53 protein-coding genes, 1 tRNA gene and 1 pseudogene (1 of these 55 cut by a window edge) are annotated in these 54,727 nt (G+C 69.6%); 28 read left to right on the forward strand and 27 right to left on the reverse strand.

Annotated elements, in window-relative coordinates; all coding sequences use genetic code 11:
- The 8 genes from infB to AC1DCG_RS13270 all read left to right on the forward strand — a co-directional run.
- Positions 1-2,141: translation initiation factor IF-2 (infB, locus tag AC1DCG_RS13235; RefSeq protein WP_477041515.1), on the forward strand; the 2,141-nt coding region annotated here is incomplete at its 5' end.
- Between the two features lie 77 nt (positions 2,142-2,218).
- On the forward strand, positions 2,219-2,770 hold the full coding sequence (locus AC1DCG_RS13240; protein WP_477029675.1) for a YcxB family protein: 552 nt from the start codon (positions 2,219-2,221) through the stop codon (positions 2,768-2,770).
- A 52-nt stretch (positions 2,771-2,822) separates the two neighbouring features.
- Complete coding sequence (locus AC1DCG_RS13245) at positions 2,823-3,335, forward strand: DUF2939 domain-containing protein (protein WP_165258711.1); 513 nt, start codon at positions 2,823-2,825, stop codon at positions 3,333-3,335.
- On the forward strand, positions 3,332-3,892 hold the full coding sequence (locus AC1DCG_RS13250; RefSeq protein WP_477029676.1) for a hypothetical protein: 561 nt from the start codon (positions 3,332-3,334) through the stop codon (positions 3,890-3,892). The genes AC1DCG_RS13245 and AC1DCG_RS13250 overlap by 4 nt, the downstream gene beginning before the upstream one ends.
- A 272-nt stretch (positions 3,893-4,164) precedes the next feature.
- On the forward strand, positions 4,165-5,412 hold the full coding sequence (locus AC1DCG_RS13255) for an aminotransferase-like domain-containing protein (protein WP_477029677.1): 1,248 nt from the start codon (positions 4,165-4,167) through the stop codon (positions 5,410-5,412).
- Between the two features lie 17 nt (positions 5,413-5,429).
- A complete protein-coding gene (locus AC1DCG_RS13260) occupies positions 5,430-5,840 on the forward strand; it encodes a hypothetical protein (protein WP_477029678.1) in 411 nt (136 codons plus the stop codon).
- 255 nt (positions 5,841-6,095) lie between these two features.
- Positions 6,096-9,083: a TonB-dependent receptor domain-containing protein gene (locus AC1DCG_RS13265; RefSeq protein ID WP_477029679.1), complete on the forward strand. Its 2,988-nt coding sequence runs from the start codon at positions 6,096-6,098 to the stop codon at positions 9,081-9,083.
- Between the two features lie 134 nt (positions 9,084-9,217).
- Entirely contained in the window at positions 9,218-10,003 is a 786-nt protein-coding gene (locus tag AC1DCG_RS13270; RefSeq protein WP_165258719.1) for a hypothetical protein, read from the forward strand.
- Between the two features lie 61 nt (positions 10,004-10,064).
- Here AC1DCG_RS13270 and AC1DCG_RS13275 read toward each other — a convergent pair.
- Together AC1DCG_RS13275 and AC1DCG_RS13280 are read right to left on the reverse strand one after the other, a co-directional pair.
- Positions 10,065-10,140, reverse strand: a tRNA-Ala gene (locus tag AC1DCG_RS13275).
- Between the two features lie 211 nt (positions 10,141-10,351).
- Positions 10,352-10,822, reverse strand: coding sequence for a TIGR02300 family protein (locus AC1DCG_RS13280; protein ID WP_165258721.1), 471 nt, complete (start codon positions 10,820-10,822; stop codon positions 10,352-10,354).
- Positions 10,823-10,939: 117 nt separating this feature from the next.
- Here AC1DCG_RS13280 and aroA point away from each other — a divergent pair, with 117 nt between their 5' ends.
- The 6 genes and pseudogenes from aroA to mscL form a co-directional block, all read left to right on the forward strand.
- Positions 10,940-12,268, forward strand: coding sequence for a 3-phosphoshikimate 1-carboxyvinyltransferase (gene aroA, locus AC1DCG_RS13285; protein WP_165258723.1), 1,329 nt, complete (start codon positions 10,940-10,942; stop codon positions 12,266-12,268).
- A gap of 3 nt (positions 12,269-12,271) precedes the next feature.
- Positions 12,272-12,904 carry a (d)CMP kinase gene (gene cmk, locus AC1DCG_RS13290; protein WP_477029680.1) on the forward strand — a complete coding sequence of 211 codons (633 nt, stop codon included), beginning with the start codon at positions 12,272-12,274 and terminating at the stop codon, positions 12,902-12,904.
- Positions 12,905-13,054: 150 nt separating this feature from the next.
- A complete protein-coding gene (gene rpsA / locus AC1DCG_RS13295; RefSeq protein WP_116489146.1) occupies positions 13,055-14,764 on the forward strand; it encodes a 30S ribosomal protein S1 in 1,710 nt (569 codons plus the stop codon).
- A gap of 141 nt (positions 14,765-14,905) precedes the next feature.
- Positions 14,906-16,870 (forward strand): DUF3857 domain-containing protein, encoded by a 1,965-nt coding sequence (locus AC1DCG_RS13300; RefSeq protein ID WP_477029681.1) that lies wholly within the window; start codon positions 14,906-14,908, stop codon positions 16,868-16,870.
- Between the two features lie 87 nt (positions 16,871-16,957).
- Positions 16,958-17,239: an integration host factor subunit beta gene (locus AC1DCG_RS13305; protein WP_058348974.1), complete on the forward strand. Its 282-nt coding sequence runs from the start codon at positions 16,958-16,960 to the stop codon at positions 17,237-17,239.
- Between the two features lie 81 nt (positions 17,240-17,320).
- Positions 17,321-17,731 (forward strand): annotated as a pseudogene (mscL, locus tag AC1DCG_RS13310) (large-conductance mechanosensitive channel protein MscL); the annotation flags it as partial.
- A gap of 187 nt (positions 17,732-17,918) precedes the next feature.
- Here the strand turns inward: mscL and AC1DCG_RS13315 are convergent.
- A complete protein-coding gene (locus tag AC1DCG_RS13315; RefSeq protein WP_165258730.1) occupies positions 17,919-18,155 on the reverse strand; it encodes a DUF1674 domain-containing protein in 237 nt (78 codons plus the stop codon).
- Positions 18,156-18,233: 78 nt separating this feature from the next.
- On the opposite strand from AC1DCG_RS13315, the gene AC1DCG_RS13320 reads away from it, so the two are divergent.
- Genes AC1DCG_RS13320 through AC1DCG_RS13330 form a run of 3 tightly spaced genes read left to right on the forward strand, consistent with a single transcriptional unit; the run spans position 18,234 to position 21,982 of the window.
- Positions 18,234-19,517 carry an RsmB/NOP family class I SAM-dependent RNA methyltransferase gene (locus AC1DCG_RS13320; RefSeq protein WP_477029682.1) on the forward strand — a complete coding sequence of 428 codons (1,284 nt, stop codon included), beginning with the start codon at positions 18,234-18,236 and terminating at the stop codon, positions 19,515-19,517.
- Between the two features lie 59 nt (positions 19,518-19,576).
- Complete coding sequence (gene rpe, locus AC1DCG_RS13325) at positions 19,577-20,236, forward strand: ribulose-phosphate 3-epimerase (protein WP_277793431.1); 660 nt, start codon at positions 19,577-19,579, stop codon at positions 20,234-20,236.
- Between the two features lie 9 nt (positions 20,237-20,245).
- Positions 20,246-21,982 (forward strand): heparinase II/III family protein, encoded by a 1,737-nt coding sequence (locus AC1DCG_RS13330; RefSeq protein WP_477029683.1) that lies wholly within the window; start codon positions 20,246-20,248, stop codon positions 21,980-21,982.
- Between the two features lie 36 nt (positions 21,983-22,018).
- On the opposite strand, the gene AC1DCG_RS13335 is transcribed toward AC1DCG_RS13330, so the two are convergent.
- Together AC1DCG_RS13335 and AC1DCG_RS13340 are read right to left on the reverse strand one after the other, a co-directional pair.
- Positions 22,019-23,686 carry an MFS transporter gene (locus tag AC1DCG_RS13335; RefSeq protein WP_477029684.1) on the reverse strand — a complete coding sequence of 556 codons (1,668 nt, stop codon included), beginning with the start codon at positions 23,684-23,686 and terminating at the stop codon, positions 22,019-22,021.
- A 75-nt stretch (positions 23,687-23,761) separates the two neighbouring features.
- On the reverse strand, positions 23,762-26,431 hold the full coding sequence (locus tag AC1DCG_RS13340; RefSeq protein ID WP_477041516.1) for a PAS domain S-box protein: 2,670 nt from the start codon (positions 26,429-26,431) through the stop codon (positions 23,762-23,764).
- A 116-nt stretch (positions 26,432-26,547) separates the two neighbouring features.
- On the opposite strand from AC1DCG_RS13340, the gene AC1DCG_RS13345 reads away from it, so the two are divergent.
- The gene (locus AC1DCG_RS13345) at positions 26,548-27,084 is read left to right on the forward strand and encodes a hypothetical protein (RefSeq protein ID WP_477029686.1); all 537 of its coding nucleotides are present in this window, start codon (positions 26,548-26,550) and stop codon (positions 27,082-27,084) included.
- Between the two features lie 21 nt (positions 27,085-27,105).
- Here AC1DCG_RS13345 and AC1DCG_RS13350 read toward each other — a convergent pair whose 3' ends face one another.
- The 3 genes from AC1DCG_RS13350 to AC1DCG_RS13360 all read right to left on the reverse strand — a co-directional run bounded on the left by AC1DCG_RS13350 (position 27,106) and on the right by AC1DCG_RS13360 (position 30,633).
- A complete protein-coding gene (locus AC1DCG_RS13350) occupies positions 27,106-29,490 on the reverse strand; it encodes a TonB-dependent receptor (RefSeq protein WP_477029687.1) in 2,385 nt (794 codons plus the stop codon).
- A gap of 175 nt (positions 29,491-29,665) precedes the next feature.
- Positions 29,666-30,445: a 3'(2'),5'-bisphosphate nucleotidase CysQ gene (gene cysQ / locus AC1DCG_RS13355; protein ID WP_165258745.1), complete on the reverse strand. Its 780-nt coding sequence runs from the start codon at positions 30,443-30,445 to the stop codon at positions 29,666-29,668.
- Entirely contained in the window at positions 30,442-30,633 is a 192-nt protein-coding gene (locus AC1DCG_RS13360; RefSeq protein WP_477029688.1) for a DUF3553 domain-containing protein, read from the reverse strand. The genes cysQ and AC1DCG_RS13360 overlap by 4 nt, the downstream gene beginning before the upstream one ends.
- A 138-nt stretch (positions 30,634-30,771) precedes the next feature.
- Between AC1DCG_RS13360 and chpT the strand changes: the two genes are divergently transcribed.
- From chpT to AC1DCG_RS13375, 3 genes are all read left to right on the forward strand, one after another.
- Positions 30,772-31,455, forward strand: coding sequence for a histidine phosphotransferase ChpT (chpT, locus tag AC1DCG_RS13365; RefSeq protein ID WP_165258746.1), 684 nt, complete (start codon positions 30,772-30,774; stop codon positions 31,453-31,455).
- Positions 31,456-31,521: 66 nt separating this feature from the next.
- A complete protein-coding gene (locus tag AC1DCG_RS13370; protein WP_165258748.1) occupies positions 31,522-31,899 on the forward strand; it encodes a response regulator in 378 nt (125 codons plus the stop codon).
- Entirely contained in the window at positions 31,896-32,726 is an 831-nt protein-coding gene (locus tag AC1DCG_RS13375) for a CheR family methyltransferase (RefSeq protein ID WP_165258749.1), read from the forward strand. The genes AC1DCG_RS13370 and AC1DCG_RS13375 overlap by 4 nt, the downstream gene beginning before the upstream one ends.
- Here AC1DCG_RS13375 and AC1DCG_RS13380 read toward each other — a convergent pair.
- The 5 genes from AC1DCG_RS13380 to nepR all read right to left on the reverse strand — a co-directional run bounded on the left by AC1DCG_RS13380 (position 32,723) and on the right by nepR (position 36,744).
- The gene (locus AC1DCG_RS13380; protein WP_477029689.1) at positions 32,723-33,826 is read right to left on the reverse strand and encodes a hypothetical protein; all 1,104 of its coding nucleotides are present in this window, start codon (positions 33,824-33,826) and stop codon (positions 32,723-32,725) included. The genes AC1DCG_RS13375 and AC1DCG_RS13380 overlap by 4 nt on opposite strands.
- A gap of 208 nt (positions 33,827-34,034) precedes the next feature.
- Entirely contained in the window at positions 34,035-34,172 is a 138-nt protein-coding gene (locus tag AC1DCG_RS13385; RefSeq protein ID WP_116489159.1) for an entericidin A/B family lipoprotein, read from the reverse strand.
- A gap of 66 nt (positions 34,173-34,238) precedes the next feature.
- Positions 34,239-35,954: a sensor histidine kinase PhyK gene (gene phyK, locus AC1DCG_RS13390; protein WP_477029690.1), complete on the reverse strand. Its 1,716-nt coding sequence runs from the start codon at positions 35,952-35,954 to the stop codon at positions 34,239-34,241.
- Positions 35,951-36,556, reverse strand: a complete 606-nt coding sequence (locus AC1DCG_RS13395) for a sigma-70 family RNA polymerase sigma factor (RefSeq protein ID WP_165258750.1) — start codon at positions 36,554-36,556, stop codon at positions 35,951-35,953. The genes phyK and AC1DCG_RS13395 overlap by 4 nt, the downstream gene beginning before the upstream one ends.
- 2 nt (positions 36,557-36,558) lie before the next feature.
- On the reverse strand, positions 36,559-36,744 hold the full coding sequence (gene nepR / locus AC1DCG_RS13400; RefSeq protein ID WP_101720661.1) for an anti-sigma T factor NepR: 186 nt from the start codon (positions 36,742-36,744) through the stop codon (positions 36,559-36,561).
- A 231-nt stretch (positions 36,745-36,975) separates the two neighbouring features.
- On the opposite strand from nepR, the gene phyR reads away from it, so the two are divergent.
- Positions 36,976-37,767, forward strand: coding sequence for an anti-anti sigma factor/receiver protein PhyR (gene phyR, locus AC1DCG_RS13405; protein ID WP_109101193.1), 792 nt, complete (start codon positions 36,976-36,978; stop codon positions 37,765-37,767).
- A 114-nt stretch (positions 37,768-37,881) separates the two neighbouring features.
- Here the strand turns inward: phyR and AC1DCG_RS13410 are convergent, their stop codons facing one another.
- From AC1DCG_RS13410 to AC1DCG_RS13425, 4 genes are all read right to left on the reverse strand, one after another.
- Complete coding sequence (locus AC1DCG_RS13410) at positions 37,882-38,154, reverse strand: hypothetical protein (RefSeq protein ID WP_477029691.1); 273 nt, start codon at positions 38,152-38,154, stop codon at positions 37,882-37,884.
- Positions 38,155-38,163: 9 nt separating this feature from the next.
- Positions 38,164-38,364: a hypothetical protein gene (locus tag AC1DCG_RS13415; RefSeq protein ID WP_477029692.1), complete on the reverse strand. Its 201-nt coding sequence runs from the start codon at positions 38,362-38,364 to the stop codon at positions 38,164-38,166.
- A gap of 306 nt (positions 38,365-38,670) precedes the next feature.
- Positions 38,671-39,141, reverse strand: a complete 471-nt coding sequence (locus AC1DCG_RS13420) for an OmpA family protein (protein ID WP_165258754.1) — start codon at positions 39,139-39,141, stop codon at positions 38,671-38,673.
- Between the two features lie 102 nt (positions 39,142-39,243).
- Positions 39,244-39,585 (reverse strand): YMGG-like glycine zipper-containing protein, encoded by a 342-nt coding sequence (locus AC1DCG_RS13425; protein WP_058348995.1) that lies wholly within the window; start codon positions 39,583-39,585, stop codon positions 39,244-39,246.
- A gap of 145 nt (positions 39,586-39,730) precedes the next feature.
- Here AC1DCG_RS13425 and AC1DCG_RS13430 point away from each other — a divergent pair, with 145 nt between their 5' ends.
- The gene (locus AC1DCG_RS13430; protein WP_477029693.1) at positions 39,731-40,588 is read left to right on the forward strand and encodes a diacylglycerol/lipid kinase family protein; all 858 of its coding nucleotides are present in this window, start codon (positions 39,731-39,733) and stop codon (positions 40,586-40,588) included.
- Entirely contained in the window at positions 40,585-41,409 is an 825-nt protein-coding gene (locus AC1DCG_RS13435; protein WP_477029694.1) for a metallophosphoesterase family protein, read from the forward strand. Before AC1DCG_RS13430 ends, AC1DCG_RS13435 begins: the two co-directional genes overlap by 4 nt.
- Positions 41,410-41,470: 61 nt before the next feature.
- Here AC1DCG_RS13435 and AC1DCG_RS13440 read toward each other — a convergent pair whose 3' ends face one another.
- The 3 genes from AC1DCG_RS13440 to AC1DCG_RS13450 form a co-directional block, all read right to left on the reverse strand.
- Complete coding sequence (locus tag AC1DCG_RS13440; RefSeq protein ID WP_116569421.1) at positions 41,471-42,082, reverse strand: superoxide dismutase; 612 nt, start codon at positions 42,080-42,082, stop codon at positions 41,471-41,473.
- A gap of 76 nt (positions 42,083-42,158) precedes the next feature.
- Complete coding sequence (locus AC1DCG_RS13445) at positions 42,159-42,536, reverse strand: hypothetical protein (RefSeq protein ID WP_477029695.1); 378 nt, start codon at positions 42,534-42,536, stop codon at positions 42,159-42,161.
- Positions 42,537-42,553: 17 nt separating this feature from the next.
- On the reverse strand, positions 42,554-42,904 hold the full coding sequence (locus tag AC1DCG_RS13450) for a hypothetical protein (protein WP_165258757.1): 351 nt from the start codon (positions 42,902-42,904) through the stop codon (positions 42,554-42,556).
- A gap of 231 nt (positions 42,905-43,135) precedes the next feature.
- Here AC1DCG_RS13450 and AC1DCG_RS13455 point away from each other — a divergent pair, with 231 nt between their 5' ends.
- Entirely contained in the window at positions 43,136-44,971 is a 1,836-nt protein-coding gene (locus AC1DCG_RS13455) for an HWE histidine kinase domain-containing protein (RefSeq protein WP_477029697.1), read from the forward strand.
- Between the two features lie 120 nt (positions 44,972-45,091).
- Here AC1DCG_RS13455 and AC1DCG_RS13460 read toward each other — a convergent pair whose 3' ends face one another.
- Positions 45,092-45,946 carry an acyl-CoA thioesterase gene (locus AC1DCG_RS13460; protein ID WP_477029698.1) on the reverse strand — a complete coding sequence of 285 codons (855 nt, stop codon included), beginning with the start codon at positions 45,944-45,946 and terminating at the stop codon, positions 45,092-45,094.
- Positions 45,947-46,038: 92 nt separating this feature from the next.
- On the opposite strand from AC1DCG_RS13460, the gene AC1DCG_RS13465 reads away from it, so the two are divergent.
- Entirely contained in the window at positions 46,039-46,989 is a 951-nt protein-coding gene (locus tag AC1DCG_RS13465; RefSeq protein WP_477029699.1) for a histone deacetylase family protein, read from the forward strand.
- Between the two features lie 10 nt (positions 46,990-46,999).
- Here AC1DCG_RS13465 and AC1DCG_RS13470 read toward each other — a convergent pair whose 3' ends face one another.
- From AC1DCG_RS13470 to AC1DCG_RS13485, 4 genes are all read right to left on the reverse strand, one after another.
- On the reverse strand, positions 47,000-49,429 hold the full coding sequence (locus AC1DCG_RS13470; protein ID WP_477029700.1) for a TonB-dependent receptor: 2,430 nt from the start codon (positions 49,427-49,429) through the stop codon (positions 47,000-47,002).
- A gap of 284 nt (positions 49,430-49,713) precedes the next feature.
- Positions 49,714-49,812 (reverse strand): hypothetical protein, encoded by a 99-nt coding sequence (locus AC1DCG_RS13475; protein ID WP_240903437.1) that lies wholly within the window; start codon positions 49,810-49,812, stop codon positions 49,714-49,716.
- A gap of 248 nt (positions 49,813-50,060) precedes the next feature.
- Positions 50,061-50,480: a PaaI family thioesterase gene (locus AC1DCG_RS13480; protein WP_058347561.1), complete on the reverse strand. Its 420-nt coding sequence runs from the start codon at positions 50,478-50,480 to the stop codon at positions 50,061-50,063.
- On the reverse strand, positions 50,477-50,992 hold the full coding sequence (locus AC1DCG_RS13485) for a PaaI family thioesterase (protein WP_477029701.1): 516 nt from the start codon (positions 50,990-50,992) through the stop codon (positions 50,477-50,479). The genes AC1DCG_RS13480 and AC1DCG_RS13485 overlap by 4 nt, the downstream gene beginning before the upstream one ends.
- 26 nt (positions 50,993-51,018) lie before the next feature.
- Between AC1DCG_RS13485 and AC1DCG_RS13490 the strand changes: the two genes are divergently transcribed.
- Positions 51,019-52,053 carry a ligase-associated DNA damage response exonuclease gene (locus AC1DCG_RS13490; protein WP_477029702.1) on the forward strand — a complete coding sequence of 345 codons (1,035 nt, stop codon included), beginning with the start codon at positions 51,019-51,021 and terminating at the stop codon, positions 52,051-52,053.
- Between the two features lie 4 nt (positions 52,054-52,057).
- On the opposite strand, the gene AC1DCG_RS13495 is transcribed toward AC1DCG_RS13490, so the two are convergent.
- Positions 52,058-52,474 carry a PaaI family thioesterase gene (locus AC1DCG_RS13495; protein WP_477029703.1) on the reverse strand — a complete coding sequence of 139 codons (417 nt, stop codon included), beginning with the start codon at positions 52,472-52,474 and terminating at the stop codon, positions 52,058-52,060.
- 93 nt (positions 52,475-52,567) lie between these two features.
- Here AC1DCG_RS13495 and AC1DCG_RS13500 point away from each other — a divergent pair, with 93 nt between their 5' ends.
- Complete coding sequence (locus AC1DCG_RS13500; protein ID WP_477029704.1) at positions 52,568-54,172, forward strand: cisplatin damage response ATP-dependent DNA ligase; 1,605 nt, start codon at positions 52,568-52,570, stop codon at positions 54,170-54,172.
- A 12-nt stretch (positions 54,173-54,184) separates the two neighbouring features.
- On the opposite strand, the gene AC1DCG_RS13505 is transcribed toward AC1DCG_RS13500, so the two are convergent.
- A protein-coding gene (locus AC1DCG_RS13505; protein WP_477029712.1) for a multidrug effflux MFS transporter crosses the window boundary here: on the reverse strand, positions 54,185-54,727 show its 3' end. Its footprint extends 675 nt past the window's final position; the window shows 543 of its 1,218 coding nt (coding positions 676-1,218); its start codon lies off the right edge, out of view; the stop codon is at positions 54,185-54,187.

The raw sequence follows: 54,727 nt of genomic DNA on the forward strand, positions 1-54,727 counted from the left end.
GCGCCGGGGCGCCGGGCGCCGGCCGTGGTCCTGGCGGCCCCGGCGGTCCGCGCGGTCCGCGTCCGGGCGTTCCGGCCTCGGCTCCGGCCACGCCGGAAATCCAGCGCGCCACCCGCTCGGCCCCGCGGCCCGGCGGCGGCCTGACCGATCGCCGTCCGGACGAGGATGACGATCGCCGCAAGGCCAACAACGCGCCGAACAAGGCCGTTTCGCGCGCCAAGGGCGCTCCGCAGCGCCGTGAAGGCCGTCTGACCATCCAGGCCGTGGCCGGTGATGGGGAGTCCGCCGACCGCATGCGCTCGCTGGCCTCGGTTCGCCGGGCCCGTGAACGCGAAAAGGAAAAGCGCCGTGGCGGCGCGGTCGAGCAGGCGCGCGTCGCCCGCGAGGTCGTGATCCCCGACGTCATCACCGTTCAGGAGCTGTCCAACCGGATGGCCGTGCGCGGCGTCGAGATCATCAAGTTCCTGATGCGTCAGGGCGTGATGCTGAAGATCAACGACGTCATCGACAACGACACCGCCGAGCTGGTGGCCACCGAGTTCGGCCACACCGTCAAGCGCGTGTCGGAAGCCGACGTCGAAGAAGGCTTCATCGGCGCCGAGGACCACGACGATCACCTGGAGGCCCGTCCTCCGGTCGTGACCATCATGGGCCACGTCGACCACGGCAAGACCTCGCTGCTCGACGCCCTGCGCGCCACCGACGTGGCCGCCGGCGAACACGGCGGGATCACCCAGCACATCGGCGCCTATCAGGTTCGCCTGAAGGACGGCCAGCGCGTGACGTTCCTCGACACGCCCGGCCACGCCGCCTTCTCGGCCATGCGCGCCCGCGGCGCCAACATCACCGACATCGTCGTGCTGGTGGTGGCCGGTGACGACGGCGTGATGCCGCAGACGGTCGAGGCGATCAAACACGCCAAGGCCGCTGGCGTGCCGATCATCGTCGCCGTCAACAAGATGGACAAGCCGGGCTCGGATCCGACCCGCGTGGTCAACGAGCTGCTGCAGCACGAGATCGTCGTCGAAAGCCTGGGTGGCGACACCCAGATCATCGAGGTCTCGGCCAAGGCCCGTACGGGTCTGGACGATCTGCTCGACGCCATCCTGCTGCAGGCCGAAGTGCTCGACCTGAAGGCCAACCCCGACCGCACCGCCGACGGCGTCGTGATCGAGGCCAAGCTGGACAAGGGTCGCGGCGCGGTCTCCACCGTGCTGGTCAACCGCGGCACGCTCAAGCGCGGCGACATTGTCGTCGCCGGCAGCCAGTTCGGCCGCGTTCGCGCGCTGCTGAACGAGCGCAACGAGCAGCTGACCGAGGCTGGTCCGGCCACGCCGGTCGAGATCCTGGGCCTGGACGGCGTTCCCTCGCCCGGCGAAGCCTTCGCCGTCGTGGAGAACGAAGCCCGCGCCCGCGAGCTGACCGAGTACCGCATCCGCCAGAAGCGCGAGAAGACGCTGGCCCCGGTGGGCGCCGGCGCTTCCATGGCCGACATGATGGCCAAGCTGCAGGACAAGAAGCTGAAAGAGCTTCCGCTGATCATCAAGGCCGACGTGCAAGGTTCGGCCGAAGCGATCATCGGTTCGCTGGACAAGATGGCCACCGACGAGGTCCGCGCGCGGATCATCCTGTCGGGCGCCGGCGCGATCAGCGAAAGCGACGTCATGCTGGCCAAGGGCGCCGGCGCGCCGGTCATCGGCTTCAACGTCCGGGCTTCGGCCCAGGCGCGAGCCCTGGCCGAACGCGAAGGCGTCGAGATCCGCTACTACGCGATCATCTACGACCTGCTGGACGACATCAAAGGCGTGCTCTCGGGCATGCTGGCCCCGATCCAGCGCGAAACCTTCCTTGGCAACGCCGAGGTCCTGCAGGCCTTCGACATCACGAAGATCGGCAAGGTCGCCGGCTGTAAGGTCACCGAAGGCGTGGTCCGCAAGGGCGCGAAGGTCCGGATCATCCGTCAGGACATCGTCGTTCTCGAACTGGGCACCCTGCAAACGCTCAAGCGCTTCAAGGACGAGGTCAACGAAGTCCCCGTCGGTCAGGAGTGCGGCATGATGTTCGCGGGCTTCCAGGACATCAAGGTCGGCGACACCATCGAGTGCTTCACCGTCGAGGAGATCAAGCGCCAGCTCGACTAGGCGTTTGACCTGAACTCAGCTTAGAGGAAGGCGCGGGCTTCGGTTCGCGCCTTTCTTGCGTTTGGTGGTGTGCGTCGATGGAAGTCGTCGGGGATATCGGGATCTTCGAGAGCCAGAAGGCCTGCGGGCCGCTGCGCAGGCATCTGTTCGGCGCCAAGCGCTTCCTGCCCTGGCTGATGCTGCTGGTCTACATGGCGGCCCTGCTGGCGGCGTCCTCCCTCGCCGACTGGCTGGCTCCCGGGACCGGCCTGCTGGGGCTGCTTGCCGTGGCGATCCCGGCCGTGCTGCTGTGGCGGCGGATCTGCGGCCGGATGGCGCCCAAGGCCTGGATGGCGCGCGGCGTGCCGATGCAGGTGGCCACCACCTACCGCGCCGACGAGGCGGGACTGACGATCGTCTGGCCCCACTATGAGACCCGCCTGGCCTGGGCCGGCGTTTCCCAGATCGCGCCGGGCCACAAGTCCTGGCTGTTCATCGGGCCGGGTCAGGCCTTCTTCCTGCCGGTGCGCTTCTTCGCCGACGCCGCGGCCGAGACCGCCTTCCTCAAGGCCTGCTACGACCGCCTCGATCCGGTCGCCCAGGCGCGGAGCAAGGATCTCGCCGCGCGTTTCGCCACCAGCCAGGCCTGAGGCTTGGCGCGAGCGACTGGAATTCGCCGGAATTGAGCGTTAGCCCTTGTCCATGCGCATCAAAGCTCTTCTCGCCCTGACCGCCGTCGCCGCCTCGCTGAGCGCCTGCGCCACGGCCGACCGCTATGACGCCGCCGGCGACGTGCACGCCCTGCTGACGGCGATCCGCAACAACGACCGGGCCACATTCGACAGTCTGGTCGATCACCGGGCCCTGACCGGCGCGGTCGAGGCTCGGCTGGTCGACGAGGCCCGCCGTTCGGGCCTCAAGGGCGGCTGGCAGGCGGCGATGATCGCCCTGGCCGGTCCGGCCGCCGACGTCGCCGGCGCGGCCCTGATCCGGCCCGAGGTGTTCCGCGCCGCGGCCAACTACTACGGCTACACGCCCGACAAGCCGATCCCCGGGCGCATCGCCATCGCTTCGGCCCTGCGTCCGGTCGGCGACGGCCGCGTCTGCGCCGCCAAGAAGGACGGCCCCTGCATGCTGACCTTCACCCGCGAGGGCGGCAGCTGGCGGCTGTCGGGCTTCGACGCCCAGGCCGTTAACCTGCAGCTCAAGCGATGAAGCCTGGCCTGCCCCTGTTCCTGGCCGCCACGGCGCTGCTCAGCGCCCTGGCCGGGCCCGCAGCGGCCGAGCGGCGGATGTTCTCCTACGACCCGATCTCGCCCGACGCGCGGCGACTGACCGGGGCGGGGGTGACGGTGCTGTTCGAGCAGGGCCTGCTCGGCGCCCGGCCGATCAAGGTGCTGGCCACCGGCGTGCCGGCCCAGGCCCTGCTGCGCAAGGGCAGCCAGAAGGACCTCGGCAAGGGCGGTCTTTCGGCGATGTCCGGCGTCGACGCCGACGCGGCGCTGTACGAGGTCGACGGAACGGCCGAGCAGGGCAAGGTCTATGTCCGCGCCTTCTGTCCCGGCTCCAAGCGCCTGTGGCTCAGCTTCAGCCGCATCGCCCTGCGCCACGACCTGCGCATCCAGGCCTTCGGCGACGATCCCAAGGCGGCCGGCCAGGCCCGCCTGTGCGGCACGCTGGACTTCTCCTATCGCGGCGAATGGCGCCTGCCGACCGGCGGTCCGCCCGATCCCAACGAGGACTGGACCGACAACCTCACCGGCCCGCGCTGAGGCCGGCTGTCGACCCTTCGAGGAAAAGCCGGGTTTCCTTCCTCGATCCGCGACGCTAGGGTCACGGCCATGATCGCGAGCGAACGCGGGACCCGGCGCTTTCAGCGCCGTCGCTCCCTGGGCACCAACGGACTCGTACGCAGCGCCTGACCGCTAGGGATCAGGCGCGGCGCCTTGGTGCGCCCAGACGACAGGCGGCCCCGAGCCGCCGAATGACGAAAAGACGAGCGGCCCGCAGGCGGCCGCACGATTGTCCCGACGAAGAAGACCTCATGACCATCGACACCCAAGCCTTGGCCGATCAAGACGGGGCCAAGCACGACTGGGCCGCGCGCTACTCCGCGCGCATGGCCGGCATCCGCGCCAGCGAGATCCGCGAACTGCTGAAGCTGCTCGAGCAGCCCGACATCCTGTCGTTCGCCGGCGGCATCCCCGATCCCGCCCTGTTCCCGGCCCAGATGATCCGCGAGGCCTATGCCGAGATCCTGGCCGACGGCGCCCAGGCCGCCCAGGCCCTGCAGTACACCGTCAGCGAGGGCCACGGCCCGCTGCGCCGTTGGATCGCCGAGCGGATGACCCGCGACGGCATGCCGTGCGAGCCGGAGAACGTGCTGCTGACCGCCGGCTCGCAGCAGGCGCTCGACCTGCTGGGCAAGCTGTTCCTGGATCCGGGCGCCGGCGTCATGGTCGCCCGGCCCACCTATCTGGGCGCGCTGCAGGCGTTCAACGCCTATCAGCCGGCCTATCTCGACCTGCCCGAGGGGGCGCTGGCCGGCGACCCGGCCGCGCGGAAGGCCGTGGAGGCCCGCAAGCCCCGCCTGGGCTACTTCGTCCCCGACTTCGCCAATCCCACCGGCGTCAGCCTGACCCTGGCCGAGCGCGAGGCGCTGCTCGACCTGGCCGAGGACCTCGACTTCCCGCTGGTCGAGGACGGCGCCTATCGCGAGCTGCGCTTCGGCGGGGAGGCCATCCCCTCGCTGCTGGCCCTCGACATCGCCCGCAACTGGTCGATCGAGGCCGCGCGCACCCTGTTCTGCGGCACCCTGTCCAAGACCCTGTCGCCGGCCCTGCGCATCGGCTGGATCTGCGGTCCGCGGGCGGCGATCGAGAAGCTGGTCCTGCTCAAGCAGGGCGGCGACCTGCACGTCTCGACCATCAACCAGATGGTCGCCCATCGCGTGGTGTCCGAAGGCTACGACCAGCACCTGGGCCGGCTGCGGGGCGCCTATGGCGGCCAGGCCCGCGCCATGCTGGCGGCGCTGGAGCGGCATATGCCCAAAAGCGTCTCGTGGATCTCGCCCGAGGGCGGCATGTTCGTCTGGCTGACCCTGCCGCCGGGCGTCGACGGCAAGGACCTGCTGGCCCGCGCCCTGACCGACATCCGCGTGGCCTTCGTGCCCGGCGCCCCCTTCTTCGCCGAGGCCCCGGCCGCCAACACCCTGCGCCTCAGCTATTCCCTGCTGCCGCCCGAGCAGATCGAGGAAGGCGTCCGCCGCCTGGCCGGGCTGATCGCAGGTTGACGGGGAGGGAGGTCACCATGACGGGATCAACAATGCGGTCGTGGTCGTCGCCGGGGGGCGCCACGACGCTCGAAAGCTTTGCGGGCTTCCTTCTGGCGATGACCTCGATCACGCCGCCTCGCGCCTCGGCCCGGCAGATGCTGGCCTTCTGCATCGTCGCAAGGGCCAATATTCGCAACGAGTCCATCAACCTGGCCGATCTCATGACGGCGGGCGGCGACGACGGCGACGGCAAGGCCATTCTCGGGCGCTCCATCGAGCGGACGTTCGGCCTGTTCATGGAGCCGACCAGGCAGAACCCGGACGGGCTGGGCTGGGTCACCCAAGAGCTGGATCCCGGCGACCGGCGCAAGAAGTACCTGAAGCTGACCGAAAAGGGCTGGGAGGCCGTCGCCACCATCACGGAAGGGACCTGGCGCGCTTCATAACGGACCCAGCAAGGCCGCGGGCGGGCGCTGGAAGCGCTTCCTGGCGGCCTGCCCCCAAGCGCCCAACCTGATTACCAAGTGCGCGCTCCAGGTCACAGTTTGTCCAAAATGCGACGTTTTAGCGTCGCCTAGATTGCAGCGACGCAGTTGAGGCGATTGACTAGCGCCCGCGGGAGGTTCGTCGCGCGCCAAGGGGGACTTGGTGGGGGGACGTGCCGTCGTGTCCGCAATCAAGGGCGAAAATCCTCAATGTTCATGCATCGTAGACACCTTCTAGCCTCGACGATCATCGCGGGGCTGGCGGCTGGCGCGGCTTTGCCCGCCATGGCTCAGGCCACCAGCGACAGCGCTTCGGCTTCCGAAGTCGAAGCCGTCGTCGTCACCGGCTCGCGCATCAAGCGCAACGAATTCAACAGCTCCGACCCCGTCCAGGTGGTCACCGCCGAGCAGGGCCTGCTCAAGGGCGTGGGCAGCACGGCCCAACTGCTGCAGTCGTCGACGATCGCGTCCGGCTCGCCGCAGATCACCTCGGCCATCTCCAGCGCCTTCGTCACCGACGGCGGCCCCGGTTCGGAAACCATCTCGCTGCGGGGCCTGGGGGCCAACCGCACCCTGGTGCTGCTGAACGGCCGTCGCGCCGGTCCGGCCGGCGTGCGCGGCGGCGTGTCCGCCTTCGACCTCAACGTGCTGCCGATGGCCGCCATCGACCGCGTCGAGATCCTCAAGGACGGCGCCTCGTCGATCTACGGCTCCGACGCCGTCGCCGGCGTGGTCAACATCATCACCAAGCGCGGCGCCGACGGCTTCTCGATCGACGCCTTCGCCACTCAGCCGCAGAAGAAGGGCGGCGAAGAGTTCCGCGGCAGCATCGGCTGGGGCAAGACCTTCGACCGCGGCACCTTCAACATCACCTACGACTACGCCAAGAAGGCCGAGCAGACCAACGGCCAGCGCAGCTACACCAACTGCGGCCAGCAATACATCTTCGACGCCAACGGCAAGCGTAAGGACACGATCGACCCGCGCACCGGCAAGACCCAGTGCCGCGACCTGCTGTACGATCAAGTCTGGCTCTACACCCTGCCGTCCTTCGACGGCACCAACGGCAAGATCCAGTACGACTACAACGGCAACCTGGGCCAATACATCCCGCAGTATCCGGGCGGTTCGAACGCCGGCGGCGCCTATCCGGGCCTGCCCCCCGGCTTCTTCATCGTCGGCGACAGCCTCGATCCGGCCAACCCGGACATGGGCGTGCTCGACTACAACAGCCCCTACAACCTGGCCAGCTCGCTGACCCCGCGCACCGAGCGCAACACGGTCTACGCCCAGGCCACCTTCGACGTCACCGACAACATCGAGGCCTATGCCGAGGTGCTGCTGAACCGTCGCGCCACCAAGACCAACGGCTACCGCCAGTTCTGGACCTACCTCTACACCGAAGACTACGGCGACCCCTTCAGCGCCGGCTTCACGGGCGACTTCGTCCTGAGCCCGACCGTGGTCACCCCGCGCAACCGCTCGGGTCAGAAGGTCGACTACCAGCGCTATGTCGGCGGCCTGCGCGGCGACTTCACCGGCATCGACTTCCTGAAGGGCTGGGACTGGGACATCTTCGCCCAGTACAGCCACAACAAGGGCCAGTACTCGCAGGACGTGATCCTGGCCGACGCCGTCTACAGCGCCGACGGCCGCACCGACTTCGGCACGGGGGGGCTGGCCAACGCCAACTCGATCCCGCGTCCGACCGCCTCGTGCGTCGGCTACAAGACCCCGATCTCGAACCGCGACTGCGTGGACGTGAACTGGATGTCGCCCGACTTCCTGGCCGGCAAGTACACGCCCGAGGAAGAAGCCTTCCTGTTCGACACTGAAACCGGTCGCACGATCTACAAGCAGTTCGCGATCGAAGGCTCGGTGTCGGGCAACCTGTTCACCCTGCCGGCCGGTCCGGTGGGCGTGGCGCTGGGCGCCTCGTATCGTCGTGACGAGATCAACGACACTCCCGGCGAGATCACCCGCGCCGGCAACATCTGGGGCGCCTCGGTCTCGGGCATCACCGCCGGCAAGGACAACACCAAGGACGTCTACGGCGAACTGAGCATCCCGATCCTCAAGGACGTGATGCTGGCCCAGTCGCTGGATCTGTCGCTGTCGGGCCGCTACACCGACGTCAATTCGTACGGCAGCGACACCACCTACAAGGTCGGCGTCAACTGGCGGATCATCCCGTCGGTGCGCCTGCGCGCCACCCACGGCACCTCGTTCCGCGCTCCGGCGCTGTTCGAGCTGTACAAGAATGCCGAGACCTCGTTCCTTAGCCAGCGCAGCCTCGACCCCTGCATCCGCTGGCAGGCGGCGCTGACGGCCGGCACCCTGCCGCAGTACGTCGCCAACAACTGCGCGGCCGACGGCATTTCGGGCACCTACACCGGCGCCGGCGCCTCGGCGACCATCACCTCGGGCGGCGGCGCGGGCGAACTGGAGGCCGAAACCTCCAAGGCCACGACCTACGGCGTGATCTGGACGCCGAAGTTCGCCGACCTGCAGGTCGCGCTCGACTACTTCGACATCGAGGTGAAGAACGAGATCGACCAGCTGGGCGCGGCCAACATCGTCAGCGGCTGCTATCGCTCGCTGAACTTCCCGACCGACCCGCTGTGCTCGCTGTTCGATCGCGGCCCGTCGAACCTGATCACGACGGTCACCGACAACTACCTGAACATCTCGACGCAGAAGAACCGCGGCATCGACCTGACGGTCAACTACAGCCACGACCTGCCGGCCGACATCCGGATGACCATCGACCTGCAGTCGACCTGGCAGCTGGAAGACAAGAAGGCGCTGTTCGCCGACTTCGTGGAAGACAACAACGGTCGTGTCGGCGATCCCGACTGGACCGGCCAGCTGAACTTCCGCTTCTCGCGCGGCGACTGGACCGGCTTCTGGGGCATCGACATGGTCGGCAAGGCTTCGGACGCCGAGTTCTTCGACGACCGCAACGCGGCCGGCACCACGTTCTATAAGATCCACACCGAGTTCACCGCCTACCACAGCCTCTCGCTGCAGAAGCGCTTCGAGGACTGGTCGCTGGTCGGCGGCGTGGCCAACCTGTTCAACGAGCTGCCCCCGCAGGTCACCATGGCCCAGGGCGACTACAACATGGTCGGTCGTTCGGTGCTGTCGTCGCAATACGACTACATCGGCCGCCGCGTGTTCCTGAGCATGCAGGCCAAGTTCTAGGGATCGGCGAGGGGCGGGGGCGCTGCGAGGCGTTTCCCCGTCCCGGGCCTTTTCGTCTATCGTCGGGCGGCGGAGCGATCCGCCGCCCGTTCTTTTGTAAGCAGCGGCCCCGCGTGGCCGCATCGGGGTCCTTCGTGAACGCCATCATCCGCGGCAAGCCCGACAATCTCGACGCCATCGGCGAGCGCTTCGACCGGGCGCGACTGGCCCAGCCGGTCTTCCTCAACAGCGTGCCCAAGGCCGGCACCCACCTGATCCGCAACATCATGCGGATGTTCGTCGCCCGCGATCAGCACTGGCCGGGCGAGTACATCCAGCACGCCCTGCTGGCCCGCAGCCGCGAGGCCTTCCGCCCCGACAAGCCGATGATCAGCTGGGGCCACATGCTGTTCTCCGACGAGTCGGCCGTGGCCCTGCGCGACGTGCGCCACATCGTGCTGGTGCGCGATCCCTACGACTGGGTCCTGGCCCGGACGCGCTTCTACCTGTCCGATGAGTTCCAGGGCCGCCTGAACCACATCAAGGACGGCGGGGCGGCGATCGAGGACGTCATCATGATGATGATCCTGGGCGCGCATGGCGCGGTGCCCGACCTGCGCGACGTGTTCAGCATGAACGCGGTCGCCTGGATGGGCTCGCGGGCCGTGATCGTCCGCTACGAGGACATCGTCGAGAACCTCAAGGATCTCGGCTCGCGGCGCGCCGAGGCCTTCTTTGGCCGCCTGCTGGCCGATTGCGGCCTCGAGCTGCCCGCCGACTGGCGCGAGCGCGTCGAGGCCGGCGCCGACCGCCGGGAGAGCCGTACGGCCAGCGAGAACCTGAAGGTGACGGCCGAGGTGCCCAAGGTGCTGTCGGACGTCCACAAGCGCGTCGTCGACTACCACGTGCCCGGCCTGCGGGCTCTGCTGGGCTACGCCTGATCCGGGATTGGGCCTGATCTGGAAATGGAAACGGCCGCTCCCTTTAGGGAAGCGGCCGTYTTGGTGGAGCTAAGCGGAGTCGAACCGCTGACCTCTTGAATGCCATTCAAGCGCTCTACCAGCTGAGCTATAGCCCCAAGGCCCGTCTGGAAATCGCGAAGACTTCCTTTCGAATTCCTTAGTCTCTCCGGCGGTTCCGAGTGGCTGTCCCCCGAAGAGGCGCGGAACCTATGCCGAGGTTTTTCCGGGATCAACCCCCTCGGCGAACTTTTTTTCGGGGTCCGGCCAAAGCCTTGTGGAGAACCCGAAAATCCGGGGTCGGATGGCTCCGACCCCGGAATTCGTGACTTAGCGGTCGTCGTCCTCGCCGTCCGGCAGGCCTTCGATCTCGTCGCCGAGGTCGTCTTCGTCCTCGTCCTCGAGGAACGGGACGTCGTCGCTGTCCTCGTCGCCGAGATCCTCGTCCTCGGCGAAGTCGACGCCCAGGTCGTCGCCGCCCGGCGCCGGTTCGGAGGTCGGATCGCCGTCCTCGTCGTCGGTTTCGGCGACGTCAGCCTCGGCGGCCTCGTCGATTTCCGGAGTCTCGTCGACTTCGTCCTCGTAGCCGTCCTGCTCCTTGGGAGCCGGGGCTTCCTTCTCGTCGTCGGCGTCGTAGTCCGGCGTGACGGCGCGGGCGCGGACGCGGCGCGACTTCAGGGCCTCTTCCGGGTCGAACTGCTCGCCGCACTTGGGGCAAACGGCCGGACGACGGTTGAGGTCGTAGAACTTCGATTGGCAGTTGGGGCAGATTTGTTTTGCGCCCAAGTCGGGATTAGCCAAGGCGGCGACCCTTTGATCCTGATGGGAAAAGCGGCGGCTGACTTGCCATGACGGGAGGCCGCTGTCAAAAGCAAACCCCTTCGCGAAACACCTATGTTGCAAGGAGCCGGTTTCGGCATGACCACGGCTGGATTGAAGAGCGCCCCGGGCGGGAGCCTTCGCGGTACGGTTCGGGCGCCTGGCGACAAGTCCATTTCGCACCGTTCGATGATCCTCGGCGCGCTTGCGAGCGGCACCACCACCATCGAGGGGCTGCTGGAAGGCGACGACGTCCTGGCGACCGCGCGGGCCATGCAGGCCTTCGGCGCGCGGGTCGAAAAGGAAGGCGTCGGCCGCTGGCGGGTCGAGGGCAAGGGCGGTTTCGAAGAGCCCTCCGACGTCATCGACTGCGGCAACGCCGGCACCGGCGTTCGCCTGATCATGGGCGCGGCCGCGGGCTTTGCCATGTGCGCCACCTTCACTGGCGACGCCAGCCTGCGCGGGCGCCCGATGGGCCGCGTGCTCGATCCGCTGGCTCGCATGGGCGCCACCTGGTTCGGCCGCGACAAGGGCCGCCTGCCGCTGACCCTGAAGGGCGGCTCCCTGCGCGGCCTCGTCTACACCCTGCCGATGGCCTCGGCCCAGGTGAAGTCGGCCGTGCTGCTGGCCGGCCTGCACGCCGAGGGCGGCGTCGAGGTGATCGAGCCGGAAGCCACCCGCGACCATACCGAGCGCATGCTGCGCGCCTTCGGGGCCGAGGTTCTGGTCGAGGACAAAAACGGCGTGCGCCATGTGCGCCTGCCCGAAGGCCAGAAGCTGAAGGGCACGCACGTGCAGGTGCCGGGCGACCCGTCGTCGGCCGCTTTCCCGCTGGTCGCGGCCCTGATCGTCCCCGGCTCGGAAGTGACGGTCGAGGGCGTGATGCTCAACGTGCTGCGCACGGGCCTCTTCACCACGCTGCAGGAGATGGGCGCTGACCTGACCATCTCGAACGTCCGCGTCGAGAGCGGCGAGGACGTCGGCGACATCACCGCCCGCCATTCGCAGCTCAAGGGCGTCGTCGTGCCGCCCGAGCGCGCGCCGGCGATGATCGACGAGTATCCGATCCTGGCCGTCGCCGCCGCCTTCGCCGACGGGCCGACCGTCATGCGCGGCATCGGCGAGATGCGGGTCAAGGAAAGCGACCGCATCGCCTTGACGGCGGCGGGCCTGCAGGCCTGCGGCGTCACGGTCGAGGAAGAGCCCGAAGGCATGACCGTGGTCGGCACGAAGGGCGGCAACCACCCGGTGCGCGGCGGCGGCCGGGTGATCACCCATGGCGATCACCGCATCGCCATGAGCCACCTGATCCTGGGCCTGGCCGCCCAGGAGCCCGTCGAGATCGACGAGCCGGGCATGATCGCCACCAGCTTCCCCGGCTTCGTGTCGCTGATGACGGGCCTGGGCGGCTCGATCGTCGAGGCCTGATCCATGGGCTTCGTGATCGCCGTCGACGGCCCCGCCGCCTCGGGCAAGGGCACCATCGCCTCGCGCCTGGCGGCCCACTACGGCCTGCCGATGCTCGACACCGGCCTGCTGTATCGCGCGGTCGGCGTCCGTCTGCTGGACGCCGGCGGCGACCTCGATGACGCCGCTGCGGCCGAGGCCTCGGCCCTGGGTCTGGATCTGGCCGAACTGGAGCGTCCCGAAGTGCGCACCCGCGCCGCCGGCGAGGCCGCCAGCCGCGTGGCCGTGCACCCCGGCGTGCGCTCGGCGCTGTTCGACCTGCAGCGCGCGTTCGCCGCCCAGGAGCCGGGCGCGGTGCTCGACGGCCGCGACATCGGCACGGTCATCGCCCCGGAGGCGCCGGCCAAGCTCTATGTCACCGCCAGCGCCGAGGTCCGCGCCGACCGCCGCTGGAAGCAGCTGACCGGGCAGGGCGAGAGCGTCACCTTCGAGGAAATCCTGACCGACATCAGAAAGCGCGACGAGCGCGACGGCGGCCGCAAGGACGCGCCCATGACCCAGGCTGTGGACGCTATCTTGCTTGATACGTCGGAAATGACTATATCCCAGGCCTTCGATGCGGCTCTCCGCATCGTCGAGACGGCGCGCGCCCGGTGAGGAAACTCCAAGGGCCAATCTAACGCCCGCCTCGCCGCCGCTTTGGAAGCGCCGGATCGCATCAAAAATCACTTCACCCGGAATCCCGAGAACCGTCATCCGACGGCGCTCATCCCAGGGCTTCCCACAACCCAGAGATCTTAGATCAGCATGGCTGACGATATGAGCTTCAACCCCACGCGCGACGATTTCGAAGCGCTCCTCAACGACTCCATGGGCGGCCGCGACTTCGCGGAAGGCTCCGTGGTCAAGGGCAAGGTCGTTGGGATCGAGAAGGACTTCGCGATCATCGACGTCGGTCTGAAGACCGAAGGCCGCGTCCAGCTGAAGGAATTCGGCGTCGACGAAGCCGGCAAGGCGACCATCAAGGTCGGCGACACCGTCGAAGTCTTCCTCGAGCGCCTCGAGAACGCCATGGGCGAAGCGGTGATCAGCCGCGAAAAGGCCAAGCGCGAAGAAGCCTGGACCCGTCTGGAAGGCGTCTACGCCAAGAACGAGCCGGTGATGGGCGCCATCGTCGGCCGCGTGAAGGGCGGCTTCACCGTCGACCTCGGCGGCGCCTCGGCCTTCCTGCCGGGCTCGCAAGTCGACATCCGTCCGGTCCGCGACGTCGGCCCGCTGATGGGCAAGGAACAGCCCTTCGCCATCCTGAAGATGGACCGTCCGCGCGGCAACATCGTCGTCTCGCGTCGCGCCATCCTGGAAGAAGCCCGCGCCGAGCAGCGCACCGAACTGGTGTCGCAGCTGCAAGAGGGTGAAATCCGCGAAGGCGTCGTCAAGAACATCACCGACTACGGTGCGTTCGTCGACCTGGGCGGCATCGACGGCCTGCTGCACGTCACCGACATGAGCTGGAAGCGCGTCAACCACCCGAGCCAGGTGCTCGCCGTGGGCGACACCGTGAAGGTCCAGATCGTCAAGATCAACCCGGACACCCAGCGCATCTCGCTCGGCATGAAGCAGCTGCAGTCGGATCCGTGGGACGGCGTCGAAGCCAAGTATCCGGTCGGCGCCAAGTTCACCGGCCGCATCACCAACATCACCGACTACGGCGCCTTCGTGGAGCTGGAAGCCGGCGTTGAAGGCCTGGTGCACGTGTCGGAAATGTCGTGGACCAAGAAGAACGTCCACCCCGGCAAGATCGTGTCGACCTCGCAGGAAGTCGACGTCGTGGTCCTGGACGTCGATCCGTCCAAGCGCCGCGTCTCGCTGGGCCTGAAGCAAGCCCTGGCCAACCCGTGGGAAGCCTTCGTCGAGGCTCACCCGATCGGTTCGACCGTCGAAGGCGAAGTCAAGAACGCGACCGAATTCGGTCTGTTCATCGGCCTCGACAACGACATCGACGGCATGGTGCACCTGTCGGACATCGACTGGAGCGTCGCCGGCGAAGAAGCCATGGCTCGCTACAAGAAGGGCGACGTGGTCAAGGCGAAGGTTCTCGATGTCGACATCGAGAAGGAACGCATCTCGCTGGGCATCAAGCAGCTGGCCGGCGACCCGATGTCGGGCGACACCTTCCGCAAGAACCAGACCGTCACCGTCACCGTCACGGAAGTCACCTCGGGCGGCATCGAAGTCCGCTTCGGTGAAGACGACGCCCCGATGACCGCCTTCATCCGCAAGTCGGACCTGTCGCGCGATCGTCAGGAACAGCGCCCCGAGCGCTTCGCCGTGGGTGACCGCGTCGACGCTCAGATCACCAACGTGGACAAGGCCGCTCGCCGCGTCTCGCTGTCGATCAAGTCGCTGGAAATGGCCGAAGAGAAGGAAGCCATCGAGCAGTTCGGCTCGTCGGACTCCGGCGCTTCGCTGGGCGACATCCTGGGCGCCGCTCTGCGTGAGCGCGCCACGAAGGACTAAGCTTTTTCCCTCACGGGTTTAAGCTGAAGACAGGCGGCGGTCGGAGCAATCCGACCGCCGTTTTTCTTTTGCGCGAACTCTTGGCCGTGCTGCCTGGAATTGTATGGTCCCGCTTGTCTGAGTAGTTGGCAGGGACCCTCCATGTTCAAATCTTCCGCGCTGGCCCTTCCGGCCGCCGCCGTCGCCGCGATGTGGACTGGTCACGCCGCCGCCGCCGACAAGCCCGTCTACGCCGCGCCCGTGGCCTGGGTGGACGTCGCGCCGATCCCCGCCGTCCAGGCCGGACCCGAGACCCCCGCCACCCAGGTGCTGCTCGACGACAGCCAGACCAGGCTCGAGCGCTCGGGCGGGACCTTCTACAGCCGCCGCGTCGTCCGCATCGTGAAGACCGAGGGGCTGTCGGGCTCCGGTTCGCGCTCGGTGTCGTGGAACCCGACCGCCGAGACGGTCACCCTGCACACCCTGGCCATCCGCCGCGGCGACCAGGTCATCGACCTGCTGCAAGGCGGCAAGGACGTGCTGGTCATCCGGCGCGAGACCAATCTCGAACGCGCCATGCTCGACGGCCGCCTGACCGCCAGCATCCAGATCAAGGACCTGCAGGTCGGCGACGTAATCGACTGGGCCTACACCGTCCATCGCACCGAGCCGCTGCTCGACAATCGCGGCCAGACCTTCGAGCGCATGGGCTGGGCCGGCAAGATCGGCCGCTACCGGGTGCGCATCGAGTGGCCGCAGGACAATCCGGTGATCTGGAAGGCCTCGACCGGCTTCCCGCAGCCGGCCGTCGCCAAGGTCGACGGCTTCACCCGCCTGAACGTGGATCTGACCGACGCCGAGGCGCCCAAGGCCCCGGCCGGCGCGCCGCTGCGCTTCCTGCGGGTCGGCGAGCTGCAGGCCTCGACCTATGCCGACTGGGCCGAGATCTCGCGGCGCATGTACCCCCTCTACGACAAGGCCGCGCAGTTGGCGCCGGACTCGCCCGTGCGGGCCGAGATCGCGCGCATCGCCGCCCAGACCAAGGACCCGAAGGAGCGCGCCTTCGCGGCCCTGCAGCTGGTCGAGGACAAGACCCGCTACCTGGCGCTCAGCATGGGCGACGGCGGCTACCGGCCGGCCCCGGCCGACGAGACCTGGGCCCGCCGCTTCGGCGACTGCAAGGGCAAGACGGTGCTGCTGCTGGCCCTGCTGCGCGGCCTGGGCGTCGAGGCCGAGCCGGCCATCGTCTCGACCAGCGGCGGCGACGGCATGGACGAGCGCGTGGCCGCCGCCGGCCAGTTCAACCACATCATCGTGCGCGCCCGCATCGACGGGAAGAGCTACTGGCTGGACGGAACGCGCGCGGGCGACAAGGGCGGCCTCGACCGCTTGCGTCCGCCGGGCTTCCGCTGGGCGCTGCCGGTGCGCGCCAAGGGGGCGAGCCTGGAGCCGGTCGAGCAGCCGCCGCTGGCCGAGGCCCAGAACGACAACCGGCTGCACATCGACGCCTCCGCGGGCCTCGACAAGCCGGCGCAGGTGCGGGTCGACATCCTGATGCGCGGCGACATGGCGCGGGGCTTCTCGCGATCGCTGGAAACCGCGCCCAAGGCCGACGTCGAGCGCGGGCTCAAGCAGACCCTGTCCAAGTCGATGAGCTGGATCACGCTGGAGACGGTGGAGTGGAAGCAGGCCGAAAGCGGCGACCTCTCCATCACGATGACCGGGACGGGCGCGCCGGAATGGCGGCTGAACGACGACCTGGGCGTGCGTGAACTCAAGCTCGACGAGGGCGAGGGCTCCGGCGCGGCCTTCCCGCGCCGCCAGCCGGGCCCCAACGACACCGCGCCCTTCGCCCTGCGCTATCCCATCTTCACCCGCAGCTCGATCGAGGTGGTGCTGCCGGGCAAGGGCGAGGGCTTCAGCGTCAAGGGCGTCAACGGCGAGGACGCCGCTACCGGCTACCGCGTGGCCAAGTCGGCCAAGGTGGTCGACGGCGTCGCCCGATTCGAGACCGAGACCCGCGGCGAGGCCAGGGAACTGCCGTTCGCCCAGGTCGACGCGGCCAACGCCGCCATCCGCAAGGCTGCCTACGACGTTCGCATCGTCCGGGCGCCGAAGGGCCTTTAGATAACGGCTCGCAACCTTTTCCTTGAAGATTCCGGCCTGCTTGGGCAAAGGTCGCGGCGCGCCGCTCCCTCGGCGCAGGGGATATCGATGATCAAGTCTGAACTCATCGCCAGGCTCGCGAACGAAAATCCGCACCTGACGCAGAAGGATGTCGAGCGCGTCGTGGGCGTCATCCTGGAGCGGATGATCAACGCCCTGGAGGCCGGCGGTCGTGTCGAGCTGCGCGGCTTCGGGGCCCTGTCGGTGCGCTCGCGCCCGGCCCGCGCCGGTCGCAACCCGCGCACGGGGGAAACCGTCGACGTCCGCGCCAAGCACGTGCCGTTCTTCAAGAGCGGCAAGGAACTGCGCGCCCGCCTGAACGCCGAGTAGTCGGCAGGCCGACTCTCTTGCCCCTGGCGGCGAACCGGCTCAGCCTTTCGGCGTTCCGGTTAGCCACGAGGGGATTTGCGCATGAGCATCGTCAAGGAATTCCGCGAGTTCATCGCTCGCGGCAACGTCATCGACCTGGCCGTCGGCGTGATCATCGGCGCGGCCTTCAACGGCATCGTCAAGAGCCTGGTCGACCAGGTGATCATGCCGCCGATCGGCCTGCTGACCGGCGGGCTGGACTTCTCCAAGCTGGAATGGGTGCTGCGGGCCGAGGATCCCGCCACCGAGGCGATCGAGAAGGTCGCCATCCAGTACGGCGCCTTCATCAACACGCTGATCCAGTTCTTCATCGTCGCGGCGGTGGTGTTCCTGCTGGTCAAGCTGGTCAACCAGATCCGTCGCGCCGACGCCGCCGAACCGGCTCCCGAGGCGCCGGCCGCGCCGACCCCGGAAGAAAAGCTGCTGACCGAGATCCGCGACCTGCTGGCCAAGCCGGCGGTGGCCGCCGTGGCTCCTGCCGCGGAAAAGCCCGCCCCGGCCCCGAAGGCGGCCGCCGCGCCCAAGGCTCCGGCCGCAACCAAGGCCCCGGCCAAGAAGCCGGCCGCACCGCGCAAGCCGAAGGGCTAAAAGGAAACCTCTCCCATAGGGAGAGGTGGACTCGGGGTTGAAGGCCCGGATCTCAGAAATCCACCGCCACGCCCTTGCGCTCCCAGTCGCCGAAGCGCGTGGGCTCGGGGCCGTCGCGGCCGCCCTTCTCGGCGGGCAGGGCGCTGGCCGCTTCGGCCTCGCGACGAGCGGCGGCCTCTTCCAGCGCGCGGCGGGCGGCCGGGCTCAGATCCTTGCCGGGCGCGGCGCCCAGGCGGGCCAGTTCAGGGTCCTGAACCTCGGAAAACGGGGGAGAAAGATCGTCGGACATGGTGTTTCATAGCACGCAAGCGTCGATGGAGCATCCAAGGGGCTTGCGCTTTGGCGCATTGCGGGGCACGGCGGGGCGGTGACTCAGGAACTGAACGACGGCCTTCCCGCCCGGGAAGCGGCCCTCGCCCTACTCGACGCGGCCCTTTCGCGCCGCGGCGGCCTCGACGAGGCCGCGACGACCAACGCTTTCCGCGCCCTGGAGCCGCGTGAGCGCGCCTTCGCGCGCGCGCTCGCCATGGCCGCCCTGCGCCGTCTGGGGCCCGTGGATCGGGCTCTCGCCGCCAAGCTCAGCAAGGAGCCGCCGCCGCGCGTGCGCAACCTGCTGCGGCTCGGCGCGACCCAGGCCTTCTTCCTCGACGTGCCCGCCTTCGCGGCGGTGGCCACCAGCGTCGAACTGGCCGGGGCCAACAAGGCCAGCCGTCCGTTCAAAGGGCTGGTCAACGCCGTGCTGCGCGGCCTGCTGCGCGACGGCGCTCCGCCCGACGACCCGTCGACCCTGGTGCCGCCGTGGCTGTTCGCCCGCTGGGCCGGCGCCTGGGGCCAGGACGACGCTCGCGCCTTGGCGGCCGTGGTGGCCGAGGAGCCGGCCACAGACCTTTCCCTCAAGCCCGGGACCGATGTGGCCGCCCTGGCCGAGGCCATCGAGGCCGAGGTTCTGCCCGGCGACACCCTGCGCACGCGCCGCCGCGGCGACGTCGCCGGCTGGCCCGACTTCGAGGCCGGGACCTGGTGGGTGCAGGACGCCGCCGCCGCTATTCCGGCCCGCCTGCTGGACGTGAAGCCCGGCGAGACCGCCGTCGACCTCTGCGCCGCGCCGGGCGGCAAGACCCTGCAGCTGGCCGCCACGGGGGCCAAGGTCGTGGCCGTCGACCGTTCGGCGGCCCGCCTCAAGCGCGTGACCGAAAATCTCGCCCGCATCGGCCTGGAGGCCGAGGTCGTGGCCGCCGACGCCTCGACCTGGGACGACGCGCGCACCTTCGACGCCGTGCTGCTGGACGCCCCGTGCTCGGCCACCGGCACCTTCCGCCGTCACCCCGACGTGCTGTGGGCCGCTCGCCCCGGCGACGTGGCCAGCCTGGCGACCGTGCAGTCGGCCCTGCTGGACAGCGCCGCCAGGCGCACCGCGCCGGGCGGCCGGCTGGTCTATTGCGTCTGCTCGCTGGAGCCGGAGGAGGGCGAGGCCCAGGTCGAGGCCTTCCTGGCCCGGCATCCGGACTTCTCGCTGTCGCCGATCGGCGCCGGCGAGGGCGGCGCCCCCGAGGCCAGCCTGACCGCCCGCGGGACGCTGCGCCTGCTGCCCCATCATCGCGAAGGGGGCCAGGACGGCTTCTTCGCGGCCCGTTTCGTCAAGGCCGCGTAAGGCTGGAACTCAACCGCTCGCTTGTAGCGCGAGCCTTTGCCCGGTAAGCCAAGAACACCATGACCGCGCCGATCATCGCTCCGTCGATCCTCGCCTCCGACTTCGCCAAGTTGGGCGCCGAAGTGGCCGCCATCGAGGCGGCCGGCGCCGACTGGGTGCATGTCGACGTCATGGACGGCCATTTCGTGCCGAACATCACCCTGGGCCCCGACATCGTCAAAGCGATCCGGCCCCACGCCAAGATCCCGTTCGACGTGCACCTGATGATCAGCCCGGCCGACCCGTACCTGGAGGCCTTCCGCGAGGCCGGGGCCGACATCATCAGCATCCACCCGGAAGCCGGCCCGCACCTGCACCGCTCGCTCAAGCGCATCCGCCAGCTGGGCGCCAAGGCGGGCGTGGTGTTCAATCCCTCGACCAGCCTCGACCACGTCGAATGGATCCTCGAGGACGTCGACCTGGTGCTCGTAATGTCGGTGAACCCCGGCTTCGGCGGCCAGAGCTTCATCCCGGGCCAGCTGCGCAAGGTGGAAGCCCTGCGCAAGATGATCGACGCCCAGGGCCTGGACATCATCCTGGAAGTCGACGGCGGGGTGACCCCGGTCACCGCGCCCCAATGCGTCGCCGCCGGCGCCACGGCCCTGGTGGCCGGCTCGGCGGTGTTCAAGGGCGGTCCGGACGCCTACGCCGCCAACATCAGCGCGCTCAAAGGGGGCTGACGCCACGGCATGACCGGCGCGCCCGCCACGCCCTCCGCATCCAAGCCCGCCGGGCGTCCCCTGCGGCGCGGAGTCGTGTTGGCGCGATCGGTCTCGGCCTCGGCCCGCTCGGCCGTCGAGCGCGAGTGGTTCGGCTCGCCGCCGCATCGCGCCCTGATCACCGCCCCGCGTCCTGTCGGCCTGTCGGCGCGCCCGCACGACCCTCGCCCCGTCGACATCCAGCGCGGCCGCCAGCTGCTGGACGGCGTGCTGACCCTGCATGACGAGAGCCTGAAGGTCGGGGCCGAAGGCGACCCCTTCGACACCCCCAGCCCCTCGCGCGCCTTCGCCGTGGCCCTGCACCGCTTCGACTGGCTGCCGGGCCTTCTGGCCCAGGGTCCCGAGGGCGCGCGCCGGGCGCTGCGCCTGATCCAGGACTGGCGCCGGGTGTTCGGAACCTGGAACGCCTTCTCGTGGTCGGGCGAGTGCCTGGAGCGCCGCACCTTCCACCTGGCCTGCGCCGCCAAGACCCTGTCGCCGGGCGCCTCCGACGCCGAGACCGCCGCCTTGGCGCTGGACGTGGCCCGCGGCGCGCGCCAGCTGATGAAGGCCTCTGACGCCCCCGACCGCGCCCTTGAGCGGGCGGTGGTGGTGGCCGTGGCCGGCACGGCCCTGGTGGGCAAGGCGGCCGACCGGCTGATGGCCGAAGGCCTGCGCCGCATCGCCCGAGACATCGACGCCATCGTCCTGGCCGACGGCGGCCATGCCTCGCGCTCGCCCGAGGCCGGGCTGGAGCTTTTGTTCGACCTGCTGACCCTCGACGACGCCCTGGGCCAGCGCGGCCGGCCGACGCCCGAGGCGATCAGCCGGGCCATCGACCGCCTGTCGTCGGGCGCGCGCTTCTTCACCCTGGCCGACGGCAAGCTGGCGGCCTTCCATGGCGGCGAAACGGTCGAACCGGCCCGCATCGCCGCCGCCCTGGCCCATGACGACCATGGACCGCGCCCGCCGATGGACATGCCGCACGCCGGCTTCCAGAAGATGCAGGGCGGCGCGATCCAGGTGCTGGCCGACGCCGGCGCGCCCCCGGTCGGCGCGCTCAGCCGCTCGGCCTGCGCCCAGCCGGCGGCGCTGGAGATCGTCTGCGGCAAGGACCGGCTGATCACCTCCAGCGGCTGGAGCCCCGAGGCCGCCAACGCCCAGGCTTTCCGCCTATCTGACGCGGCCTCGACGGTGTCGGTGGGCGAGGGCTCGGCCGGACGGCCGCTGTCGGGCTTCCGGGCCGCGGCGCTGGGTCCCTGGCTGGTCGACGGCGCCACCAGTGTCGAGTCCCGCCGCCACGACGGCGAGCAGGGCGTCTGGCTGGATATCGTCCACGACGGCTGGCGACGGCTGGGCCTCAAGCACGCCCGTCGCCTGTTTCTCGATCTGGCGGCCGACGAGTTGCGCGGCGAGGACAGCCTGATCCCGATGGCCGAGGCCAAGGCCGACGGTCCGCGCCGCTATCACCCCTTCAAGATCAGCTTCCACCTGCACCCCAACGCCCGCGCCTCGCTGGCGCGCGACGGCAAGAGCGTGCTGATCAAGGGTCCGTCCAACGTCGGCTGGTGGCTGCGCAACGACGCGCCCGACGTCGCGGTCCTGGCCGCGCCGCACTTCGACCACGGCCATGCCCGCCAGGCCGGCGTGATCGTGCTGAAGAGCCAGGTCCGCGCCGAGAAGGGCGCCAGGATCCGCTGGAAACTGGCCCGGGCGACGGATCACTAGAAATCTCCCTCTCCCAGAGGGAGAGGTTTTTCATGATCAATCCAGCGACCTGTCCTTCGTCTCCGGCAGCAGGAACGCCGTCACCAGTACGCTGATCAGGGTGAAGAGCACCGGGTACCAGAGCCCGGCGTAGATATCCCCGACGGCCGCGACGATGGCGAAGGCGCTGAAGGGCACGAAGCCGCCGATCCAGCCGGTGCCGATGTGATAGGGCAGCGACAGGGCCGTGTAGCGCACGCGGGTGGGGAAAAGCTCGACCAGGGCCGCGGCCAGCGGGCCGTAGAGCGCCGTGGCCCCGATCACGAACACCAGCAGCACGCCGAACACGCCCCAGATGTTCATCCGCTCGGGATCGGCGGTGGTGGGATAGCCGGCCTTCGCCAGGGCCGCCTTGATCGTGGCCTCGCCGGCGGTCTTCACCGCCTTGGCTTCGGCGGCCGGCAGGCCTGTGGCGCTCTTGGAGACGATGCGCGTGTCGCCCACCTGGACGACGGCCTGCGAACCGGCCGGACCGGCCTGGTTGGCGTAGGAGATCCCTGCATTGGCCAGGGCGCCCTTGGCGATGTCGCAGGACGAGACGAAGGCGGCCTTGCCGATGGGGTCGAACTGCAGGGCGCAGTCGGCGGGATCGGCGGTGACGCTGACCGGCGCCTTGGCCGAGGCTTCGGCGAGGGCCGGGTTGGCGGCCTTTTCCAGGAGGTGGAAGCCGGGGAAGTAGAAGGCCAGGGCCAGGGTCATGCCGGCCAGCATCACCGGCTTGCGGCCGATCCTGTCCGACAGGGCGCCGAACACGACGTAGAGCACCGCGCTGACCGCCGCGGCGGCCATCATCAGGGCGTTGATCGTGCCGGGCGCGACCTTGAGGAACTTTTCCATGAAGGTCTGGATGTAGAAGAAGGTGGTGTACCAGACCGCCCCCTGGGCCGACATGACGGCGAAGAAGGCCAGTAGCACCAGTTTGAGGTTCTTCCACTGGCCGAAGGCCTCGGCATAGGGCGCCTTGGACGCCGCGCCCTCCTCCTTCATCTTGGCGAAGGTCGGGCTTTCGCTGAGCTTCAGCCGCATCCACACCGAGACCGCCAGCAGGCCGATCGAGACGGCGAAGGGGATGCGCCAGCCCCAGGCGTCGAAGGCCTCCGGTCCGACGAGCGCGCCCAACGCCCAGCGGGTCGCCAGGATGACGAGCAGCGCCGCGAACAGGCCCAGCGAGGCCGAGCTCTGCACCCACGAGGTCGCCCGGCCGCGCTGTCCGGGCGGGGAGTGTTCGGCCACGTAGATGGCGGCCCCGCCGTATTCGCCGCCCAGCGCGAAGCCCTGCACGCAGCGCAGGATGATCAGCAAGATCGGGGCGATGATCCCCGCCTGCTGGAAGGTGGGCAGAAGGGCGATGGCGAAGGTGGCGCCGCCCATCAGAAGCACCGTGGCCAGGAACGCGCCCTTGCGGCCGGCCTGGTCGCCGATCTTGCCGAAGACGAGGGCGCCGAGCGGCCGGAACGCGAAGCCCACCCCGAACAGGGCCAGGGCCGCCACGTAGCCGGCGGTGTCGGACAGGCCCGTGAAGAAGGTCTTGGAAATGACCTGGGCCAGGCTGCCGAAGATGAAGAAGTCGTACCACTCGAAGGCCGTGCCGGCCGACGAGGCCGCCACCACCGTGCGCATCGACGCGCCCTTTTCCTTCGCGGCGCCGGCTGTCGTGTCCGTCATGCGGATCCCCCTAATTGGCAGGAGGATTAGACCGTAACGTCGGTCGCTGAAAAGGGCGTCGATCGCGTGACGTCGTCAGGCGGCGGCCGTCTCGGCCGCGCCGGCGGCCTCGGCCACCCTGACGATCTCGGCCAGCAGGGCGGTGGGCGAGATCGGCTTGGCCGCCACGCCGTTCATGCCGGCGGCCAGATAGGTGGCCCGCTGGTGGGCCAGGACGTTGGCGGTCAGGGCCACGATCGGGGTGGCGCCGACCGGGCCGGGCAGGGCGCGGATGCGGCGGGCGGCTTCCAGGCCATCGACGCCGGGCATCTGCACGTCCATCAGGATCAGGTCGAAGCCGCGCATCGCCGCCTCCACGCCCGACAGCCCGTCCTCGGCCGTCTCGACGTCGGCGCCGAGCATCTCCAGGATGCGGCGGGCGACCATGCGGTTGGTGGCGTTGTCCTCGACCACCAGGATCTTCAGGCCCTCCAGCATCTTGTCGCCGTCGGCCTCGTCGCGGGGCGCGGTCTGCACCGGCGGCGCGCTGATCGACAGGCTGAAGGTTGAGCCCTCGCCCTCGACCGAGCTGAACTCGACCTCGCCGCCCATCATCTGGGCCAGGCGCCGGGTGATGGCCAGGCCCAGGCCCGAGCCCCCAAACCGCCGGGTGGTGCTGGCGTCGGCCTGCTGGAAGCGCTGGAACAGGCGCTGCTGCGCCTCCTGCGGGATGCCCACGCCGGTGTCGGAGACCTCGAACACCAGCCTGTCGGCGCCGGCCCGGCGCAGGCGCAGCGACACCGAGCCCGACAGGGTGAACTTCACCGCGTTGCCGACCAGGTTGAACAGGGCTTGGCGCAGGCGGGTGGGGTCGGCCAGCACGATGCCCTGGTCGGGCGCGTCGACCACCAGGGCCAGGCCCTTGTGCTCTGCCTGGGCGCGCAGCAGGCGCGCGACGCTGTGGACGAGGTCGGCCGGGTCGATCGGCTCGGGCGCGACGTCCAGGCGTCCGGCCTCGATGCGTGAGAAGTCGATGATGTCGTCCAGCAGGGTCGACAGCATTCGGCCGCAGGCCAGGGCCTCGCCCAGCAGGTGGTCGGCTTCCGCCGACAGCCCCTGGCGCTTGAGCAGGTGGATGACCCCCAGCACCCCGTTCATCGGCGTGCGAATCTCGTGGCTCATGTTGGCCAGGAACTGGGCCTTGGCCTCGTTGGCCGCCTGGGCGGCGCGTTCGGCCTCCACCAGGGCCAGTTCGGCGCGCTTCTGCTCGTCGATGTCGAGCACCAGGCCGTAGGCCTTGCTGACCCGGCCCGAGGCGTCGCGGCGGATCTCGTGGAACAGGCGGATCCAGCGCTCCTCGCCGTTGGGGCGGACCACGCGGGCGTCGAAGGCCCGCTCGCCCCAGCGACCGACGGCGCCGGCGGCGTAGACGGCCGCGACGTCCTCGGAGCGGATCATCGGCCAGATCGCCTGGCGCACGTCGTCGAAGGTGATGCGCTGACCCAGGATCCGGTGGAATTCCGGCGAGCCCCAGAAACTCTTCTCGGCGTGGTCGATCTCGTAGACGCCGGCCTGGGCCGCGCCGAGGGCGGTCTTCAGCCGCCGGGCGTTGGCCCGCGCTTCGCGGCGGGCGTCGGCCAGGGCGGTGACGTCGTCCATGTAGGTGATCACGCCGGCGATGGCGCCGCTGGCGTCGCGCCAGGGCCGGGCCTCGCAGCGCAGGCGGTGTTCGCGGCCATGGCCGTCGGTCAGGCTGTCCTCGCGGCGCACGACGGTCTGGCCGGTCAGCGCCCGCTCGACAGCGGCGACGAAGCGCTTGCGCGCCCCGTAGGTCAGGTCGTGCAGCGACTTCCCGATGACCTCGGCCTCGGTGGCCTGGAAGATCTCCAGGAAGCGCGGGCTGACCACGGTCAGGCGCAGTTCGCGGTCGTAGAGGGCCACGGCGAAGGGCGCGCCTTCGACCAGCTTGCGGGCCTTCTCCTCGCCCCAGCGGGCCAGGTCGCGATCGCGGGCGACGTCGGTGATGTTCTGCGAGATGCCGCGCAGGGCGAACACCCCGCCGGGGCGCGGCTCGGTCTGGAAGGTGGCGCGGAAGGCGAACTTCTGGCCGGTGGCGCCGCGCATGTGGTGCTCGATCGTGCCGCCCTGGCCGGTGCGCACGGCGCGGGCGAAGGTCGCCCGCACGCGGCCGCGCTCGGGCTCGTCCAGCCGGGCGTAGAAGGCCTCCGGCGTCGACACCTCCTCGGGGCGCAGGCCGGTGAGGCTGAGGATGTCGCTGGACCACTCGATGCGGTCGGCGACGGGGTCGAAGCTCCAGACGCCGACCCCGGCGGCCGAGGCCAGCATCTCGCGCGTGCGGCGCGAGACGGCCTGCTCGGCCTTGCGGGCCACCTCGGCCGAGACGTCGCGCAGGGTGCCGACGATCTCGCCGGCGGGACCCAGGCGCGCGTGGGCCTCGAGCCAGACGCGGCGGCCGTCCTTGCAGACCATGCGCACCCGCATCACCGCCCCGCCCATGCCGCGGATCACCTTGCCGGACTCCAGCAGTTCCTGGTGATCGGCGGGATCGACGAACTGCAGGGGCGATTGGCCGATCAGATCGGCGGCGGTCCAGCCGGTCAGGCGGGTCCAGGCCGGATTGACGGTGGCGAAACGGCCATCGGCCACGACTGCGAACAAGTCGTGGGCGTTCTCGAAGAACCACTGCGCGCTCTCGGCCTGGCTCAGAGGCGCGGGCGGCGTATCTGGCGAGGACGGCGAGGACATCCCAGCTCCCGGCGGAAGGTGAGGCGGATTGTCACGCCCAAGGGTAAACTTAAGGTTGGCGTGGCGGCGAGTTGGGGAGAAAGATTCCACCCGGCCGCGTGGGGCGGGGAGAAGCCATGAAGCTCGCGTCGATCCTGATTGCAATCGCCGCCCTGGCAGGGGCGAGCCCCGCCGCCGGCTTCTGCATGTACAAGGGCGAGCTGTACGCCAAGACCACGCTGGAGCGGGAGTTCGCCGACGCCCGCTACCTGGTCAGGGCCAGGGTGCTGTCGGCCGTCAACGTCTCCAGCGACGAGGGCGACAGCTGGGTGCTCTACCGCCTGTCGGCGCAGGACGTTTTCAAGGGCGCGCCGCCCACGGCCTTTAGCCTGTTCAGCTTCCGAGACAGCGGCGGCTTCTATCTCGACGGCGACGCGGGTCCGGACCTGGGCGGGGAATACCTGCTGTTCCTGAAGCGGTTCGAGCCGACCGTGGCGCTGCCGTCCGAGGCCAAGGGCGCGCTCGACGTGAACTACGGCTGTGGGCAGTCGCGTCTCTGGAGCGAGGTCGGGCCGGCGGCGCGCCGCAGCCTGTCGATCCTGCAGGCGCGGGCCAGGCTCGCCGACGAACGAAAAACCCCGCCCGGATCGCTCCGGGCGGGGCCTTCGAGGTGATCGTTCGCCGGAGCGAAGGGATCAGTAGCGGACGTTCAGCGTCAGCATGGTCTGGCGGGCCGGCGCCGGGTCGGCGTGGTGCACGCCGTTGGTGCGCAGGATGTAGCGTTCGTCCGTCAGGTTCTGGACGTTCAGCTGCAGGTCGACCTTGTCGTTGACCCGGTACGAGGCGAAGGCGTCGTAGCGGGTGTAGGACGGGATGTAGATGCCGTTGGTCCCGCCGCCGGCGCCGCCCTGGTTGCCGCCGAAGGTCTTCGACACGTAGTAGGCGCCGCCGCCGATCGTCAGCGGGCGCAGCACGCGGTAAGTCGTGAACAGGCTGAAGGTGTTCTTCGGCGTGTTGGCCAGCGGATCACCGGTGTTGAGGTGCGGCGTCACGGTGTAGACGGGGTTGGCGGTGGTGCCGGTGTTGGTGACGGTGACGGCGCCGCGGACCAGCTTGCTGTCCATGTAGGTGTAGCCGCCGAAGACCTGCCACTTGGCCGTGATCTTGCCGGAAACGCCCAGTTCGACGCCTTGGACGCGGGTTTCACCGACCTGCTCGTAGTTGGTCGGCTCCGGGCCGACCAGGATCTGGGCGTTCTGGCGCTCGGTGCGGAACAGCGCGCCCGACAGGGCCAGCTGGTCGCCGAACAGGTTCCACTTCGCGCCCAGCTCGTAGCTGGTGGTGTCTTCCGGATCGAGGACCTTGGTCGCCAGGTCGCCCGAGCCCATGCCGCCCGAACCGTTCTGGTCGCCGGCCGCGATGGTCGGCGGGGTCGAGGACGTGGCGAACGAACCGTAGATGCTGCTCGACGGGGTCGGCTTGTAGTTCAGGCCGATCTGGTAGTTGACGAAGTCCCAGCTGGTCTTCGGCACGTTGGTGTAGGTGACCGAGGTGATGACGCCGTTGGTGTTGGTCGAGGCGGCGTTGTAGCCCTGCGTCGAGTAGTCGTCGTAGCGGACGCCGACGTTCAGCAGCAGCTTGTCGGTCAGCTTCACGGTGTCGAAGGCGTATAGCGCGGCGGTCTTGGTCTTCGATTGCGAAGCCGGGCCGCGGTTGATCGTGCCGCTCCAGGCGTCGCTCGGGTTCGGCGCGTAGAGGCGCGTGCAGTCGCCGGTGCCGGCGCCGGTGAAGCCGACCGGGCAGGACGAGCCGCTGGCGGTGTAGAAGGTGTAGGTGGCGTTGTCGTTCTGCTCGCGGCCGAGTTCGAAGCCGGCGTTGAAGCTGTTCTCGATCGAGCCGAGGTTGAACTTGCCGCTGACGTCGCTGACGAAGGCGATGGTCTTGGTCTCGTTCCAGCGCGACTTGGTGCCGCGCTTCATCCACCACTCGCCGGCCACGAACTGGGCCGCGCCGCCGTCGCCGGGGTTGGTGACGAAGTAGTCGTTGAGCGTCTTGCCATAGCGGAAGGCCTGGCGGACCGAGAAGTTGTCGTTGATCTCGTGGCGCACGGCGATGGTGCCGATGTCGGCCTTGGTCTTCATCCAGTCGCGGTCGAGGCCGTAATAGGCGTCGCGCGAGACGTCGAGGATGCCGCTGGCCGGACGGGTGCGGCTGTCGGTGCCGGCCACGCCCCAGGTGCGCTTGCTGGCCAGCGGGATGCCGTAGTCGGGATCCTGGTCGGTATCCAGGTGATAGTAGCTGAAGGTCAGCTGGGTGGCGGTGTCGATGCCGAAGGCCAGCGACGGCGCGAGGCCCCAGCGCTTGAAGTCGACGCTGTCGCGACCGGGCGTGTCGCCCTTGGTCGTCATCAGGTTCAGGCGGAAGGCGGCGTTTTCGGCGAAGCTGTAGTTACCGTCGGCCGTGACGCGGTAGTAGTTGTCGGTGCCGACCGCGGCCGAGCCGCTGGCGAAGTTGCGGGCCTTGGGCGACTTGCTCGACAGGTTGATGCTGCCGCCGCCCGAGCCGCGGCCGCTGTAGACCGAGTCCGGACCCTTGATGACCTCGACCTGTTCCAGGTTGAAGACTTCGCGGGTCTGGCCGCCGGTGTCGCGGATGCCGTCGACGAAGATGTTGTTGCCCGAGGACTGGCCGCGGATGAACGGACGGTCGGCCAGCGGCTGGCCGCCTTCGCCGGCGCCGAAGGTGATGCCCGGCGAGGTGCGCAGGATGTCCTGCAGCGAGGTGGCGGCGGTCTGCTCGATGATCTGGCTGGAGATCACCGTGATCGAGCGCGGGGTGTCGACCAGCGGGGCGGTGTACTTGCCCGACTGCATGTCGGTGGCCTTGCGGGCGTCGACGGCGATGCCGGAGACTTCCTGCACGTCGGCCGAGCCCGGCGCGGTGGCGACCGGCGCATCGGCGTCGGCGGCGAAGGCGGCGGGCGCCAGGGCGAGACCGGCGACGCCGGCGACGGCGGCGGCGCCCAGGGCGCGGCGAGCTTGGCTGCGAACGCCAGCGGCGGGCGAGGAAGGCTTATGCATCTTGTCGAGAGACCCCAGCTCGGGTCGCGGGGGAGGATCCGCGGCCCCTGTCCTGAAATTGCGAGGCGTTCTTATTTACGCAATTGCCGGGGTGCAATAATAATCAGTCGCAGGAGGAGCACGGTCGCCGCTGCGCGCGACAACCGTGACCATTATGCAACGTATCGGCTTCGTATCAGGCGCCGCGGGCGACGAACCAGCCGTTGCGGAAGCCCTGGTCGGCCTTGCCGTACAGGAACGGCTCGCCTTCCGGCGTGGTGAAGCGGCCGCCGGCGGCGACGATCAGGGCGTGACCGGCGGCGGTGTCCCACTCCATGGTCGGCCCGTGGCGCGGATAGATGTCGGCAGCGCCCTCGGCGATGCGGGCCAGCTTGATCGACGAGTCCATCGGCGCCCGCAGGCTGAAGCCGTACTGGTCGGCCAGGGCGGTGGCCTTGTCTTCCTTCATGGTGTGGCTGACCAGGGCCAGGGCCTGGCCCTCGGGCCAGGCGCGCGCCCGCACCGGCGTCTCGGCGCCGTCCGGCCCCTCGCGCTTGACCACGCCGCCGTCGGCCGTGAACCACACCTCGCCGGTGGCGGGGGCGCAGACCGCGCCGGCCACGGGGGCGCCGTTGTCGATCAGGCCGATGTTGACGGTGAAGTTGGGGTCGCCGCGGACGAAGGCCTTGGTGCCGTCCACCGGGTCGACGAGGAAGAAGCGCGGGCCGATCTGGTCGGGCGTGCCGTATTCGCAGGCGTGCTCTTCCGAGATCGCGGGGATGTCGGGATAGCGTTCGGCCAGCAGCGCCAGGATCACCTTTTCGCCGGCCTTGTCGGCCTCGGTCACCGGGCTTTCGTCGGCCTTGCGCACGACGTCGAGCTCGGTCCGCCAGAACGGCAGGATCACCTCGGCGGCGGCCTCGACGATCCTGGCCAGGTCGCGACCGATGTCGGCCGGGAGGGGGGCGGAGCTCATGCTTGTCCTCGGGGGTCGTCGCCGACGAAGACCAGTCTCACGACGCGGGCGTCGATCGTCTGCTTGCCGGCCTCTTCGAAATTCACGGTGACGCGATGGCCGGTCACGGACTGCACCTGGCCAGGGCCCCAGTCGGGCTGGCCCGGATGGCGCACCAGCACGCCGGGTTCGAGAAACGGATCCATCACGGCTCCCTGATAGTGCGTGGCGCGCCAAAGTGTGAGCGCTTTTAGGTGTCGGCCGGCGCCGATTTGTGCGCGGCCTGGTTGAAACCGATTTCGCGGCGACGTTTGCCAAAGCTCCAAATCACGCCAAAGATCGCGGCCATGACCGACACCGCCGCCCCCGCCTCGCCCGCGCCCGCCCCTTCGCTGGACGTCAACGGCCCGGATTTCGCCGCCCTGGTGGCCGCGCGCCTGTGTCACGACTTCATCAGCCCGGCCAGCGCCATCGTCTCGGGGCTGGACCTGCTGGAGGATCCCAGCGCCCAGGACATGCGCGACGACGCCATGAGCCTGATCAGCAGCTCGGCCCGCAAGCTGGCCGACCTCCTGCAGTTCACCCGCGTGGCCTTCGGCGCCTCGGCCTCGGCCGAGACCTTCGACTCCCGCGAGCTGGAAAAGCTGGCCCAGCAGGGCGTCTTCGCCCACGTGCGGCCGAACCTGACCTGGGACATCGCGCCGCAGCCGCTGAACAAGGCCGCCTCGCGCGCCCTGCTCAACATCGCCCAGATCGCCGCCAGCGCCCTGCCGGCCGGCGGCGCGGCCACCCTGCGCGCGGTGGTCGCCGACGGCCGCACCGCGATCACCGCCGACGCGGTCGGTCCCCGCGCCCGCCTGCGTCCCGAAGTGCTGGCCGGCCTGAAGGGCGAGCCGCTGGGCGAGGGCCTGGGCGGTCCGTGGGTGCAGGCGGCCTACCTGTATTCGGTGGTCCGCGCGGCCGGCGGCCAGATCGGCGTCGAGATCGCCGAGGAGCGCGTCAGCATCGCCGCCTGGACGCCCGCCGACTGAAGCGTACGTTTTTCCGCGCCGTCACCGCTCCTTAACCCGGATCGCGCCATCCTGCCTTTCTAGGATTTGGAGCGCGCCGTGAAGACCTGCCTCGTCGTCGACGACAGCCGGGTGATCCGCAAGGTGGCCCGCCGTGCGTTGGAGGACATCGGCTTCGAGATCGCCGAGGCCGCCGACGGCATGGAGGCGCTGGCCTGGTGTCGCGCGGCCATGCCCGATGCCGTCCTGCTCGACTGGAACATGCCGGTGATGAACGGCCTGGAGTTCCTGCAGCGCCTGCGCCAGGAGCCGGGCGGCGACGCGCCGGTGGTGGTGTTCTGCACGGTCGAGAACAAGGTCGACAACATCCGCCTGGCGCTCGACCACGGCGCCGACGAGTACATCATGAAACCCTTCGACGGCGAGATCATCGCCGCCAAGTTCGCCGAGGCGGGCCTGCTATGACCCCCGAGGACATGGATCTGCTGGCGGCCCTGGGCCGCGCCCGCGCCGGCCTGAAGGTCGAGACCGACAAGCACTACGTCGTCGAGAGCCGCCTTGCGCCGCTGGCCCGCCGTGAAGGCTATCCGTCGATCGAGGCCCTGGTGGCGGCCCTGCGCGCCAAGCGCGAGGAGCGGCTGATCTGGGCGGTGGTCGAGGCCCTGACCGTCAACGAGACGGCCTTCTTCCGCGACCGCGACACCTTCGCCTTCCTGCGCGACGTGGCGATGCCGGAGCTGTCGCGCCGTCGCAAGGACGGCTCGGTGCGGATCTGGAGCGCGGCGTGCTCGACCGGCCAGGAGATCTATTCCCTGGCCATCGCCGCCGACGAGGCGCGCGGCCTGGAGCCGGGCGTGCGGTTCGAGTTCTTCGCCTCCGACCTCTCCGAGCGCTGCCTGGAGAAGGCCCAGAGCGGGCTCTACACCCAGTTCGAGGTTCAACGCGGCCTGCCGATCCGGCTGCTGATCAAGCATTTCGAGAACCAGGACGAGACCTGGGCGATCTCGCCGCGCATCCGCCAGGCGGTGCGCTGGCGGCGGATCAACCTGATGTCCGACCTGTCGGGCATGGGGGTCTTCGACCTCGTCATGCTGCGCAACGTGCTGCCGGGCCTGGACCCGTCCGTGCGCGCGCGGCTGGTCGAGCACATGGCCGCCCGCCTGACCGAGGACGGCCTTCTGGTGCTGGGCGAGAACGAGAGCCTGGCGGGCGTGACCGAGGCCTTGCGGCCGTTGCCGGGGCGTCCTGGCCTGTTCGCGCGCGATCCGGCCTTCCGGGCCGCGGCGGCCTAGATCCGGGCCCGGCGCCGGCGGCGCGGGGCCAGGGCTTCGAGCATTTCCCAGATCCGGTCGGCCAGCCGGCGCCGCAGCGACGCCGGCGGTTCGGGCGCGTCGGCCATGGCCTTTGACAGCTTGGCGAACAGCAGGGCCGCAGGGCCCGGCGCAGCCAGGGCCGGGCGCGCCTCCAGGGCGTCGATCACTTGCCGCGAGATCCGCCGATAGGCGGCCGCCGGAACCTCGGCATGGGTCGCGGGCGTGCGGCAATCGGAAAAGTCCGGCGCCAGGCCGCATCCGACGCGCAGGGCCTGGCCGATCCGGGCGGCGTAGTCGGGATCCTGGCCCAGGCGGTCGATGTCGATGACCAGGTCGGCCTGCGGCAGGGCCTTCAGGTACGACAGCAGATAGATCGCCAGAAAGGCCGTGAACGAGGTCTTCGCCGGAGCGCGCTTCAGTCGCCGGCGGGCGGCGGCGATGCGCTGGGCGAGGGCGCCGCCCTTGGGCGCGGGCAGGCCCAGGCGCCGGGCCAGGGGTTCGGCGCCGGACGCCTCGGACAGCAGCACGTACTGGCAAAGCTCGAAATAGGTGGGGCGCGGCCGCTTGCGCAGCGAGTGGAACGACAGCCACTGCTGCAGCGGATCGCGGATCAGCACCACGTGGAAGCCTCCGAACCGCCGACGCAGCCAGCCGATCCGTCCCAGGGTGCGGCAGCAGGCCAGCACCGGGGTCTGGCCCGCGGCCTGGGCGTGGCTGACCAGTCCCGCCACATAGGCCGTCTGGGCGGCGTCCTGGCGGCCCTCGGGCATGAAGTAGTCGTCGAGGGCGAAGCGCTGCTGGTAGCCGGCGACGCCGCCGCCCGGCGCCAGCAGGTCGGCGAACTCGGCCAGGTAGGGAACATCGTCGCCCGGATGCCGCAGGCCGCTGGCCCGAGGGGTCTCGCGGGCGATGCGCTCAGGGGTCAGGTCGGCCAGTTGCTCGTGCCAGGGCTCGTAATAGGCCCGCACGCCGGGCAGGGCGCGAAGGCGGCTCCACACGTAGGTGCTCGAGCAACGCCAGCCGCTGTGCACGAAGACCGGCGACAGGGCGGGATCGGGGAGGGCGACCGGGACCGTCATGACCCCCAGGATCGGGGGTCAGCTTGTCCGGCTTATCTCCCGGGCGACAGGAAAAGCAGGGCGTTCTTGTCGGCGTCGCAATGGTTGATGCGCAAGCGAGACGCGGCGGCGCCCGATCGGCGCCGTCGCCGCAACACGATGCTTCCGAACGGCAAAAGGCCCGCCCCTGGTCGGGGGCGGGCCCTGCGGTCGGGCTGGGAGGCCCGTCTTAGTTCTTGGCGTCGCGAGCGGTGTCGGTGACGGCCTTGCCGGCCGACGACACGTCCTTGCCGGCGCCCTCGACGGTGTTGCAGGCGGCGACGCTGAGGCTGGCGGCGAGGGCGGCCAGGATGACGAACTTGCGCATGAGAGTTCTCCGGTGCTGGCCCTGACGGGCGCTTGAGATTGCCCAGAGCAAACGTGGCCGACAGGCCTAGGTTCCGGCCTGATGCTGGGCCGGCGGCAGCGCCTGGGGCGTCGGAAACACAAGGCGCACAAGGAGGCCGCCCATGGGGCTGGCGTCGAACTTGACCGTGCCGCGCAGTTGGCGGGCGAAGGCCGTCATCAAGGTGCGGCCCACCCCCTCGCCCGGGCCGGCGGGGGCGCCGGGACCATCGTCGCCGATGGCCAGCTCGGCCTCTTCCCCGCGCACGAAGAAGTCGACGGTCAGCACGCCGCCGCGCTCGGCCAGCGCGTGCTTCTGGGCGTTGGTGATGGCCTCGACGGCGAACAGCGCCAGCGGCGCCAGCCGGTCGGGGTCGATGACCAGCGGGTCGGCGTGCACCTCGGTGCGCACCGAGCCCTGACCGTTGACGTCGCCGGCCAGCAGCAGGGCGGTCAGCTCCTCCAGGAAGGGTCGCAGGTCGACCCGCTTGAGGTCCGGCCCCTGGTAGAGGGCGCGATAGATCTGGGCCAGGGCGGTGATCCGCTGGCGGGTGTCGTTCATCGCCGTGCGCGCAGCCGGATCGGTCAAGGCGCGCTGCTGCATGTTCAGCAGCGAGGTGATGATCTGCAGGTTGTTCTTCACCCGGTGATGGATCTCGCGCATCAGCGAGTCCTTCTCGGCCAGGCTGTCGCGCAGCGAGGCGTCGCGGGTGACGATGCCGGCCGCCATCTGGTCGAGGGTCTCGGCCAGCTCGCGGATTTCCGGCGGCGCGCGCTCGGCCTGCAGCGGGCGGACCGTGAAGCGGCCCTTGGCGTAGATCGCCGCCACCCGGCGCAGATAGACGATCCAGCGGATCACCTCGCGCTCGGTGGCCCAGAACACCGCGGCCAGCGCCAGGGCGAAGGCCAGCAGCGGCAGCAGCAGGCGCGAGATCGGCGTCAGGGTCGCCCAGGACATGATGCCAGGAGCGGGGGCCGACAGCATGACGAACACGTCGTCCTCGACCAGCGGGGCGGCGGAGAACAGCCGGCGGCGGCCCTGAGCGTCCTTGCCCGACCACAGGATGGTCTTCCGGCCGGCCTCGGTCTCCTCGCGCAGTTGGGTGTTGGCGGGGCCGAAGGCCTTGGGATCGGTGGCCGAGAACACGTTGCCCCGCGCGTCGGACAGGCCGATCTCGGCCCCGTCGGGCAGGAAGCGGTTGGCGGTCTGGGGCTTGAGGCTCGACAGGGTGAGCACGGCCGCCATGGCCCCGTCGAACACGCCGGCGCTGTCTTCGGCGCGGACGGCCGTCAGCACCGACGGCTCGCCGGCGTAGACCGCGCCCGGAGCCGGCGCGACGGCCAGGTGCGCGCCGGCCGCCAGGTCGAGGAACCAGGGGCGCTGGGCGCGCTCGGGGTCGCGGGGCGTCGTGCCGGCCGCGCATGCCACGCGGCCGTAGGCGTCGAAGCGGATCAGGTTGGCGTAGCCGGGCAGGCGCGACTTCACCGCGTCCAGCCGCCGGGCGCACTCCAGACCCACCGAGCCGGGGCCCAGGGTCTGGAGCAGCACGCCGGCCGCCTCGATGCGGGCCCGGGCGGTGGCGGCGCTGTGGCCGGCGGCAAGCTCCAGGCTCTGCCGCCGTGCGTCGCCCTCGGTGCGGAAGGCGAGGTACGACTGCAGGACGCCGGCCATCAGGACGGGCAGCAGCGCGACCGTCAGGGCCAGGCCGAGCCTGACCCGGATCGTGCCGACAACCTCGGCCGCACGGCCGTACACGCGCTTCACCGCTGGGTGCTCAGGCGCTCCGCATCGGCCAGGATGGCGTGCATCGCGTCGCCGGCGGCGCCGCCGTCGCGATCATAGCCGCCCGACTCGAGGATGGCCTGGAGGGCGCGGCGCGCCCGGCTGACCCGGCTTTTCACCGTGCCCACCGCGCAGCCGCAGATGTCGGCCGCTTCCTCGTAGGCGAAGCCGCCGGCTCCGACCAGGATCAGGGCTTCGCGCTGTTCGGGCGGCAGCATGGCCAGGCTCATGCGCAGTTCGTCCAGGGCGACCGGAGCCTCCGGATCGTCCACCGCCACCAGGGTCCGCTCGGCGGCCTCCTGGTCGAGCTGGCTCTGGCGCCAGGAGCGACGCTTTTCCGAGTAGAACTGGTTGCGCAGGATCATGAAGGTCCAGGCCTTCATGTTGGTGCCCAGCTGGAAGCTGGCCCGGGCGTCCCAGGCCTTCATCATGGCGTCCTGCGCCAGATCGTCAGCGGCCGTCGGGTCACCGGTGAGGGTGCGCGCGAAGGCCCGCAGGTGCGGGATGAGGGTGACGAGTTCTTTCTTGAAGACCCCGTCACGGGCCGGATCGATGGGCGATCGGCCGACTTGCGCTTCGCTCATGCTCAACGCTCTCCCGAAGGCTTGTCAGCCTTGCGCAGGATGTCGAGGAATTCGTCCGGGACCGGCTCGTTGACCACCTCATCGAACATCTGCCGAAGCTTGACGCCGATGGCCTGCTGCCGAAGCCGCGCCTCATCGAGCGAGGCGGCTCCCTTGCGTTGATCTTCCATGGGTACGTGTTCGATCATGTCCTCGACGCCGGTTGTGCGCAGCGTCCGCCCCCTGCGGCCGAATGTGTAAATGCTGGAGGTCAACGCCACATTCCGCATCGGGTTCCATAAGCTTGAGCATAGACTGCCAAAATTCGGTTCGGTGCGGAACCGCCCTCGCGCAGGGCACGTTATGCACTCGACTGAACGGCATAGCTTTGCCGTGACAGAAGGCCTTTTTTGTTTCGAAGACACTCTACGGGAGGGGTCATGAGTCTTCTTGCCCGACTGGCGCCGCACCTGCCCTACGTTCGCCGTTACGCCCGCGCCCTGACCGGCGACCAGACGACCGGCGACCACTATGTGCGGGTGGCGCTGGAGGCGCTGGCCGCCGGCGAGCGTTCGCTCGACGCGGCGCTTTCGCCGCGCGTGGCGCTCTATCGCGTTTTCCACGCCATCTGGCTGACCTCGGGCGCCCAGCTGGAAGCCCGTCGCGACGACGTCTCCGACGACGCCTCGCAGCGGCTCCTGCGCATCGCCCCGCGTTCGCGCCAGGCGTTCCTGCTGACCGCCCTGGAAGGCTTCACGCCGACCGAGGCCGCCCAGATCCTGGATTGCGACTTCGGCGAGGTCGAGCGGCTGATCGCCGACGCCCAGGCCGAGATCGATGCGGAACTGGCCACCGAGGTGCTGATCATCGAGGACGAGCCGGTCATCGCCGCCGACATCGAGGCGCTGGTGCGTGAACTGGGCCACGACGTGATCGACATCGCCGCCACCCGCGGCGAGGCGGTCGACGCGGTCGCCCGCAAGACGCCGGGCCTGGTCCTGGCCGACATCCAGCTGGCCGACGGCTCGTCGGGCATCGACGCGGTGAAGGACATCCTGGCGCGCCTCGACGTGCCGGTGATCTTCATCACCGCCTTCCCCGAGCGCCTGCTGACCGGCGAGCGTCCGGAGCCGACCTTCCTGATCACCAAGCCCTTCCAGCCGGAAACGGTGAAGGCGGCGATCGGCCAGGCGCTGTTCTTCCATCCGCGCCGGACCCGCCAGGCCGCCTGACGGCCGGATCGGGTATCCAGAACGACGAAGGCCCCGGCGAGCGATCGCCGGGGCCTTCTCTTTGGTGCGTTTCCATCTCAGGCCTCTGCCGGGCCCTTCCTCAGTCCCGCGCGGTTAGTGGGCCGGCGCGGTCTGTTCCTGCGGCGCCTGCTTGGGCGCGGTGAGTTCGGTGGCGCCCTGCTGGGCTTCGGCCGGCGTGTTGGCGCCCTTGTTGCCCTCGACCGAGGCCAGTTCGCCCGAGCGCATGCCCCAGCTGCCGAACAGCGCGATGGCGGCCAGCACGATCGATATCACCAGCACCCAGAAGATGTGCCGGCCCCAGCGGCCCTGGCGCGCGGGAGTGGCCTTCAGGGTGGGCGAGTGGTCGGTGTTGATGTCGGTCGCCATGGGCGCCTCCTATTTCGTGTCGCTCCACGCGGCCGGAGCCGTGCGGCCGGCGCCGAGCTGGGCGGCGGCGAAATGCTGGACGGTGCCGACCGCCAGCGCCATGCCCAGCACGGTCGCCGCGGCGAGCAGACGAGAACTCCGGGCTTGCCTGCGGCGACGCTGGGTTTCGAAGACCAGTCCGCCATGCGCGGCTTGATAGGCGCGGATCATCACGTCGCTCCCCATTCGCCCCGCGATGTCGCGGGATCAGGAGAACAACGTTTCGCGCACGGCGCCGTTCCGCCGTCGCCGCACAAGCGCGGCCCGGCCTTTCGCCAATGGCGCGAAATATTTTTCGAAGTTCCGGGAACGCCGACCGGGGGAGGTCGTTCTATGTCTGCGGAGGCGGCGACGCCCCCCCGACTTGAGGCTGGCGATAGTCAGCCTGCCGTCTCCGCAACCCCCTTTCTGTAGAGCGTTCAGGCGGATCGGAGCCCCGACCCGCCTTTTCTGTGTCCGCTCTCGCGGGTCTAAGACTCAGGACTTGGGCTTGGGCGGACCTTCCAGGTCGATGCGCACGTCGGCGCGACGGCGCAGCGGACGGGCCTCGCCGTCGCGGGTGACGGCGCCGGCGTCGCCGGCCGCCGTGACCTCGAACGAGACCTGCCGGAAGCCGACCCGGGCCAGGGCGCCGGTCACGGCGGCGGCCCGCTTTTCCGAAAGGGCCAGATTGGCGTCGGGCGCGCCCACGGCGTCGGCTAGGCCCACCACATGCACGTTCTTGGCCGTGCAGCCCTTGGCCATGTCGGCCGCGCCGCGCAGCACCTGGCGGGCCTCGCGGGTCACCGCCGCCGAATCCCGCTCGAAATAGATGGAGACGGAGAAGTCTTCGCAGGCCGCCGGAAGGGCCTCGATCTGCGACCGCGATTTCGGCCATGGGCTGCTCGCGCAACCGGCCGCCGCAACACCGATCGCCGCCATAGCGATCCAAACGCCCGCCTTGCTCATTCGTCGCCCTCTTGTTGCACCCACCAAATCGCCCCTCCGGACATGCCAAAGGCGGCCGACGCGCGCCGACCGCCTTCGAGATCCTGTTCGGACGAGGCCGCCTTAGCGGGGGCTGCCGTCCTCCCAGAAATAACGACCGCTGCGCGAGTCGTAGTAGTAATACCGTCCAGCGCGCTCGTCATAGTACTGGCGACGATTCACGTTGGTGGCGCCGCAGCCGCCGTCTTCGCGGCAGCCCTTGATGGCGCCCGCGGTGCCGCCGATGGCTGCGCCGATGGCCGCCCCGGTCCCTGCGTCGCCCGCGCCGACATTGTTGCCGATCACGGCGCCGGCGAGGGCGCCGAGGGCCGCGCCGCCGGCGGCGTTGCGTTCGGTGTTGCCGGTGGCGGTACAGGCGGTGGCCAGCAGGCCGGCGGCCGCCACGGCGATCACTGTGGTCTTCATCTTKGCTCTCCGTTCGAGCGTGTCCCGGTCACTCAAACGGAGCATGGCCGAGGGAAGTTCCGGCCCGCGCGCCTGGGAACCCCCGCCAAGCGCCGCCGTTTGCTCCGGACGGGGGCCGCTTTGGGCCGCGCCGAGGGAAATTTGCATGCGCGTCGAACTGGTCGCCAACGTCGCCTCCGGATCCGTGGGCCGGGACGGTCCCCAGCGCGCCGAGGCGATCCTGGCCGAACATGGCGTCGAGGCGACCGTGCACGCCCCGGCCGGCGGCGAGCTGGAGGCCTGTCTCTCGCAGGCGTTGTCGCGCAAGCCCGACGCCCTGTTCGTCCTCGCGGGCGACGGCACCGCCCGGGCCGCCGCAGAGATGGCCGGTCCCGATGGCCCGCTGGTCGCGCCGCTGCCGGGCGGCACCATGAACATGCTGCCCCGCGCGCTCTATGGCGAGCGGGCCTGGCCCGAGGCGCTGAAGGCCTGCCTGACCCACGGCGAGGAGCGGATGATCTCGGGCGGCGAGGTAGCCGGCCGGCTGTTCTTCGTCGCCGCGATCCTCGGCAGCCCGGCCCTGTGGGCCGAGGCCCGCGAGGCCGCCCGGCAGGGCCGCGCGGATCTGGCCATCATGCGCGCCCAGCGCGCCCTGCGCCGGGCCTTCTCCAGCCGCCTGCGCTACGTGCTGGACGGTCGGCCCAAGGAGAAGACCGAGGCCCTGACCCTGATGTGCCCGCTGGTCTCGACGGCGCTGGACGCCGACGAGCGGGCCCTGGAGGCCGCGGCCCTGGATCCCAGCAACGCCCTCGACATCTTCCGCCTGGGGGTGAAGACCGTCACCGGCGCCTGGCGCGACGACCCGTCGGTCAGCGTCGGCCGCTGCCGGGTGGGGCGGGCCTGGGCCGGCGGGCGCATCCCGGCCATCCTGGACGGCGAGCCGGTGCGGCTGGACGACCACGTCTCGATCCGCTTCCGGCCCAAGGCCTTCCGCGCCCTGGCCCTCAGGGACGACGCCCCGTGACCGGAGCCGTCTTCAAGATGGTCCAGGTCTCCGACATCCATTTCGGGGGCGAGCATCCAGAGGCGGTGGAAGCGGCGGTGGAGTGCATCCACGCCGCGCGCCCGGACCTGGTCATCGGGGCTGGCGACCTGACCAAGGACGGCGCCCAGGTCGAGTTCGACGCAGCCCGCGCCTGGTTCGCGCGCCTGCCGTCGCCGCAGCTGCTGGCGCCGGGCAATCACGACACGCCGTTCAAGGGGCCGGTGGAGATCCTCGAGCGGCTGGCGGTTCCCTGGCGGCGCTACGAGGCGCGGTTCGGCGAGCCGGACGGGCTGTCGTACCGCGATGAGCGGGCGGCGGTGTTCACCCTCAATTCCGCGCGTGGCGCGCAGATCCGCTGGAACTGGTCGAAGGGCGCGGTGTCGCGCTCGCAAACCAGGGCGCTGGCCAGGCGCCTGGCCGCCGAGCCGCCCGGGCGGCTGAAGGTGGTGGTCTGCCACCATCCGCTGATCGAGATGATGGGCGGGCCGATGACCGCCAAGGTGCGGGGCGGGCAGGCCGCAGCCCTGGCCTTCGCCAACGCCGGCGCGGACCTCGTGCTGACCGGCCACATCCACGCGCCGTTTGTGCACGCCTATCCCTATGCCGGCGGCTGCACCCAGGCGGTGGGGTCGGGCACCCTGTCGGTGCGCGAACGCGGGGTGCCGCCCAGCTTCAACATCATCGAGGCCGACGAGAGCGAGATGCGCATCACCGCCATGGCCTTCGAGCGCACCGGCTTCGTCGTCTGGCGCACCTGGGCGGTGAACCGCCGGCCCAACTGCAAGGTCCAGGACCCCTGAACGCAAGAAGGGCGGGATCTTGCGATCCCGCCCTTCTCGAGGTCGGCCCTCGGTCGGTCGCTTAGACCGGGTAGGTCCAGGCTTCGCCCTGGCCCTGAGCCGCGGCGTACTGGGCGTCGGCGAACGCCCAGTTGGGCAGGGCGTCGAACCAAGCTTCCAGGAAGCCCTTACGGTTGTTCTGGTGGTCGAGGTAGTAGGCGTGCTCCCACACGTCGCAGACCAGCAGCGGGGTCACGCCCGGCTTGGTCATGGCGCCGTCGGCGTCGTGGGTCGAGATGAGCGACAGCTTGGCGCCTTCGGCGACCAGCCAGGCCCAGCCCGAACCGAAGTGGCCGACGCCCTCGGCGACGAACTTTTCCTTCAGGCCGGCCAGGCCGCCGAAGGTTTCGTCGATGGCCTTGGCCAGGGCTTCGCCCGGGCCGGCGCTGGCCGGAGCCATGCATTCCCAGAAGAAGGCGTGGTTCCACGCCTGGGCGGCGTTGTTGAACACCTTGCCCGGGCCGGCGTCGGCGATGACGGCTTCCAGCGAGCGGCTGTCGTCTTCCGGCAGCAGGCCGTTCAGCGCGTTGACGTACGCGGCGTGGTGCTTGTCGTGGTGGAAGTGGAGGGTGTTGGCCGAGATGGTCGGCTGGAGCGCCTCGTAGGCGTAGGGCAGGTCGGGCAGCTTGAACATGGTCACTCCATGGCGAAACGCCCCCGGAAGATGGGCCGGGGGCGGTTGAAAGCTAGACATTCGCGCCGAAAAAATTTCAGCGCTTGGGCGGGGTCCTCGAAGCCATGAAGGCCTGGGCGACGGCCGCCGTAAAGGTCGGGTTCTTGAGCGCGAAGACGCCGGCGGCCAGGGCCGCGCCGATCGACAGGATCGGGCGATCCTTGACGATGTCGACGATGCGCTCGGCGAAGCCGTTCACCTCGGGCGGCGGCGCGTGGCGCACGCGGCCGGCCTCGGCCCGGTTGGCGGCGATCAGCCCGGCCACCGCGACGACGAAGGCGGCCACGGCGGCCACCACCGCGGCCGCTCCGGCCGAGGTCAGGACCGGGGCCAGCACCGCGTACAGCGCGAAGGCGGCGGCGAACACGCTCACGGCAGCGGCCGCGGCGATCGCCGCGGCCGCTGCCAGCGTCATCAGGGTCTTTTCGAAGATCACTTGTTGTGGCTGCGGCTGCCGGCGAGCAGGAGGCCCAGGAGGACGCCGACGCCGAGGCCGGCCAGGGTGGCGGTGATCGGACGCTCGCGGACGCGCTCGGAGACGTACTTCTGGGCGTCTTCCAGCTGCTGGCCGGCGGTGTCGGTGTAGGTGCGGCTCTGGGCGCGCAGGGTGTCGAAGCTGTCGACCAGGTTCTTTTCCAGGCGCTTGGCGGCGTCGGCGAAGCTGGCCTTGGCGGCGCTGGCGGCCTCGGCGAAGGAGCGCTCGGCGTGCTCGGCGGCCGCGCCAGCGGCGGCCGTCGCCTTGTCGGCTTCCTTCTGAGCGGTGTTCAAGGCGTTCGCGGGCATGTCTCGTCTCCGGTTCGCGGCGGGGCTTTACGGGAAGTGCAGCTGAAGCTGCGCCCCGTCAACGCGGAGCCCGCACGGCCAGTTCCCACCTTAGCGCGACCGGAAAAGCTTCACCACAGGAGATCGCGCTGGAGCATCCGATCCCCGCTCGCGCCACGCGAGAAGCCGGTCTATGTTCGAATCATGGCGGACGCGGATGCAGAACGGGCATCGGACCAGGAGGCCCGCAGATTGCGGGCGGCGACGGCTCTGGCCGGAGCGTGGAAGGACGCCGACGACCCGCGCCTGTCTCGCCTGACGCGGCTGGCCGCGCGCCTGTTCGACGCGCCTCGCGCCGCCCTGATGCTGATCGAGCCCGAACGCATCCGCTTGGTCGGCCGCATCGGGCATGCCTCCGATACCGTCTCCCGAGACACGCCGCTGGCCGATCTGGTGCTGCGGTGCAGCCGTTCGGCGCAGCATGCCGACCTCGCCGGGACGGCCTTCTTCGCCTGCGCGCCCCTGCGCGATCCGCGCGGCCTGGTGGTCGGCGTGCTGGCGGTCGAGGACGACCGGCCGCGCGCCGGGGTCGCGCCGGGCCTCCTGGAAATGCTGGGCGAACTGGCGGATCTCGCTATCGAGGAGCTGATCCGCGGCGCCGATCAGGCCCGCGCGGCGGCCGAGCGGCTGCTGGACGCCGAACGCCTGGCCCTGGCCCTGAGCGCGGCGCGGCTCGGCGAGTTCGAGTGGAACGTCAAGACCGACCGCCTGCGGATCAGCGAGCGCATGGCCCGGATCAGCGGCATTCCCGCTGGCGAGGTTCCGGCCGAAGAGGGCAAGGCCGTCTGGCCCTATATCCATCCCGAAGACCGCGAGATCACGCGCGAGGACCTGCGGGCCCAGCTGCGCGACACCGGCCGCTACGAGGTCGAGTATCGCCGGGCCCAGGGCGTTGACGGCCACGAGCAGTGGAGCCGCGGCTGCGGGGTCATGGTGCTGGACGACGAGGGCCGGCCCGACCTGCTGATGGGCGTGGTGCAGGACATCACCGACCAGCGCGAGGCCGACGAGCGGCGCGACAACCTGGTGGCCGAGCTCGACCACCGCATCAAGAACATCCTGGCGGTGGTGCAGTCGGTCGCCGCCCAGTCGGCGCGCAAGAGCTCGTCGCTGGACGCCTTCCTCAAGACCTTCGCCGCGCGGCTGAAGTCGATGAGCTCGGCCCACGACCTGATCAGCGCGGCGCGCTGGCGGGGCGCGACCCTGGGCCGGATCGCCGCCGCCGAGCTGGGCGGCCTGGCCCCCAACCAGACCCGCTGGGACGGGCCGGAGCTGTTCCTGACCCCGCGCGCGGCGGCCGCCCTGTCGCTGGCCCTGCACGAACTGGCGGTCAATGCGGTGAAGTACGGCTCGCTGTCGACCGAGACCGGCCGGGTCGAGATCGTCTGGCGCCGCTCGCCCGACGGCGGCTTCAGCCTGGAATGGCTGGAGACCGGCGGTCCGCTGACCAGCGAGCCGACCACGCGCGGCTTCGGCGCGACGCTGGTCGAGGACGTGGTCGGGCGCGAGCTCGGCGGCGAGGCCAAGATCGACTATCGGCGCAGCGGCGTCACGGCGATGATCCATGCGGCCGCCTCGGCCCTGGCCGACGCTCCCGAGCCCGAACCGGCGCCGGCCGAGCCCGAGCGCATCGTCGAGACCATCGGCGGCGGCGACGACAACTTCCGCGCCGGGGCCATCGCCGGCCTCAAGGTGCTGATCGTCGAGGACTCGCTGCTGCTGGCCATGGAACTGGAGGCGGGCCTGGAGGACAGCGGCGTCGAGGTGGTCGGCTGCGCGGCCGAGCTGGGCGAGGCCCTGTCGATGCTGGAGCAGACCTTCGACGCGGCCGTGCTCGACGCCGACCTCAACGGCCAGTCGGTGGCGCCCGTCGCMGAAGTGCTGCGCAAGGAAGGCCGGCCGTTCGTCTTCGCCACCGGCTATGCCGACAAGGCCGCCCCCATGGGCTTCGACGCCCCGATCGTGCGCAAGCCGTACAATGTGCACCAGATCGCCAAGGCGCTGGCCTCGGTGACGGGGCGGGGGTGACCCCCTCCAGCCCTACGGGCCACCTCCCCCAGAGGGGGAGGACCTAAAAGCGCCGACTCCAAGATGCTCCCCCTCTGGGGGAGCTGTCGCGAAGCGACTGAGAGGGTAGGCGCGATGCGCCTACTTCCGGATCCGCATCAGGCATTCCTGCGCGACCGAGGCCACCAGCTTGCCGTCGCGGCTGAACATCTGGCCACGCACGAGGCCCCGGCCCTGCGAGGCGCTGGGGCTGTCCTGCGAAAACAGGGTCCAGTCGTTGAAGTCGAAGGGGTGGTGGAACCACATGGCGTGGTCGAGACTGGCGGCCTGCAGGCCCGGCGTCGTCCAGATCAGGCCGTGCGGACGCAGGGCGCTTTCCATGAAGGCCATGTCGGACGCATAGGCCAGGGCCGCCTGCTGCATGCGGATGTCCTCGCCCAGCGGGGCGACGGCCCGCATCCACACCTGCTTCTCGCCCGACTTCTTTTCCGGGGCGACCGGGTTCTGCGGATCGATCCAGCGCAGGTCGACGGGGCGCGGGCGCTCCATGAAGGCCAGCATCTTGGGATGGATCTGGTCGCCCAGGCTGCGCAGGTACTCGGCCTCGGTCGGCAGGGTTTCGGGCGCGGGGACGTTCGGCGCCTCGAACTGGTGCTCCAGGCCCACTTCCGGCGTCTGGAACGAGGCGGCCAGGTTGAAGATCTGCTCGCCGTGCTGGATGGCGGCCACCCGGCGGGTGGTGAAGGTGCCGCCGTCGCGGGCGCGCTCGACCTCGTAGAGCACCGGGGCGTTCACGTCGCCGGGGCGGATGAAATAGGCGTGCAGCGAGTGGCAGATCCGGTCGGGCACGGTCTGGTAGGCCGCGGTCAGGGCCTGGGCGATGACCAGTCCGCCGAAGATGCGCGGAAAGCCGTCGTTGGGGCTGATGCCCCGGAACAGGTTCACCTCGATCGGTTCGAGGGTCAGGATCTCGGCGAGGTTCTCGGGCGTCTGCATGGTGCGCTGCGATAAGCTTCACGGACGGCCAGAGCAAGGCTGACCATAACGTCAGCCTTGCGCCGCATGGTCGCGGCGCCCATGCTTTGGCCATGCCGCCGATCGTCCATCACCCTGCCTTCCGAGCCGAGATGCCGGCCGGGCACCGCTTCCCGATGGACAAGTTCTCGCGCCTGGCCAGCCTGCTGGAGGTCGAGGGATTGCCAGGGCCGGAGGGCTTCCACAGGCCGGAGTTCGCAGCCCTGGACGTCCTGCGCCTGGCCCACACCGACGATTACGTGCGCGGCGTCGTGGAGCTTTCGCTGCCGCCCGAGGTGGTGCGCCGCATCGGCATGCCCAACAGCGACAGCGTCGCGACGCGGGCCCGCGCGGCCACCGGCGGCACGATCCTGGCCGCCCGCCTGGCGCTGGAGCACGGCGTGGCCTGCAACACCGCCGGCGGCAGCCATCACGCCGAGGTCGGTTCGGGGGCGGGCTTCTGCGTGTTCAACGACGTGGCGGTCGCCGCCCGGCTGCTGCTGGCCGAGGGGCGGGTCTCGCAGGTGCTGGTCGTCGATCTCGACGTCCACCAGGGCGACGGCACGGCGCGGATCTTCGAGGGTGATCCCAGCGTTTTCACCTTCTCGATGCACGCTGCGAAGAACTTCCCGCACCGCAAGGCCGCCTCCGACCTCGATGTCGAACTGGAGGACGGTACCGACGACGGCGCCTATCTGGCCCGTCTCGATGCGGTCCTGCCGGACCTGATCGCGCGGGTGGATCCCGACATCGTGTTCTTCAACGCCGGCGTCGATCCGCATGCGGACGACAAGCTGGGGCGGCTTTGCCTGACCAACGCCGGCATCGCCGCCCGCGAGGCGCGGGTGCTGGGCGCCTGCCTGGCGCGAGAGATCCCGGTCGTGGGCGTTATCGGCGGCGGCTACGACCCCGACATCGATCGCCTGGCCGACCGTCACGCGATCCTGCACCGCACCGCGGCCGCCCTCGCGCCCACGAAAAAGGGGCGGCCCGTCGTCGAGCCGCCCCTTCCTCAAGCTATCTGAGACGCGACCGTTAGAAGGCCGTCCGCAGGCTGAGCACCGCCGCGCGCGGGGCGCCCACATAGGCGTAGGTGCGGCCATAGCCGGGCGAGCCCGGGGTGGCGCTGGTCTGGGTTCCCGACAGGTTGCCGTAGTAGAACTTGTCGAAGATGTTGGTGACGTTGAGCTGGAGGTACGACTTCTTCCAGCCGTCGCCGCCCAGGTCGTAGCGGACGTCGGCGTCCCAAACGGTGTAGTGCGGCAGCTTCTGGTCGTTGACGTCGGTCATGTACCGCTCGCCGATGAACTTGCCCTGCACGCCGATCTGGAACTTGCCGATGTCGTAGGTCAGGCGGCCGGCGAAGGTCCACTTCGGGGTCTCCACCACCTGCTTGCCGGCGGTGTCGGCATAGGTGGCCAGGCCCGTGGTCGAGCTGTAGCTGACGGCCAGGTCGTCCTGCAGCTTGGCGTCGGTGTAGGCCATCGAGCCGTAGATCGTCAGGCTGTCGTCCAGGCGCCATTGGGCCTGGGCGTCGAAGCCCTGGATCTCGACGTCGCCGACGTTGCGGTCGATGTAGGTGCCGTCGTTCTGGTCGACCGTCGTGACGATCCGGTTCTGGATGTTGGTGTGGTAGACGCTGGCCGAGGCCATGACCGTCGGCGTGCGGAAGCGGTAGCCGACTTCCACCGTCTGGCCGGTTTCGGGCTCGACGTTGCCGAGGGCCCCGGTGCTGGTCAGGGTGTAGAGGTTGTCGACCTTGGGGGCCGACATCTGCTCCGAATAGCTGCCGTAGACCGAGTGGTTCTCGCCGAAGCGGTACGACAGGCCCACGTTCGGCAGCACGTCGTCATAGCTCTTCTTGGCCGAGAACGGCGAGAAGTAGGTCGCGCCGTTGACGGTGACCACCGAGGCCACCGCGCCGTCGGCCTTGGCGGCCGTCGCCGTCGGGGTCATCGACGAGCAGTAGTAGGTGGTCGAGCCGGCGCGCGAGTAGCAGTACTGGTTCAGTTCGCGATCGAGCGTGGGCAGGCGCACGCCGATGTTGGCGATCAGCTTCTCGTCCAGGAATTCGCCGCGATACTCGACGCTGAACTGGTTGAAGGTGGCCACCGAGCTGCGGTTGCGCTTCTGGGCGATGTCGCCCGCGGCGGTCTTGACGGCCACGCCGTAGCCGTCCTTGCCGCTGAACACGTCGGTCGGGTCGCCGTTGCTGTTCAGCACGCTGTACTCGCCGGTCTGGCGGGTTTGGGCCTCGTCCCAGGCATAGGCGAAGCGCACGCGGTGGTGGTCGGCCACGTCCCAGATCAGCGAGGTGTTCAGGCCCCAGCGGCGGCTGTTGGTGTTGCTGGGCGAGTAGACCAGCACCGTGTCGCCGGTGTCGCCGTCGCCGTTGAGGTCGACGCCCACGCCGGCGCTGTTCTTCAGCTGGATCGAGGTTTCCGACAGGCTGGTCGAGCCGCCGCCGTTGGCCATGGTGTAGTTGAACGACGGGTCGACCGTCAGCTTCAGGTTCGGTAGCAGGGTGAAGCGCGACTGGCCGCGGATGGTGCCGGTGTTCGACGGGTTCAGGCGCAGGCCGTAGTAGTTCGAAGTGCCCGGCGTGGTGCTGAAGTCGTAGTCCTCGCCATAGGTCTCCACGTCGCCGGCCACCGAGGCGTCGGCGTTGGTCAGGTAGGGCGCGTAGTAGCTGTTGTTGCGGTTTTCGTTGTAGTTGAAGTTCAGCGCCAGGAAGTCGCCGGGCTTGGCCAGGTCCTGCTCGATGCGGGCGTTGACCTGCTTCTTCTCAAGCGTGCCCGGGCCCTTGAACTTGTCGTACTTCTGCCAGCTGCCGGCGATCCAGGCGCGCGTGCCCAGCGGACCGAACTCGCCGGTCTGCAGCAGGGCGAAGGCGCGGCGGAAGTTGTCGGTGCCGACGCCGGCCTTGGTGACGACGCCGAAGTCCTTGGTGGCGCGCAGGGTGGTGTAGTTGATCACGCCGGCGGTCGACGAGGCGGTGACGGAGTCGGCGTCGGTCGAACCGGTGTTGACGTTGGCCTGCTGGATCAACTCGGCGTCGACCTGCTGGTTGGAATAGATCGCGTAGTTGCCGCCGTCGTTCAGCGGCACGCCGTCGACCAGGAAGCCGATGTGGGCGCCGTCCTGGCCGTGCAGGCGGATGCTGCCGCCCGAAGAGCCGTAGGGATCGCTGTTGGTGAACACCAGGCCCGGCACCAGGTTCAGCGACTGCAGTACGGTCTGGCCGTCGGCCTGACGGTTCAGGAACTCGTTGGTGACGGTGTACTTACCCTTCGGCGCCGTCTCGGCGACCATGGTCCCGTCCATCGTCTTGGGGCCCGAGGCGGCGGTGACGACGACGGTGTCGAGTTCGGTGGTGGCGGTCGATTGGGCGAAGGCGCCGGTGGCCGAAAGCAGGCCGCCGAACAGCGCCGTCGTGGCCAGGCAGGCCAGCTTGGTTCTGTTCATCTCTAAGATTATCCCCTTGCTCGCAACAACTCCGCCGATATGCGAAGTAAAATGCTGCGGAAGCGGGATTTCTAGAGATCGAAATTCTATGTTTGATGACGATATTGGAGCGATTATGGGGTCGGAAATCGACGATATCGCTGCAAGTTCGCTGCAAAAGCAACGTTCTGATATTTATGGAAACAAGTAAGTTTCGAATTCTTTCCGATCTATTCTTGGGTGACTGATTTTGTCAGGCGCCATGCTCCGCCGAGATCGGGTCGGCGGAGCTACGCGGCGATCACTTACAGGCTCGGCGAGATGAAACCGGCGACGACGACGAGAGGAAGGACGGCGAGCACCAGGCTGGCGAGCGAAGCGAAAGCGTTGTTCGAGAAGGTCATTGGTCTAGTCCCTGAGTTGTTTGCCCGGCGCGACGTCCGCGTCCGGTGAAAAGAGGTATAGGTCGGGCGAGGGACGAACACCCGTTACCTTTGCGTCATGACGCCATTTTAAGAAACTATCTCGCCTGTAATGCGCATTACATTGGATTAATGTGAGCGCTGAAGGAAAGTTTCGCGAGAAATTATTCCATCTTAGGCTTCGGCGGCGTGGCGCCGTCTTGCGCCTCGCCGCCGCAACCGGGGGAGGATCAGTCCTCGGCCCCGGTCAGCAGGAAGTGGCCGCGCAGGGCCGCGATCGGCGCCGCGCGCTGTTCCTGCCAGGCCTCGACGTGGACGTTGGCGATCCGCCGGCCCACCTTCTTGATCTGGGCGCGGGCATAGGTGGTCAGCGGCCGGCCCGAGCGCAGGTACTCGATCGAGACGTCGATGGTGCGCGGCTGGCGCTTCAGCGTCTCGGCGATCGACAGCTGGGCCAGGGCCGTCATCTCCATGAAGGCGCCCAGCACGCCGCCGTGGATGGCCGGCAGCATCGGGTTGCCGACGATCTCGGGCGAGAACGGCAGGATGGCGGTCATCTCGTCGCCGGCCAGCTCGGCCTTCATGCCGATGAAGCGGGCGTAGGGAATGGCGCCGAGCACGGCGACCAGTCGATCTTGAGCTTCGCTCATTGGCCGCCCTCCTTGTTGCTCGTATCCGGCTTGCTGGAGCCTGGCGGCTTGAGGTTGGCGCCGGCCTTCTTGCCGGCGCTGGAATCCAGCATGAAGGCGGCTTGGGCGGCGGCGATCGGGTCTTCGGGATCGGTCTCGTAGGCCACGGCCCGCACGAAGGCGACCGAGCGGGTCAGCTTGTAGCAGTGGGCGCGGGCCAGGATGTCCTTCCCCGGCTCGGCCGGCCGCATGTAGTCGATGCGCAGGTCGAGCGTGGCGATCGAGGTCCAATGGCTCATGGCGGCGTGCACCGCCTGGCCGCTGGCGTGGTCGAGCAGGGTGGTGACGACGCCGCCGGCGATCACCCCCGTCTCCGGATCGCCGACCAGTTCGGTGCGGTAGGGAACCTTCAGGATGGCGACGCCGCCGCCGATCTCCAGGGTGGAAAAGCCCAGGGCCTTGGCCTGTGGGCTGCCCTCGTTCATCGCCTTGGCGATGAGGCGGTGCTGCTCGCCGATGTCCGTTTCGCTCATGAGGGATAGGCTTACAGGATCGTGCGTTGTCTTATCCAGCCGTGATCAAGCCCCAGGATCTTCTCTGTCCGAAGCCCGGCGGTCTTTATTGCCCGCCCGGCGACTTCTACATCGACCCGGTCGGTCCCGTGGACCGGGCGGTGATCACCCACGGCCATTCCGACCATGCCCGCGCGGGGCACAACACCGTGCTGGCCACACCCGAGACGCTGGCGATCATGGCCGAGCGCTACGGCGAGGACTTCGCCGTCGTCGGTCGTCAGCCGCTGGCCTATGGCGAGAGCGTCACGATCAATGACGTCGAGGTCTCGCTGGTCCCGGCCGGCCACGTGCTGGGTTCGGCCCAGGCGGTGGTGCGCTGGAAGGGGATGACCATCGTCGTCTCCGGTGACTACAAGCGCCGTCGCGATCCCACCTGCGCGCGGTTCGAGCCCGTGCCGTGCGACGTGTTCGTCACCGAGGCGACCTTCGGCCTGCCGGTGTTCCGCCATCCCGACGACGCGGGCGAGATCGCCGCCTTGCTGAAGTCGGTCGAGCAGTTTCCCGAGCGCGCCCACATCGTCGGGGCCTACGCCCTGGGCAAGGCCCAGCGGGTGATCAAGCTGCTGCGCGAAGCCGGCTGGGACAGGACGATCCACGTGCACGGCGCCATGGAGCGGCTGAACCGGCTCTATGAGGCCCACGGCGTCGACCTTGGTCCGCTGGCGCCGGCGACGACCGAGCGCGGCAAGGCCGGCGATTTCGCCGGGTCGATCATCGTGGCCCCGCCCTCGGCCCTGGCCGACCGCTGGAGCCGCCGCTTTCCCGATCCCGTCGACTGCTTCGCCAGCGGCTGGATGCGGGTGCGGGCCAGAGCCCGCCAGCGCGGCGTCGAGCTGCCGCTGATCATATCCGATCACGCCGACTGGGACGAACTGACCGACACGCTGTCGGAGCTGCGCCCGGGCGAGGTGTGGATCACCCACGGCCGCGAGGAGGCGCTGGAACGGTGGTGCGAACTGGAGGGCATCCCCGCCCGCGCCCTGCGCCTGGTCGGCTACGACGAGGACGACGGCGAGTAGCCGCTCAGACGACCTTGAACGTTCCCCTGGCCCTCGCCACCGGCTTGCCGTCGGCGCGGACGGTGGCCTCGGCGTAGCACAGGCTCTTGCCTGGCTTGATGAAGTCGGTGTCGAACTCCAGCCATTGGCCAAGGCTCGGCGCGGCCAGGTAGTCGACGCCCAGCGAGACGGTGACGAAGCCGTTGAAGGCCAGGCCCTCGCGCCGCATCCGCACCCCGCAGGACAGGCCCATGGCGTTGTCGGCCAGGGCGGCGATCAGGCCGCCGTGCGGTCCGCCGCGCGAGTTGGCGTGCGCCTCGCGCGCCTCCAGCCCCAGCACCCAGCGGTCCTCGCGCACGTCGGCGTAGATCGGCTCCCAGGGCGCGGTCAGCGGGCTCGTGCGGGTGTGGGGCGCGAAGGGCTCGGGCGGCTGGAAGGTCATCGGTCGTCTCCCTGGGCACGATTTAAACAAGCGTTTGAGGCCTGGGCAAGCCTCGCCGCTTGAACCTGCGCCCCCGCGCGACATTCTCTAGCCATGCGCGCCTTCGCCCATCTTCTCGATCGCCTGTCGCTGACGGCTTCGCGCAACGCCAAGCTGACCCTGATCGAGGATTTCCTGCGCAGGACCCCGGATCCCGACCGCGGCTACGCCCTGGCGGCCCTGACCGGCGCCCTGTCGTTCGACGCGGCCAAGCCGGCCTTCATCAGGAAGGCGGTCGAGGCGCGGATGGACGCGCAACTCTTCGCCTGGTCCTACGACTATGTCGGCGACCTGGCCGAAACCGTCGCCCTGGTCTGGCCCGCGCGGCCCGGCGCCAATCGCGAGCCGGAGCTTTCGGAGGTGGTCGAGGCGCTGAAGGCGACCTCCCGCGCCCAGGCGCAGGCGCTGATCGAAGGCTGGCTCGACGCGCTGGACGCCGACGGCCGCTGGGCGTTGCTCAAGCTGATGACCGGGGGCTTGCGGGTCGGCGTCTCCTCGCGCCTGGCCAAGCAGGCCTGCGCCAACCTGGGCGGCGTGCCGATCGGCGAGATCGAGGAGGTCTGGCACGCGATCGAGCCGCCCTACGGCGATCTCTTCGCCTGGCTGGAGGGGCGGTCGGACCGACCCTCGCCCGACGCGCCCGGCCGTTTCCGGCCGGTGATGCTGGCCCAGGCCATCGACGAGGCCGTGGACTTCGAAAAGCTCGATCCCGCCGACTACGCCGCCGAATGGAAATGGGACGGCATCCGCGTCCAGGCCGTCAGCGAGCGCGGCGAGCGGCGGCTCTACACGCGCACCGGCGACGACATCTCGGCGACCTTTCCCGACGTGCTCGAAGCGCTGGACTTCGAGGGCGCTCTGGACGGCGAGCTGCTGGTGATGAGGGACGGGGCGATCGCCACCTTCGGCGACCTGCAGCAGCGGCTGAACCGCAAGACGGTGGACGGCAAGCTGATGGCCGCCCATCCGGCGGGGATCCGGGCCTACGACCTGCTGCTCGACGGGCTGGAGGATCTCCGGAGCCTGCCCTTCGCCGCGCGTCGCGAGCGGCTGGAGGCCTTCGTCGGGCGGCTGTCGACGACGCGCATCGACCTGTCGCCCCTGCAGCCGTTCGCGTCCTGGGAAGCGCTGGCCGCCCTGCGCGCCGCGCCGCCGGCGGGCGATCCGGCCGTCGCCGAGGGCCTGATGCTCAAGCGCCGGGACAGCGCCTACGAGCCCGGCCGCCCCAAGGGGCCGTGGTTCAAGTGGAAGCGCGATCCGCATCTGGTCGACGCGGTGCTGATGTACGCCCAGCGCGGGCACGGCAAGCGGTCGAGCTTCTATTCGGACTACACGTTCGGCGTCTGGCGCGAGGACGAGACCGGCGAGCGCAGGCTGACCCCCGTCGGCAAGGCCTATTTCGGCTTCACCGACGAGGAGTTGAAGCAGATCGACAAGTTCGTCCGCGACCACACCGTCGAGCGGTTCGGGCCGGTGCGGTCGGTGCGGGCTGACCTGGAGTTCGGCCTCGTCTTCGAGGTGGCGTTCGAGGGCCTGCAGCGCTCCACCCGGCACAAGTCGGGCGTGGCCATGCGCTTTCCGCGCATCAACCGCATCCGCTGGGACAAGCCCGCCCGCGAGGCCGACGAGCTGTCGACCCTGGAGCGGATGCTGGACTAGCGGCTCAGAAGGTCAGTGGGCCATGTCCGGCGCGCCGCCGCCGTGGCCGGTCTGGAAGAGCTTGCCCTTCTCGGTGACCAGCACGGCGATCAGGCCGGCCAGGCCGAAGCCGAAGAAGCCCAGGGTCAGCGGGCCGACGGTGCCGTCGAACAGCTGCCCGATCAGGAAGCCGCCCAGGGCGCCGCCGATGGTGGTGATGAAGCCCTGCAGCGAGGCCGCCGCGCCGGCGATGTGGCCCAGCGGCTCCATGGCGATGGCCCCGAAGTTCGACATGACCAGGCCAAAGCAGAACATCATGCCGCCCTGCAGCAGGGCGAAGGTCCACACCGTCTCGTGCTGGGTGTGGGCGACGATCGCATGCACGCCGGCGAAGGCGATGAAGCCCAGCAGCGCCGCATGCGAGACCTTGCGCATGCCCAGGCGCTCGACGATGCGGGCGTTGACCAGCGAGGCCAGGGCGATGCCGCCGGCGATCCCGGCGAAGATGATCGTGAACCATTCGCCCGCGCCCAGGGCGTCGACGAAGACCTGCTGGGCCGAGTTGATGAAGCCGAA

It is taken from the genome of Caulobacter sp. 10L414 (assembly GCF_056395525.1).

Excerpts from the sequence above, each read along its gene's own strand:
- rpe (WP_277793431.1), top strand. The coding sequence starts at position 19,577 with ATGACCGCGCCGATCATCGCTCCGTCGATCCTCGCCTCCGACTTCGCC.
- AC1DCG_RS13420 (WP_165258754.1), bottom strand. The coding sequence starts at position 39,141 with ATGAGCAAGGCGGGCGTTTGGATCGCTATGGCGGCGATCGGTGTTGCG.
- AC1DCG_RS13480 (WP_058347561.1), bottom strand. The coding sequence starts at position 50,480 with ATGAGCGAAGCTCAAGATCGACTGGTCGCCGTGCTCGGCGCCATTCCC.
- phyR (WP_109101193.1), top strand. The coding sequence starts at position 36,976 with ATGAGTCTTCTTGCCCGACTGGCGCCGCACCTGCCCTACGTTCGCCGT.
- AC1DCG_RS13410 (WP_477029691.1), bottom strand. The coding sequence starts at position 38,154 with ATGGCGACCGACATCAACACCGACCACTCGCCCACCCTGAAGGCCACT.
- AC1DCG_RS13255 (WP_477029677.1), top strand. The coding sequence starts at position 4,165 with ATGACCATCGACACCCAAGCCTTGGCCGATCAAGACGGGGCCAAGCAC.
- AC1DCG_RS13305 (WP_058348974.1), top strand. The coding sequence starts at position 16,958 with ATGATCAAGTCTGAACTCATCGCCAGGCTCGCGAACGAAAATCCGCAC.
- AC1DCG_RS13345 (WP_477029686.1), top strand. The coding sequence starts at position 26,548 with ATGAAGCTCGCGTCGATCCTGATTGCAATCGCCGCCCTGGCAGGGGCG.
- aroA (WP_165258723.1), top strand. The coding sequence starts at position 10,940 with ATGACCACGGCTGGATTGAAGAGCGCCCCGGGCGGGAGCCTTCGCGGT.
- AC1DCG_RS13265 (WP_477029679.1), top strand. The coding sequence starts at position 6,096 with ATGCATCGTAGACACCTTCTAGCCTCGACGATCATCGCGGGGCTGGCG.
- AC1DCG_RS13415 (WP_477029692.1), bottom strand. The coding sequence starts at position 38,364 with ATGATCCGCGCCTATCAAGCCGCGCATGGCGGACTGGTCTTCGAAACC.
- AC1DCG_RS13470 (WP_477029700.1), bottom strand. The coding sequence starts at position 49,429 with ATGAACAGAACCAAGCTGGCCTGCCTGGCCACGACGGCGCTGTTCGGC.
- cmk (WP_477029680.1), top strand. The coding sequence starts at position 12,272 with ATGGGCTTCGTGATCGCCGTCGACGGCCCCGCCGCCTCGGGCAAGGGC.
- rpsA (WP_116489146.1), top strand. The coding sequence starts at position 13,055 with ATGGCTGACGATATGAGCTTCAACCCCACGCGCGACGATTTCGAAGCG.
- AC1DCG_RS13450 (WP_165258757.1), bottom strand. The coding sequence starts at position 42,904 with ATGCCCGCGAACGCCTTGAACACCGCTCAGAAGGAAGCCGACAAGGCG.
- AC1DCG_RS13350 (WP_477029687.1), bottom strand. The coding sequence starts at position 29,490 with ATGCATAAGCCTTCCTCGCCCGCCGCTGGCGTTCGCAGCCAAGCTCGC.
- AC1DCG_RS13330 (WP_477029683.1), top strand. The coding sequence starts at position 20,246 with ATGACCGGCGCGCCCGCCACGCCCTCCGCATCCAAGCCCGCCGGGCGT.
- AC1DCG_RS13340 (WP_477041516.1), bottom strand. The coding sequence starts at position 26,431 with ATGTCCTCGCCGTCCTCGCCAGATACGCCGCCCGCGCCTCTGAGCCAG.
- AC1DCG_RS13240 (WP_477029675.1), top strand. The coding sequence starts at position 2,219 with ATGGAAGTCGTCGGGGATATCGGGATCTTCGAGAGCCAGAAGGCCTGC.
- AC1DCG_RS13315 (WP_165258730.1), bottom strand. The coding sequence starts at position 18,155 with ATGTCCGACGATCTTTCTCCCCCGTTTTCCGAGGTTCAGGACCCTGAA.
- AC1DCG_RS13380 (WP_477029689.1), bottom strand. The coding sequence starts at position 33,826 with ATGACGGTCCCGGTCGCCCTCCCCGATCCCGCCCTGTCGCCGGTCTTC.
- AC1DCG_RS13475 (WP_240903437.1), bottom strand. The coding sequence starts at position 49,812 with ATGACCTTCTCGAACAACGCTTTCGCTTCGCTCGCCAGCCTGGTGCTC.
- AC1DCG_RS13395 (WP_165258750.1), bottom strand. The coding sequence starts at position 36,556 with ATGAGCGAAGCGCAAGTCGGCCGATCGCCCATCGATCCGGCCCGTGAC.
- AC1DCG_RS13500 (WP_477029704.1), top strand. The coding sequence starts at position 52,568 with ATGCGCGCCTTCGCCCATCTTCTCGATCGCCTGTCGCTGACGGCTTCG.
- AC1DCG_RS13465 (WP_477029699.1), top strand. The coding sequence starts at position 46,039 with ATGCCGCCGATCGTCCATCACCCTGCCTTCCGAGCCGAGATGCCGGCC.
- AC1DCG_RS13335 (WP_477029684.1), bottom strand. The coding sequence starts at position 23,686 with ATGACGGACACGACAGCCGGCGCCGCGAAGGAAAAGGGCGCGTCGATG.
- AC1DCG_RS13485 (WP_477029701.1), bottom strand. The coding sequence starts at position 50,992 with ATGAGCGAAACGGACATCGGCGAGCAGCACCGCCTCATCGCCAAGGCG.
- AC1DCG_RS13375 (WP_165258749.1), top strand. The coding sequence starts at position 31,896 with ATGACCCCCGAGGACATGGATCTGCTGGCGGCCCTGGGCCGCGCCCGC.
- AC1DCG_RS13425 (WP_058348995.1), bottom strand. The coding sequence starts at position 39,585 with ATGAAGACCACAGTGATCGCCGTGGCGGCCGCCGGCCTGCTGGCCACC.
- chpT (WP_165258746.1), top strand. The coding sequence starts at position 30,772 with ATGACCGACACCGCCGCCCCCGCCTCGCCCGCGCCCGCCCCTTCGCTG.
- AC1DCG_RS13430 (WP_477029693.1), top strand. The coding sequence starts at position 39,731 with ATGCGCGTCGAACTGGTCGCCAACGTCGCCTCCGGATCCGTGGGCCGG.
- AC1DCG_RS13495 (WP_477029703.1), bottom strand. The coding sequence starts at position 52,474 with ATGACCTTCCAGCCGCCCGAGCCCTTCGCGCCCCACACCCGCACGAGC.
- AC1DCG_RS13300 (WP_477029681.1), top strand. The coding sequence starts at position 14,906 with ATGTTCAAATCTTCCGCGCTGGCCCTTCCGGCCGCCGCCGTCGCCGCG.
- AC1DCG_RS13445 (WP_477029695.1), bottom strand. The coding sequence starts at position 42,536 with ATGACGCTGGCAGCGGCCGCGGCGATCGCCGCGGCCGCTGCCGTGAGC.
- cysQ (WP_165258745.1), bottom strand. The coding sequence starts at position 30,445 with ATGAGCTCCGCCCCCCTCCCGGCCGACATCGGTCGCGACCTGGCCAGG.
- AC1DCG_RS13440 (WP_116569421.1), bottom strand. The coding sequence starts at position 42,082 with ATGTTCAAGCTGCCCGACCTGCCCTACGCCTACGAGGCGCTCCAGCCG.
- AC1DCG_RS13245 (WP_165258711.1), top strand. The coding sequence starts at position 2,823 with ATGCGCATCAAAGCTCTTCTCGCCCTGACCGCCGTCGCCGCCTCGCTG.
- AC1DCG_RS13385 (WP_116489159.1), bottom strand. The coding sequence starts at position 34,172 with ATGCGCAAGTTCGTCATCCTGGCCGCCCTCGCCGCCAGCCTCAGCGTC.
- AC1DCG_RS13260 (WP_477029678.1), top strand. The coding sequence starts at position 5,430 with ATGACGGGATCAACAATGCGGTCGTGGTCGTCGCCGGGGGGCGCCACG.
- AC1DCG_RS13460 (WP_477029698.1), bottom strand. The coding sequence starts at position 45,946 with ATGCAGACGCCCGAGAACCTCGCCGAGATCCTGACCCTCGAACCGATC.
- nepR (WP_101720661.1), bottom strand. The coding sequence starts at position 36,744 with ATGATCGAACACGTACCCATGGAAGATCAACGCAAGGGAGCCGCCTCG.
- AC1DCG_RS13250 (WP_477029676.1), top strand. The coding sequence starts at position 3,332 with ATGAAGCCTGGCCTGCCCCTGTTCCTGGCCGCCACGGCGCTGCTCAGC.